Genomic DNA, 55,067 nt, shown 5'->3' with positions numbered 1-55,067 from the left:
CCTCGGAACCCTTTCCTCGACCGATCGCGATCACGGGACGGCTCACTCGGCGTCGGACGGGAGCCGGTACGTCGGCCCGTCGTCGGTGTCCTGGACCTCGATCCCGAGCGCCTCGAGTTCGTCGCGCAACTCGTCGGCCCGATCGTAGTTGCCGTCGGCCCGTTCCCGCTCGCGGACGTCGAGCACGAGTTCGACGACGTCCCCGGCGAGGGTCGCCGATCCGGTCGTCTCACCGGTGAACGAGAGGCCGAGCACGCCGCCGAGTTCCTCGAGCGTCTCGACGGCGCGGCGCAGGCCGCGATAGTCGTACCCGTCCGCGGTGCCGTCTTCGTTCCCGGCCGTCTCCTCCAGGTGTCGGTTGACCGCCGTCGCGATCGACAGCAGCGCCGACTGGGCCTCGCGGGTGTTGAAGTCGTCGTTCATCGCGTCCGCGAACGCCGCGCGTGCCTCGTCGATCCCGGCCCGGAGTCGATCGTCTTCGATCTTCGAAACCGCGTCCGGCGAGTCGATCGTCTCGACGGCGGCCTCGTGGGCGCGCTCGAGTCGTTCCCATCGCTCCTCGGCCTCGGCGATCGGTTCGTCGCCGTAGAGCTGTTTGCTGTTGTACGAGCCAGCGGTCAGGAAGGTCCGGAGGACGTTCGTCCCCCACCGGTCGACCGCGTCGTCGACGGTGACGAAGTTGCCCAGGCTCGAGGACATCTTCTCGTCGTCCATCTGGAACAGTTCGCAGTGGAGCCAGTAGTTCGCGAACTGCCGGCCCGTGGCGGCCTCGGACTGGGCGATCTCGTTCTCGTGGTGGGGAAAGACCAGATCCCGCCCGCCCACGTGGAGATCCAGCGTCTCGCCGAGGTGGGTCATGCTCATCGCCGAGCACTCGATGTGCCAGCCGGGACGCCCCTCACCCCACGGCGAGTCCCACGTCAGGGCCGTCTCGCAGGCTTCTTCGGCGGGCGCTGCGCCCTCGTGGCGGTGTTCCGCGATCGCGTCGGGATCGACGCCGTCGGCCTTCCAGAGCGCGAAGTCCGCGGGATTGCGCTTTTCCGATCGCTCGTCGGGATCGCCCTGGGACTCGATCTCGTCGAGTTCCTGGTTCGAGAGCGCGCCGTAGTCGTCGAATTTCGTCACGTCGAAGTAGACCGATCCGTCGGCCTCGTAGGCGTAGCCCTTCTCGACCAGCGTCCCGACGAGGCCGATGATCTCGGGGACGTGCTCGGAGACCCGCGGGTAGACCTCCGCTCGCAGGAGGTTCAGCGATCGCATGTCGTCGATCGTCCGTTCGATGTAGGTTTCCGCGACGTCGGCCTCGTCCTCCCCGAGGTCGTCCTCGCCCACGCGGGCGACGATTTTCTCGTTGACGTCGGTGAAGTTCTCGACGTGACGCACGTCGTAGCCGAGGTACTCCAGCCACCGGTGCATGACGTCGACGTGGACCCACGATCGCGCGTGGCCCAGGTGGGGCGGATCCGAGACCGTCAGGCCACAGTAGTAGAGCAAGACGTTCTCGGGATCCTGTGGCTCGAACGGCTCTTTTTCGCCCGTCAACGTGTTCGTCACGTGCAGGGTCATTACGCCCACTTCCTCCGGACGAAAGTTAAACTGTGTGATGGCATTCGTGCGCGAGCGCGGCGGTGATCGAGTATTCGACCGCACCGTGCCGGCCGATCGAATCTCGGCTACCGATCCGGTACCCGATCGAGCGCCGTCTCGATCGTCCGGAGGGCGGTCGCACTTTCGCGACGAGCGACGACGATCGCCATCGTTCCCCCGCCGACCGCGGCGGCGTCGGGGTCGACGTCGGCGAGCGAGAGGGCCTGCACGGCGTGAGCGAGCGCGGCGGCATCCACCTCGCCGGTTGCGACGATCGCGGTTTTCCCGCCGTCACACGCGCCGAAGGTGACGCCGCCCACGGTGATCAGTCCCCGATCGCCGGCCCCCTCACCGTCGTCGTCGCTCTCACCGCCGATCACGCCGATCCCGCTTCGCATCCGGACCCTGACGTCGCGCCCGGTCGTCTCGTACGGCGGCAACTCCTCGGCGTATCGGCGCAGGGCGGTTGCGATCGCCTCCGGGTCCCCGTCGACGTCCAGGTAGCGGGCCGCGGCGGTGTAGTTGACGACGCCGGCCCGCAGGGCAGCCGCGAGGAAGGGGCGGCGATCGACTGCGCGGCGCGTCTCGGCTGCCAGTGACATACGACCGACAGCGACGGGAGCCGATAAAAAGACGACGATCGTCGGCACGCGGGGATCGGGTGACGGCGGACCGATCGCGCTCGTGACTCCGTCGATCGGCACCTCGTGTGACGCTCACCGGGACCGCCGTGTTTTTGCCGCGAGCGGACGGAGGGCACGGTATGAAGCCAGCCGACGTCGAGGACGTCATCGAATCGAACCTCGAAGACGCGGACGCGACGGTCACGTACGCTCGCGACGAGCACGACGACGACCACCTCGCGGCGACGGTCGTCTCGTCGACCTTCGAGGGCCTGCCGCTCGTCCAGCAACACCAGCAGGTCTACGACGCCCTGGACGACCACATGACGACCGACATCCATGCGCTCGAACTCTCGACGTACACCCCCGAGGAGTACGAGGAGACGACCGCCGAGTGAACGCCGCCGGCAGCGTCGAGCCCTCACGCCGCGCTCGAACCGCCGCGTCGAGTCGGAACCGCACCTTTATCCTTCGATGTTGACAGGATACGGGTATGGAGTCGCTCCATCCCCGCATCAGGCTGCTCTGGATCGCACAGGCGGCGATCGTCGCGATCGCCGTCGGCGCCGTCCTCGCGGCCGTCGACCGGTGGCTCACGTCGATCCCGACGGTCGCCCTCGGGACGGTCGTCGCGATCGCGATCGTACTCGGGGTCGGCTACGCGATCCGGCGCCACCAGGTCTGGCGGTTCGAACTCCAGTCGGACGCCCTCTACCTCGAACGGGGCGTCGTCACCTTCGTCGAGACCGCCGTGCCGTTCGTCCGGGTTCAGCACGTCGACACCCAGTTCGGGCCGATCGAGCGCGCGCTCGGCCTCTCGAGCGTGGTCGTCTACACGGCGGGGTCGCGAAACGCGGACGTGAGGATCCCGGGCTTGCGTCCGAACCGGGCGCGGGACCTGCAGGACACCCTCCGCGAACTCGCCGTCGAGAGCGAGGTCGAGGACGCCGTCTGAATCGATGAATCGCCTGCACCCACTCAGCGCGGTTTCCTACGCCCTCCAGTACGGGTTCGTCTGGCTCTGGATCCCGATCGCGCTGGTCATCGGACTGTCGAGCGTCACCGACGTCGTCAGCGCCGCCTGGGCACCGTTCGCCGCGCCGCTCGGTCTCCTGGCCGGCGTCGGCTACGGGATCGCGTACTACTACCGGTTCGAGTACGCGGTCACGGAGACGACCGTCGACGTCGCGTCCGGCGTGATCGCTCGCCGCTCCCGCGAGATCCCCTACCGGCGGATTCAGAACGTCGACGTCCGCCAGGGCGTCGTCCAGCGACTGCTCGGGCTGGCTGTCGTCTCGATCGAGACCGCGGGCGGCGGCGACAGCGAGGCGACCCTGAACTTCGTCAGCGAGACCGAGGCGGACCGCCTCCAGCGCGAGATCAGGCGACGAACCGCCGCGGTGAAAGAGCGACGCCGCCGCGAGTCCGGCGAACGAGCCGACGCCAAAGCCCCGACGGCGGAGTCCGATCGGCCGACAAATTCCGACGCAGTCGACGAGGCCGAGACGGAACCCGATTCCGCCGCCGACACCGTCCCCGACGTCGACGTCGATCGTGCCGGGACGATCGCCGACGAGTCGGACCGCCGGGGTCACGGTCGTCCGGAGCGGGCCATCGAGGAGGGAATCGAATCCAACGGCGAACGGGTCGACCCGGTCGATCGCCTCGAGCCCCGCCGCAAGCGGCTGTTCGGCCTCGAATCGCGCGAACTCCTGCTGTACTCGTTTACCTCGTTCCGGCCGGCTGCCATCGCCGCCGTGACGTTCGTGTTCTTCCTCGCGACGGATACGATCCTCGACCTGCTCGTGACCGTCGCACAGCCGTTCGGCGGCCCGCAGGACCTCGCGACCGGCGACACCCGGAGCTACGGGATCTTTACGATCGTGTCGGCGATCAACGGGATCCTCGTCACCTACCTCGTGAGCGTCGCATACACGTTCGCGACCTACTACGACTTCCAGCTCGGCCGCACCGGCGAGGACTTCGTCTACGAGCGCGGGTTGCTCCAGCGCTACAGCGGCTCGATCCCCGTCGAGAAGGTCCAGTCGGTCACGATCACGGACAACCCCGTCCAGCGACTCATCGGCTACGCCGGGCTCTGGGTCGAGACTGCCGGCTACGGCCCCGACAGCGACAGCGGGAGCCAGTCGGCCGTCCCGCTCGCGGCGGAGGGCCGCGTCCACCGGTTCACCGAGAACCTCGCCGGCGTCGAGACGCCGACCTTCCACAGTCCGCCGACGCTCGCCCGGCGACGGTACCTCGTCCGGTTCTCGCTGGTCGCGCTCGTCGTCGTCGCGATCGCGTTCGGGATCGCACAGGTGACCCCGCTCGATCGGTGGTACGTCGCCGCGATCGTCTTCGTCGCGGTGCCGCCAGCGGCACACCTCCGGTACGTCCACCTCGGCTACGCCGTCGGCGAGGACCACCTCGTGATCCGCCGGGGCTTCTGGCGTCGCCGGACGACCGTGATCCCCTACTATCGCATCCAGACCGTCAGCACCCGGCGATCGATCTTCCAGCGACGGCTGGGGCTGGCGTCGCTGGTCGTCGACACCGCCAGTTCGCGGGACTTCTTCTGGTCGACGCCGACGATCTACGACGTCGAACTCGAGGACGCCCGGGACGTCCACGGAACCAGCCGGGACCGACTCCAGTCGGCCCTGCGCGATCGCGCCCGCGCGGACGACGTCGGACTGGAGGTCGAGTTCACCTGAGCGCGCCGACGACGTCGCCGAACCGACGGCGCCCCTCACCGTCCCCGACGGCCTCCGATCGCGGACCCGCCGTATGGCGGCCGCCGTCGCTCGTTCGCGCGCCCTTTCGGTGGTTTTTACCTGACCGCCCGCGAGGCTCCGCGTATGGGAGCCGACGACGAGTTCCGTATCGAGGAGGACAGCCTCGGCGAAATGCAGGTCCCGGCCGACGCCTACTGGGGCGCACAGACCCAGCGTGCGATCGGGAACTTCCCCATCTCGGGAATCACCTTCGGGCGGCGGTTCGTTCGCGCCCTCGGCGTGGTCAAGAAGGCCGCCGCGCAGGCCAACCGCGACCTCGGCCTCGTCGAGGACGACGTCGCGGACGCGATCGTCGAGGCCGCCGACGAGGTCATCGCCGGCGAGCACGACGAGCAGTTCCCGGTCGACGTCTTCCAGACCGGGTCCGGCACGTCGTCGAACATGAACGCCAACGAGGTCATCGCCAACCGCGCCGCTGAGATCATGGGCGCGGAGATCGGCGATCGGGTGGTGCACCCGAACGATCACGTCAACTACGGCCAGTCGAGCAACGACGTCATCCCGACGGCGATGCACGTCGCCTCCCTCGAGGCGATCGAGAAGGACGTCATTCCGGCGCTCGACACGCTCCGCGAAGCGCTCGAGGCGAAAGAGGAGGAGTTCGACGACGTCGTCAAGACCGGCCGCACCCACCTGCAGGACGCGACGCCGGTCACCCTCGGCCAGGAGTTCGGCGGCTACCGCACGCAGGTCGAGAAAGGGCTCTCCCGCGTCGACAAGGTGCGCGAACACCTCGCGGAACTCGCCCTCGGCGGGACCGCGACCGGCACCGGCCTGAACACTCACCCCGAGTTCCCCGGCCGCGCCGCCGAGTACATCACGAAGGAGACGGGCGTCCAGTTCCGCGAGGCCGACGACCACTTCGAGGCCCAGGCCGCCCACGACGCGATGAGCGAGGCCCACGGTGCGCTCCGGGTCGTCGCCGGTTCGCTCAACAAGATCGCCAACGACCTGCGACTGCTCGCCTCCGGGCCGCGAAACGGGCTCGGCGAGATCGAACAGCCCGAGAACCAGCCGGGGTCCTCGATCATGCCCGGCAAGATCAACCCCGTCGTTGCCGAGGCCGTCAACCAGGTTCACAAGCAGGTGGTCGGCAACGACGCCGCGGTCTCCGCCGGTGCCGCCGAGGGCCAGATCGATCTCAACCTCTACAAGCCCGTCCTCGCGCACAATTTCCTCCAGTCGGCCGAACTCATTTCGAACGCCAGCCAGGTGTTCGCCGACCGGTTCGTCGACCCGCTCGAGGCCAACGAGGAGTTCTGCCGTGACCGCGTTGAACAGTCGATGGCGATGGCCACCTCGCTGAACGTCCACATCGGCTACGACAAGGCCAGCGAGGTCGCAAAGACCGCGCTCAAGGAGGACAAGACCGTCCGCGAGGTCGTCCTCGAGAAGGGATACCTCTCCGAGGAGGAGGCCGACGAGGTCCTCGACCCCCGGAAGATGACCGAGCGCGGTATCCTCGGACAGGAGGACTGACACCGGTCGTCCCCGATCGGTCGATTGGACTCTCCTGTCGCTGGCGCCCGATCGACCGACCACCGCAGTGGCGATCGACCGATCATCCCCGGTGCGATCGATCGACGTATCGGGGTCTATTCGCCAGACTCACCAGATTCCCGACAACGTTTCTCGCTCCCGTTCGACGGCGAGTGCTGCCACGACGTCGTGACAGGAAACGCTACACACGGATCCGAGTAACAAGGGAATTCTGTCGGTTTTTCTTCCCGACGAGTGAGTCCTAAATCGGCACAGTAACGCCGAATCACGTTCGAATACGGCGTAATAAAAGAACCCAAGCAGTTTTTACGGAGGGTATCGTCAGACGAAACATGCACACCTGTCGCAACTGTAACCAGTCGTTCCAGACGGAGCTCGCCCTCGAATTACACCGGGATACCTGTACGAAAGGACAACTATTCTGTCAGGTATGTGGTGACCGATTCCGAGAAGGGGACGCCACGAAAGACGGATGGCACTATACCTGTCCGAACGAGGACTGCGACGGCGACGGCTTGCAGGACGATCTCTTTCACGTCGAAGACGTCCGGACGGCGACACACTGACGACGTCTCTCGTACGGCTCCCGGCTTTTCCCGCCGCTCTGCGATCGAGGGCCCCGCTCCGTCGATGCGTCCGCCCCGTAACGATTCGTGATCGCCGCGTCGACGACCCGAACCCGGAGTCTCCCGTTCCTCGTCGATCGGCCTCTTGGCGTCCTACCTTTTATTCGCCCGCTGTGTCTCATGGACAGTATGGAACGACTGTCCCCACGAGTCCGCGTCGTCTGGCTCGTCCTTGCCGGGGTTCGGGCCGCGATCGTCGGCGCCCTGATCGTGGGCGGCGCGCTCGCAGTCTCCTCGAGCGGCGTCTGGGCGTCAGAGCCGGACTGGTTCGTCCCGGCTTCCGTCGGACTCGCCGTGGTACTCGCCGCTGTGCGGGTTCTCGTCGCGTGGTTTCGCTACGGCGTCTGGCGATTCGAGATACAGGACGACGGACTCTACATCGAGCGGGGCGTCTTCACGCGCGTCAAGACCGTCGTCCCGTACGTTCGCGTCCAGCACGTCGACTCCCGGCGGTCCCCGATCGAGCGAACGACCGGGCTGGCGACGATGGTCGTCTACACCGCAGGCTCTCGGAGCGCCGACGTGGCGATTCCCGGACTGACACCGGAGCGTGCGAACGGTCTCCGCGAGGAGTTGCGTCGCCTCGCGATCGATAGCGAGGGCGAAGACGCCGTATGAGAAAACTCCACCCCGCCTCGATCGCCGTCCGATCGGTTTCGCGGAGCGTCAACACCGGGTTCCTGTTTTTCATCGCCGGTGTCGTCGCATCCCCGGGAGGCGCCGGCCCGAATCTCCTGACTATCGGCGGGATGGTTCTCGTCGGAATCCTGCTCGGGATCGTCTACGAGTACGTCTACTACGAGCGGTTCCGCTACGAACTCACCGCGGACTCGTTCGACGTCACGTCCGGCGTGTTCGCCCGGCGCGATCGGGAGGTGCCGCGACGGCGGATCCAGAACGTCGACGTGAGACAGTCCGTCCTCAGCCGGGCGCTCGGGCTGGCCGCCGTCCACGTCGAGACCGCCGGTGGGGGCCAGACGGAGGTCACGCTCCAGTACGTTGGCGAAGACGAGGCTCGCCGCCTCCGACGACAACTGCGAAACGGTGACGGGGGCGCCGACGCTCGCGACGCCGATTCGGAACCCGCGATCGATCGCGATCGAGACGCCGACGACCGGGACGAGGAAGAACTGCTCTTCGCCATGACGCCGCGGGAACTCGCCGTCCTGAGTTGCTTCACGATCGACCCGGGGGCAAGTCTCCTCGGCGGGATCGCCCTCTCGTTCGCGAGCGGGTTCGATCCGGGAACGTTGGTCCCGTACGGATTGCTCGAGGACCTCCCCGGAACCGGCGTGTTCGCGCTCGCCTGGGGCGTCCTCCTCTTCCTGCTCGCGGCCTGGATCGTGAGTGCACTCCTGACGGTCAACCGGTACTACGGCTTCCGGCTCACTCGCGTCGGCGACGAACTCTACTACGAGCGCGGCCTGCTCCAGCGCTACAGCGGCACGATTCCCCTGGACAAAGTACAGACGCTAACCATCGCCGAATCCGTCCCGTTCCGGTGGTTCGGCTACAGTTCGCTGGCCGTCGAGACGGCCGGATACGCACCCGGACAGGCCGGTACTCGCGGGACGGAGTCCGCGATTCCCCTCGCCGGTCGTGATCGCGTGCTTGCGCTCGCCCGCGCGATCGAACCGTTCGACGAGTACGAGTTCGAACGGCCGCCCCGTCGTGCGAGAGCGCGCTACGCCGTGCGGTATCTCCTCGTCGTCGCCGTCGTCGTCGCTGCCGGCTCCCTGGTAGCCTTGACCACAGGTGTGGGCGCCTACTGGTACGTCCTCGCGCTCCTGTTCGTCGCCGTCCCGATCGGGGCCCACCTGAAGTGGTCGCATCGAGGATACCAGTTCGGCGACAGGGTGTTTCTCGCGCGGACGGGGTTCTGGCGGCGATCGACCAAGGTCGTCCCCTACTACCGCGTGCAGGCCGTCGTCCACACGCAGACCGTCTTCCAGCGTCGCCGCCGACTCGCGAACGTGACGGCCGACACTGCCAGTTCGGCGTCGTTCTTCGGCCGGGCCGGCATTGCTTACGACGTCGACGCGGACGACGGACTCGAGATGCAGGCGTTCATCGAGGCCCGACTGCAGGAGCGACTTCGTGCGCGCGATCGGGACCGCTCGTACGACAACCGGTTCCGGTCGGTGCGTGGAGACGACGACCCGTTCCCCGCGGACTCCTCGTAGCCGACGGGCGCCACTGGAAAAACGTCGCCCCGACCTCCGTTCTGGCAAACAAACGCGTTGGTCTTCCCGGCAATAGCTCGCCCATTAGTGGCAAAACGATCAAACTGTATCAAATTCCCTTTAATTGTTCACGCAACATTCCGGTTCGGGGGTCAATAAATACCACACGAATCAAAAGTTATATATCGAAAAATACTGCACGATTAGTCATAATGAACAGACAACAAGTGGGAGTGTTCCTCCTGTCGATGCTCCTCGTCGTGTCGTCGGGTATCGCGGTCGGGTTCGGTCCCGGGACCGTCGCCGCCCAGGAGTTCGACGAGAGCGACGTCGAGGCGGTAAACGCGAACGCGATCGCCGACACGAACGATCGCATCGAGGAGACGAACGACGGACTCGAGAACGTCGAGGACGTCGAACTCGTCACCGAGGTCGAGGCCGAAACGGCGGCCGAAGCCGAAGCGGAGGCCCAGCGGTTGCGCGAAGAGGGGACCCGCGTCTACGACACGATGCTCGATCGGGTCGTCGACGAGATCAACGAACAGTCCAAGGAACGCGTCGATCGAGAGATCGCCAACCACGTCGATACGGCCGCGGAGGCGCGTGCGGAAGCCGATCGGATCGAAGCGGAGTACGGGCACGTCAGCGACGGTGCGAAGGAAGCCGCGGACTCGCTTCGGCGGACGGCCGACCGCGTCGAGGCGATCGACGAGGACCTGAACGCGGCCGCGAACACCCTCGCGATGCCCGACACGGGCACCGTCGAGGGGACGGTAACCGACGACGACGGGGACCCGATCGAGGGCGTCGAGATCACCGCGACCGAGTCCACCGGGTCGGCGACGACCGACGAGGACGGAACCTACGAGCTCGAAGTCGGCGAAGGCGACCAGCCGATTCGGTTCTCCGCGAGCGGATACGAGATCGTCGACGAGACCGTCACGGTCGAAGCGAACGAGACCGCCACACTCGACGCGTCGATGGCCGCGAAGGAAGACGATACAGGTGGTAGCGGCGGCGATGGCGGGGCCGACGGCGACGGCGCCGGCGGCGCACTCGGATCGACCGTCCTCGACGTCGGCGTCCTCTTCGCCGGCGTCGCGCTCGTCACTGGACTCGCGCTCGCGGCACTCGGCCTGGCCAACCGCTCCAACGAGGCGCTCGTCGACGTCCTCCGGAAGACGGGGGCGACGATCGGGTTCATGGCGATGGTCGGCGTCGCCATCGGGACCGCGGGCTACCTGTCAGTCGGATGGGTCGAGGGTAGCTTCGATCAGGCGATCGCCGGACAACTCGCCCCGCTGATCGGTCTGCTGGTCGTCTTCCTCGTCGCGCCCGTGCTGGCGATCGTCCTCGGACTGGGCGAAGGGCGTCGGCAGTTCAGTCGGCTGCGACTCGTCGGAGCGGCCGCGAGTTCGCTCATCGGCGGCCTCTTCCTGGTCGTCCTCGCGATGGCCTTGATTAGCTTCTCGTCGGATTCCGAGGTCGCCATACGGAACGTGATCGCGATCGCCGGCCTCGTCGGTGCCATCAGCGCGATCGGCAGCAGCGCTGCGATGGTGATCAGCGGCCGATCGAGTCTGGCCGCGTAACGAGTTCGCCCGACTCGAACCGAACCCGAATCCGCTCGTCGACCTTGCCCGTGCGAGCACGTCATCGAATCCCGTCTCGTTCTCCCGTCGAACTCGCGATCGAGAGACGTCGATAGTGGTGGCGCTGGAGCGGACGCTGGGGGTTACCCGTTGATATCGTCAGCAGGGATGGCGAGCGACCGAACGAACGCTTCGGTATCGTTGAAGTACATGATCTGGTCTCGTTTTTCCCAGTCAGTGCGCTCGAACCAGGTTTCGATGAACTCTGACCTGTGGCCTTCGCCGCGATACCCTTTGGCGATCGTTGTTGTCCGAAGAACCCGATCGCGGGCATGCAACGCACCGATAAAGTATCCGTCTTGGGCCCACAGCCATGATTCCGGATCGCGTGTTGTAAACTCGGATTTGACAAATTGTGTTTTGACGGAGCGCGTTCAGACATATCGTATTCAGCCATCGGAATACTTATAGATTGAGCGGCTGCACACCCGGGTATGCCTCCTTCATTCGTCAACCGCTCCGAAGAACTCTCGCGGATACAACGCGCATACGAAAGCGATACCGCTGAATTCATCGTCATCCTGGGGCGACGGCGAATCGGAAAATCAGCGCTCGTCCGAGAGTCAATCCCTGATGAGAATACTGTCTACTACCAAGCAACCCGAGACACTTCCGCTGTCCAGATCGGCGACTTCATTCAAGAAGTTCGGGAGGCATACCCCGGGATTGAACGCATCCGGGAAGACTGGGAATCACTACTTGGCTACCTTGGGGACCAAGATGCGACGGTCATCATCGACGAGTGGCCGTTCTTGGTTGAGGCAGACAGTAGCATCCCCACGAAATTTCAGCGGGTCTGGGATACAGAACTAGATGAGACAGAGTTGACGCTTGTGTTGGTCGGGTCCTCGATTAGCATCATGACGAATAAGATCACGGAGCAAGACGCTCCCCTGTACAACCGAGATACGGTCCGACTGGATCTGACACCGCTTTCACTCGGTGATGCGGCACCGTACTATCCCGCCACGCCGGACGACCCGATCGGCATCCTCGAAAGTTGGAGTATCTTTGGTGGAACCCCCTTCTATCTTCAACTCCTCTCACCCGACGAATCACTTGCCACGAACGTGAATCGGCACATTATCAGTCAACATGGCCGACTGCACGGCGAACCAGAAACACTCCTCCAATCAGAGAGCGTCCGGAAGCCGGAACGATACATGAGTATCCTCAGAGCGCTCGCCGATGGCAAGCGCGAAACCGGTGAGATCGCCGACTACGCTGGATTCGATGACTCACGCGGCGTCTGGAGGTATGCTGAACGCCTTAAACAGCTCCGGATAATCGAAGAAGACCAACCAGTCACGGAGGAAACGTCAACGGCGAAACGATACCGAATCCAAGAACCTCTGTTTCGGTTTTGGTTCCGATTCCTCTACGGGAAGAACCCGGAGCACATCACTTCTGACGACCCCTTCACAGAGCAGGTCCGACCGGAATTCCCGGCCTACGTTGGCCGTGTCTTCGAAGGTGTGTGCCGGGAGGCCCTACCTGTACTCTTCCCAGATGCATCGTTCAGTCGAATCGGCGGTTGGTGGGACTCAGAAGGCGAGTTGGACGTCGTTGGCCTCGATCACGACGGGCGAATCATCGGCGGTGAATCAAAATTCACGGGAACTCCGATGCATCAGGGTCACTTAGACGATGTCGAACAACGAACGGAGCGTATCGACTGGACGCCGCCGAATGAACCGGGGGTGACGCGTCACTACTGTCTGTTTAGCCGGTCGGGATTCACAGCGGCACTAGAAGAGACCGCCGACACTCGAAACGATGTGCATCTCATCTCGGTAGCAGATGTCGTCACTGCTCTCACCGGGTCGAACGAGAAAACCCCTACTCGGTGAAGAAGTCTAATTTTCTGTTCCTGAGGGCCATCAGTATCTAGCGAACGGATTTTCACCGGTCGTTCACCGATCTACAGCGTAGTGAGTGTTTTGTGACACACTCATCAGGTAATCCGTGAGATGAGGAGGTTTCGAGTAGGTGAGAAGTCGGAATCCCGTTCAGCAAATCACCGGTATTCGCAACATCAGGCACACCTGTAGTTGCGGATGCCAAGATTGCTGTACGGGTTTCGCAGCGGGGCAATTGTTTATTAACAATCCATTCTAACTCTATTTGTGTTGATGTCAAGTGTCTCGTTCATCAACCCTATTGCACGAGAGTTTGCCCTGTGGGTCGGTGTACTCCTACTGCTTGCCAGCGGTCTTTCGGCCTACTCGGGATGGAACAAGAGGAAACTAGCCGCATCTGTTGCTGAAACCCCTCGGCAACCGATCGGAGAAGTACGATCATCTGGAATTTTTCGGATTCGAGGGGAAATTACTCCACAAGTTGACCAAGATACCTTCACATCTCCGATCAAAGGTGATGAAAACTGCGTTCTATCGGCATGGGAGATCAAAGAAAAATATGATACTCCAAAGACGAAGTCGTGGGAGAAATCTGCATGGGGTGTCAAAACAGTCCCGTTCTACCTCTCAAACAACGACGCAGAGATTCTTGTCGAAATTGATGACGTAGTGGTCGGGAACAAAACAGATGACGTGTTTACACCAGAAACCCTGCTTTCGGCAGAAGGTGTCTCTGTTGGGGGACTTCAATGTGAGTTCGAAGCGTTCGATGTTCGTATAGAAACTGATTACGGTGAATCCCCACCAGAACGGGTGAAGGAATTCTTAGAGAACACAGACGGATTGTCAGTAGACCCGATGACAACCCCCGCTGGTGATTTTGTCGTTGATGCAAGCAAGCGAAAGTACTCAGAACAGACGCTTACCGCCGGAGATACGGTCAGTATCCTTGGCTACACTCAACCTCGACGTGACGGGGTGGAGTCGACGACTCGTCCCGCGGATCTCGTGCTGATGCGCACCAACGAGTCTACCCTGTATCTCTCAGAATTACCGTTTGATGAGTTGCCGAATGGTGGCGGAGCCTTGATGTTCAGTCTGCTGACCGGCATTCTCGGCGCTAGTCTTCTTGCCTTCCGGTTTGTAGCTTAAATGCCGGAATGTTTACCACGGCTGATTTCTTGTGAGAGCAATCAGTATCCAGTGACTGTGTGTTAGCGGTGGTTTCCACAAGCTGCTGAAGTAGCCGACTCGTGACTGTTTTAGCGGTATGAGTAGTGGTGAGCCGGCCAGATCGTTGCTGAAGCTGGGAATCCGTTCAGCAAAACCCGGCTATTCGCAACATCAGGCACACTGTTAGATATAGCAATATATGATTTATCAGCTTGAGGCCCACCATCGCAGTCGTCGACTGCCTGAGGGGCCGAGCAAGGAGAAACCGGGGTGTCGAGCGAGTTGATGCGACGATCGACGTCGATAGCGGACACGTGGCGACGTCGTCGGCGACCAGCGCGACGATACTGCGCGTCCAACCGAACTCTCCGCTACAGCTAGGCGAATTCGAAGCCGTCACAGCGAGATTCGGAAGTGACGTGTCCGATTCATCGACGCTCGAAGTCGTTTCTGGATCGGCACACCGACTTTTCCGACGAAAGCAGACGACGAAACAGCGGTTGTGAGTCCCCGTCCAGTCCGGCCTGGTCCGAAATCGCACAGGTGCCATCGGTTTGTGGAAGCGCAGCGAGGTAGCTCCTGTCACGAAACGCGATCGCACGTAGAGTCACAGCTTCGTCAGTGCCCCGCAGGAGTCCATCAATCGGGTCAACCGATACGCATCGATCAGTCGACACCCGAATCTGGCTCTGGTGCCCGGGCATTCGACGGGGAACGGATGACGCGCTTTCGACGACCACTCGCGTGTTCCGAAGCGGTTCGTCGACGATATCCCGATTCGCTTCGGTCCGACAGGTGATCGATAGCGCGCTCGAACTGGTCGGTGTCGCGATCGACCGTCCGTTCGACGCGGTCGTCCGTTCGATTCTGCGTCGTCCCTGATTCTACATCTCATACTGTAGGCATACTATGTGTGATGCTACATCCCAATTGATGTCACTGTACGAAACTTAATCCAAGATAATAGACCCAAATATGGACGCAAATTCGTCTCATATTCTGGGATAAACTCACTTAGCCCAGATAGTAGGTAGATTGAAGGTCGTCGCGTTTGATGAGTGTCGTATGAGCGATTCGGCGGATACGTCTAGAACTGCTGTCAAAACGTACGTTCCTGCCTACCAGAAAACGGAGTGGCAATCACACGCCGACGAACTCGGGATGAGCCAGAGCGAGTTCGTTCGGACGATGGTCCAGGCCGGCCGACGGGGATTCGAACCCGATCGAGAGCAACCCGCTTCTCCGGACGCTGACCCTGGGGGTAACGCCCTCGAAACACGGGTCCTCGAATTACTCACGACTGACAGTTATTCCTGGGACGAACTCCTCGAGGCGGTCAGTGACGATATCGAGTCTCGGCTCGATGACACGCTCGAGGACCTCCAGTCCGACAACCGGATTCGATACAGCGGGCGCCACGGCGGCTACACGATCGTCGGTGGTGACGATGGCGACTGACGTCGGGGCGTCCGACGAGGTGACGGATCCGATCGCGTACTTTCTCGACGACCAGCGCTATCACGGCAAGAGCGAACGCACGCTCGACGCCTACGAGCGCGTTCTCCGTCGGTTCGAGGGGTTCCTGCAGGAACGATTCGACGGCGTCGAGAGACCGCGTGAGGCGGGTCGACGGGAGTGTATGGCCTGGATACACTCCCTGCGGGGGGCGTTCGAACCGAGCACGATCGCGACGTACGCGTCGTATCTCAACCGCTTCTACGACTACATGACGCGCGTCGGCGTCTTCGACGACAATCCGATGGCGCTCGTCATGGAGGAGATGTCCGAATCGATCGATACGGACCCTACGCGGCGAGATATCTCGGTTTCGGAGATGCGATCGTTCGTCGAGACGATCGCCCATCCGCTCGAGCGAGCCGTCGTCGTGACCCTGCTGAAGACGGGAATGCGCGTCGGCGAACTCTGTAACCTCGATCTCCGGGATCTGCACCTCTCCGTGACGGAACTCGATCAGGAGTGGTCGCCGCGGGTCGAACTCGAACGCCGACCGTCGTCGCTGTTCGTCTCCGCGGAGCCGTCACGGGGTGCCAGTACCAACGGCGAGCAGCGGACGGCGTCGAACAAACGCAAGCGCGATACGGTCGCTCCCGTCGACGACGAACTCCGGCGGGCGCTGGTCGAGTGGCTCGCGATCCGCCCAGATTCGGTCTCGCCCGCGGACCCGCTCTTTCTCGACACGAGGGACTCGTGGGGCGAACGCCTGACGCCGGCGGACGTCAGATACGTCGTCAAAAAACACGCTCGCGACCACGGGTGGTACCGAACGGGCGGTGGCACTACCGAGAACGTCACGCCCCACTACTTCCGGCACTTCTTCACCACACACCTCCGCGATCGAACCGGCGATCGGGGGATCGTCCAGTATCTCCGCGGCGACGTCGCGAGCGACGTGATCGATACGTACACCCACAACTGGGGCGATCGGGTCCGCGAGACGTATCTCGAACACATCTACGCGATACCTGGCGAGTGAGTGTTCCCTCGCCCGATCGGTTCGAGCCGGCGGGATCCCCTCTTCGATTTGCACCGAAACCGTCCGGTACGACCAGCGCTCTCGCCGTTCTGGCCGAATTCGATGCTATTTCGGTTCGTCTGGTGTATAGCTGGACGGCCGAAATCCAACTCGTAAACTGTATTTCGCTATATCGAAGATCGGGGGTTCCCCGGTGACGGTCGTCGACCGATACCTTCGGAAAACTGGACGACGGACGCCCCAACGCTGGCGTTCTGGCCAATCGGGAGCCCGAACCCTACCTGCCCACGGCGAGTTCGGTCTCTTCGGGACCGTTCGCCAGCATCGATCGGACGGCCACGATCGAGTCGGAGACTTCGGGGGCAGTCTCGAGCAGAACGGTCTCGCTCGGGAACAACTGCTCGCCGAGTACCAGGCCGTGTTCGCGGGCGGTCGATCCGGTCATGGTCAGGTAGACGCCGACGCCGGTGTCGGCGATCGCCGCCTCCTCTTCCTGCCCGTTCGGGGGATACTCGAACGAGACGTTCTCGAGGGTTCGGGTACCGAGGACGGCCTGCACGAGACGTTCGTACCGGGGTTCGATACACAGCGGCCCCTCGTAGGTCTCGAGAAACGCCCGATCGAGCGACCCGGACGCGGGCGCGACCTCGGGCGTCGCGAGCAGCGTGTGGTAGACGGTGTCTCCGAGTCCCGTGACCACGCGGACGTCGGTGTCGGCGGGATTGATCCGCGCGTTGACGTCCGCGATCCGACCGAGCGGTTCCGGACGGAGTTCGACGACCTCTTCGAGGACGAGATCGGCGCTGTCGAACCCGAGCGCGAACTCGTGGGTTCGGAGCGCTCGAAACGGTTCCTCGCGGCCGACAAGCTGGATTTCGGTACCCTCGGGGACGCCGTCGACGCCGTCGATCGGGATCGTCACGCTGTCGAAGACGATCCGCCGCGGTTTGCCGGCCCGATCGTCCCGCAGGAGCGTGTACTCCGGCGCCGTGGGATCGTCGACGGTGCTGTAGGCGGCGAGACGATGGTAGACGTCATCGTCGTCGGGACCGATCGTTCCCTTCGTGAGTGCCTTCTCGTGGCGGAGCGTCGAGATGACGTCGTCCGCGAGTTCAGAAACGCCGAGGCGACGCGCGAGCCGATCGAACACCGACTCGAGGGGTCGCCCTTTCCGTGGAATCGCGATCGGAATCGTCTCGCCCATCGGTGCGTTCTCGACAGGCGACGGATAAACGCGTTGCGTTTCGGGACCTCGGTGACCCGTCAGTCAGAGAACATCGAGCCGAGCTGATCCCGCCACTCCTGAATGTTCGTCACGTCCTCGCGGACCGCTTCCAGATCGTCCGCGAGTTCGTCCACGTCCGCGTCCAGGTCCTCGACGTCGTCGTCGATCGTCTCTACCTCGTCTTCGAGGTCGTCCACGTCGTCGGTCACGTCCTCGAGGTCGGTCTCGACGTCGAGGACGTGGTCTTCGGTGCCGGTGAGACGCTCGTCCATCGCGGAGAGGTCGGACTCGAACGTTTCGAGTTCCTCCTTGAACTCCTCGATCAGTTCCTGCCCGGAGCCGTTCTCGTCGAGGAACGTCTCGAGGGCGTCGGTGTAGGCCGCGACCTCTTCGATGCGCGACTGGAGGTGGTCGATCTTCGCGATGTCGGACCTGGACGGCTCGACGTCGAGTGCGTCCCGGAGCACGTCGAGATCCTCGTCGTCGACCGCGTCCGCTTCGAGTTCGCGCGCGAGTTGCGTTGCGATCGAGCCCGCCGATTCGGTATCGGGTTCGGTGCCCGCGGTCTCGGTGGACGACGCGTCGTCGCCGATCGTCGGTTCGTCGGCGTCCGCCGAACCGGCGGATTCCGCGTCGACCGTGTCCGTATCGACGTCTGACGTCTCGTCGGCCGCGTCGTCGTCGGCGTCCGCGGCGCCCGATCCGAGGTCGAGATCGATCTCTGGTTCGTCATCCGAATCCGGTTCGTCGGCTGCGTCGTCGGTGCCGAGATCGATCTCGGGTTTGTCGTCCGATTTCGGTGCGTCGGCGCTGACCTCGTCGTCGGTGCCGAGGTCGATCTCGACGCGATCGTCGTCGGCCTCGGACTCGTCGGCCGACGACGCGGGGTCGTCCTCCGGGTCCGGAATCTCGTCGTCGTCGAACCCGAGATCGATGTCCGGGGCGTCGTCTTCGTCCGGGTCGTCGTCGACCGGTTCGGGTTCGGGATCGACGTCGCCGAGATCGAGGTCGAGTCCGCCGTCCTCGTCTCCGAGTGCGGTGCCGTCCGCATCGGTCTCGTCCCCGGCGTCCGCGACAGTCTCGTCGGCGGCCGCAGTGTCGTCCTCGTCGTCGTCCTCGAGACCTGGCACCGAGTCGGATTCGCCCGAGATCATGTCCTTGACGGGCTGGTTGCGGTCCTCGTCGACGATACTGTCGATGACGTCGTCGTCGATCTCGTCGGCGTCCGACCCGCCGTCGTCGTCCGAGTTTACCTCGACGATCGTCGGTTCCGTGAGGAACGACGTCGCCTCGCTCTCGTCGTCGATGCGGATGCCGTAGACCGTCACGAGTTCGTCGTCAGGATCGACCGTCCCGGTGAACTCGACGTGGTTGTCCTGGAAGGCGGTCCAGTCATCGCTGTGATAGTCGGGGTGGAACCCGACCTTGTCCATCGGAAACGAGTCGGGGATGTCCTCGGAGAGTCGAAAGGCGGCCTCTTCGTCGTGGTCGGAGTGGATCTCGAACCGGATCGCAGGTACGGGGAACTCGTCCGCCGCGAACGTCTTCCGGACTGTCAACCCATCACCACTGACCTCGATCACGTCGTCCGTGTCGGCGGTGTTACTCATGACCCCAACGTTACCATACCATTACTATAAATTGTACGGCGTATATCAACTTCAGGACAGTTGATCCGTCGCCGTCCTACAGATCGACGCGATCGCCGATTTCGACCAGTTCGAGCCGTCGTGGATGCGAAAAGCTCTTCGCGTGGTGGTGGAGCACCTTGGGATCCGATGTCAGACCACGCCACATGTCCCAGTGACTTGGCAGGAGCCGATCGAGTTGCAGGTCGGCCGCCGCTTCGACGATCTGGTTCTCGTCGTTGTACCAGCGGGTACGTTTGGGCTCGCGCGTCTCCTTGTCGGGAATCCGCCCGACGGTTCCGAACGCGAGGACGCCGAGGTCGATGTCGTAGGCCTCGCCGATGCGTTCGAACTCGTCGGACGGCTTCGTGTCGCCACCGTGGAAGAACGTTCCTGCGTCGTGCTCGAGAACGTAACTGACCGGATGCGTCGCGTCCGGATCGTGCGCCTCCTCCACGTGGAGCGTGAACTCGCCGATGTCGACGGTATCGCCTTCCGCTATCTCGGCGAACTGGTCCGCACTGACGCTCCACTCGTCGGTCCACGCTTCCGCTTCGCGCGCGACCGCGAGGCTGTCGTCGGGGGCGTAGAACGTCGCGCCGGTAGTCGCGAGAATCGGCGCCTGGCTCGGGCCGTGGACGTGGTCCGTGTGTTCGTGCGTCGCGAGCACGGCGTCGGCCGCCGTAACGTCCGCCGGATCGAACGGCACGGGGATCATCCGCACGGTGCGTGGTGGATCGCCCAGGCCGACGTAGGGATCGATGAACAGCGTCGTTCCCGCACTCCCTTTCAGGACGAAGCCGTTACAGCCGAGATACCAGATCGCTACCCCGTCCGGGTCGGCGTCTTCGACGTCACGAACCAGCCAGTCGCCCCAATCGCTCCGGATCTGTGTCATACTGGAGCGTGTGCGGACCGACTGGGTAAGTGTTGTCGTCTCCGATCGAGTCGCGTCCCGACGTCGGCGCGTGCCCGTGTCGGGTCCGCTCGTACGAAGTTCTGTACGTCAGTCACGGCGCACCCGCTGACGAGTCGCGATCGTGCCGGCACATCGGTACAGCGATCCGTATCAGTCGCCGGTCGGTCCGAGCACCGCGAACTCCGTGACGACTTCCACAGCCGTCCCGTCGGTCGAATCCGACTCGCGATCCAGGTCGATCAGCTCGGACCGGAGCAGGGGATGACCCTCGTAGCCGACGCGACCCGCGGAATCGTCGTACGCGACGAGGCCGGCGTCCGCGAGCAGCGGCAGGTGGACGTGAACGAGCGACGCGAGCACGCTATCGACCCGGTCGGTCGGGACCGATCGCTCGCTCGAGTCGGTTTCTCGGGTCGCGACCGATCGCGCGAGCGATCGCGTGGAGAGGGGATCGCGTTCGGTCTCGAGAACCGACAGGGCCGTCCGCCGACGTGCGTCCGCGAGCGCCTCGAACACCGCGTCGCAGTCCGCATCTGAGTGTTTCGCGAACGCGTCGTCGATCCCGTTTTCGTCGCCCGACGACTGGTCGGTCGCGACCACGGCTCCGTCCTCGCGCGTCGCGACCAGGCCAGCGTCTCGCAGCGCGGGGAGGTCGTGGTGGACGAGTTCGGTTTTGGACTGTCGGCGTTCCGCGTCAGTCACTGCGCCGGGCGGTTTATCCGTCGTTACTGCGACGAGTCGGTTCGCAAGGTCGGCTTTCTCGATTCCGTTCGCTGAAGCGTCGGAGACGAGACGGAGGATCGCACGGCGACGATCGCTCGCGAGGGACTGATACAGACTGTCCGTCGATGCGGCCGATCGGTCGGGTGAACTCGTGGTAGTCATCGACTACTGGTCGGGGTGCTACGAGCAAAAGAATCCCTCCAAACTGTGTTGGAACCAGTCGGTGATTACCCACGATCGCGTGACGTTCACTCAGTATTAGATCTTTTCGACCCTAGAGGTAGTCACTGATTTCGGGAATCGAGTTACAAATCAACAACACGTGGTCGGTCTTCGACGGGCCGCGTTCGCCCGGGGCACACGAGCGACTGCGACGAGTGGGGACCGGAACGGGGACCCGATCGCTCACCAGGTCCCGTGGAAGGTGTCGAAGGAGAGTTCGTCCAGCGGCTCGTCGCCGACGGCGATCCGATACTCGCCGGGGGTGAGCATGGGCTTGTGGAACTGCGGCCCGTCGTCGGTCGTGATCCGCGGACAGCCCGTGTTGACGAAGGCGTCCATGTCGAAGTTCCGCAGGCGATCGGGGGTGACCTCGTCCATCGTGATGAGGTAGGCGTCGTCGTTGTCGTCGAGGATGTCCTGGGCAACCTCCCAGCGCCCCTGGCCGATCTTGGTGCAGAAGATGACGCCCCACTTCTCGGCGTCCATCGCGCGGTGGACGGCCCCGTACCGCTGTTTCATGAACTTGTCCGTGTCGGCGACGGTGACGACGTTGTTGACCGGATCGGCGATGACGACGTGTTTGTCGGGGTGTTCCATCGCCAGTCCGAGCGGGTGGAACTTGCCACCGCCGACGTAGAGCACCTGATCTGCAGGGACGTCCGCGCTGGCGTAGTTGCAGCCGAGCACCTGGCCCTCGTGGGTGAGCCGATCGTCTCCCCGTCGGCTGTGAACCTCGTAGCCCCGCTCCTCCAGGAACGCCGTCATCTCCTCGTACCGGTTCATGTGCTGGGCCGTGGTGACGAGGCCGACGCCTTCGGTCTCCTCGGGCGGTTCGAGCGTATCGAGGGCCTCCTCCATGATCGGCGCAACCTCGACGTTCGAGAACAGCGGCACGTAGATCACCTTGTCCGTGTCCTTCATCGGCGAGTGGCCGAAGTGGACGAACACGTCGGTGCGTTTCATCAGGTACGTATCGAGGTCACAGGCACCGTAACACGGCTGACCGGAGAGCATGAACGTCACGTCGTCGTCGGCCAGTTCCCGGAGGTCGTCGGCGACGGCCGGACCGCGCCGTTTCAGCCCCTCGGGAAACTGCAACCCGACCTTCGTCGCGTCTCGTTCTTCGATCGCCTCCACGATCGTCTCGAGTTCGTAGTCCCACTCGCGATCGTGCTTGAGACGCATCCCGGTCTTCCTGAGGTCTCCCTCGCTGTACTCCGACTCCTGGCTCATTGGCCGGTATTACAGCCACGGACGTAAAACGGCGACGCTTCCGAAACCGGCTGCGCGACGAGCGGGACAGGCGGGCACGCTGGATGCCGTCAGGAGGGCCAGCCGACAGTCTGGACGCGCCGCCGGGCGGTGACGTCGGGCCTCTCGAAGGCGGCCTGAAAATCCTCGGCGTCGAACTCGGCCCTCACTCGTCCGGTTCCCCCAGCAGGTCGGTGATCCGACGGCGGAGCCGTTCGACGGTCTCGACGAGTCCTTCCTCCTCGATGGACGCGACGTGACACACCGTCTCAGGGGGACCTCCGATCTTACGACAGTTCAGTATACTTATGAGACTTGGATAGAGTGTCGCCGAGCGAGACCAGTCACTCGACCCAACAGTCATAGTACTGGAGTGTAAACCGGGTGCCTATGGCAGCGGAATCGCCCTCGGAGGGCTATCTATTCGACCTCTATCGCCGATACATCGGCGAACCGGAGGACCGGACCGACGTGTACCTCGGGTTCGGATTGTTCCTCGGTGGAATCGGATTCGCGATCGTCGCACTGCTGCTCTACCTGTGGAGTAGCACGTTCGAGGCCCGTACTGCATCCCACCTCGCGTGGGCGGAACCTGCATACGCGCTCGCGATGGTGGCTTTGCCGGTCCTGATGCTCGGGATCGTGGTGTTGCTCCCGTCGGAACGACGGGTGCTGTACACGTCGATCGCCGGCGTCGTGGTCGCGATCGTGGCGATCGGCGGGTTCGTGTACGCCTATCCCGACGACTGGAACGGGTACGGCGCCGACTACACCGTCGCAGTCGTCGCGGTCTACGCCGTGGGCCTGGCCGGGATCACCGCTTCGACCGGCGCGGCGCTGATCGCCCACTATCTCGACATGGCACGCACCGCGAAACAGGTCGAGACGGTCGACGAGGAAGACGACGATCCGGAACTCACCGACGCCGAGGTACGGGAGGACATCGACGACGCGATGGAGGGAGTCGAACTCTCCTGGGGTGGCGTCGAGAAGACGGAACACAAGCGCCTCTCCTTCTCCGAGGACGAGTTCGACGAGGTCAACGTCGACACTACCGCAGGAACGAAGCGGACTCGATCGACGGGGGTCGATCAACAGGTCGCGGGACTGAAGGGTCTGAAAGGTGGGGAGACCACGACGACGACCTCGAGTTCGACGGTCGACGACCAGACCCAGAAGCTGAAGGAACTCCGCGAGCAGAAACGGCAGGAAGAGGCAACCGTGGACGCCGACACCGGGTCGGTCGCCTTCCTCGCGTCGGTCCGAACCCGATTACGTGAACTGGTTGGCCGGGATTAACCGGTCGCGACACGTATTCCTACACCTTTCGAGACAAATATCAGATGGTGAAATTAAGGCACATAGATTTATAATCCGTCAGTGGCCTTGGCCAACTATGGCCAAAGGCCTAGACGTTGGGACGATGAACATCCTGTCGGCACAGCAGGATGGGAACGATACAGTGTTTGTGCAGCAGCGTAACTCCTTCGTAGAGATCGAGTACTCGGACATGGCCGAGCAGATGCTCTCGCGAAGCGAAGTGCTCCACATCCGAAAGGACGACAAGGTGTACGTCGTCGGCGACGATGCCCTGAACTTCGCGAACATCTTCAACAAGGAGACCCGTCGACCGATGAAACACGGGATCCTCTCGAACGATGAGAAGAGCGCGATCCCGATGATGAAACTCATCATCGAGCAGGTCGTCGGCGAACCCGCCTATCCCGACGAAAAGCTCTACTTCTCGTCTCCGGCGGATCCGATCGACTCGGATCTCTCGACGCTGTACCACCAGAAGACGATCGAGTCGTTCCTCGACGACATGGGGTACGATTCCGAGCCGATCAACGAGGGGATGTCCGTCATCTACAGCGAACTCGCGGACAACAACTTCACCGGCCTCGGCATCTCGTTCGGTGCAGGGATGACGAACGTCTGTCTGGCGTACTACGCGGTACCCGTGATGAAGTTCTCCGTCGCTCGCGGTGGCGACTGGGTCGACGAACAGGCCGCCCGCGCGACCGGGACGCCCGTCGACAAGGTGACCTCGATCAAGGAGGGCGACTTCGAACTCGACTTCACGACGGACGTCGGCGGCGTCGAGGGTGCCCTCTCGATCTACTACGAGAACCTGCTCGACTACGTCATCGAGAACATCGTGAAAGAAGTCGACGAGGAAGACGTCGAGGAAGGACTGGACGTTCCCGTCGTCGTCACCGGCGGGACCTCCAGCCCGGACGGCTTCGAGGCGCTGTTCCGTGACCACCTCCAGGACGCGAACATCCCGTTCTCGATCAGCGGCGTCACACACGCGGACGAACCGCTCTACAGCGTGGCCCGCGGTGGCCTCGTCGCCGCTCGCTCCGACGAGGACGTCGACCACGAGCAAGAAGCCGAAGCGCCAGCGGCGAACGAGTAATCCCCTCGACTTCCGTTTTCGCGAGGACGGCGAACGAGTGCCGATCCCCGGGGCAACCGATCGGAAGATCGTCCGGCGATCGGCCAACTCGTCGAATCGGGTCACTCTCCGTCGAATCGCGCCACTCGTCGAATCGGGTCACGTCACGCCGTCGGTGGTCGTTCGGAGAATCGGATCACGCCTCGTCACTCCTCGTAGAACCGGTTGAACGCGTCTCGCCAGGACTCTCGCTCCTCCGGCGGCCGCTCGTGTTCGACCGGGATGTCCGCGTAGCTACAGTGTGGACACGTCACGGTCGAGACGTCACCCAGCGAGAGTTCCTCGAGGGACCCCTGACACCGTGGACACTGCTCCATAGGTGTATCTGACACGGTACGGCCTTAACTCTAGTCGATATTTTATCGTAACTGTCACGAATTGCGGCGTCCGCCGGCGGTTAGTACCGCTTTCACCGGGGCCAGTCGATCGGAGTCGACGAAACGCCGCGACGTGATATTACTATAGCGTATTCAACAATCTTTTTGTATGCGGCTCATGTATGTGGTAGCAATGAGTACGACTTCCACGCCCGACGGCGAACCGGCGATCGACGGCTGTCGACCGGCAGACGTTACCCCCGTCACGCTCGAGGCCGCGGCCCTCGAGTCGACGGCTCCCGCGTACCTCCGCGAGTTCAAGCGCGACCTGATCGACGACGGGTTAACGCCCGCCGGCCTGACCGTCGAGGCCCGATTCGACGAGGACTGCTCGCTCGCGACCCAGGAGGAGATCGATCGGCTCCGACGCTACGTGCGCGCCGGGGCGTTCCTCGGCGTCGGGACCGTCACCGTCGCGATCGACGACGTCGCGAATCCGGAGAAGGTTCGCCCGGCGCTGTCCGCGACCGCCGAACGCGCCGAACGCGACGGACTCACGCTCGACGTCGCAGACGACTCGGTGCTCGAGTACTGACGCGGACATGTCGGGTCCCTCCCGACGGACGCTCGCCCGACGGCTCGAGGCTGTCGAGGACTTCTCCGAGCCGTCCGCGTCACTCGAACAGTATCTTACCCCCGCCGATCTCGCCGCTCACGTCTGTCACCTCGCCGGACTCCACGCCGACCTCGACCGCCCCGTTCTCGATCTCGGTACCGGAACGGGGATGCTGGCGGTCGGCGCGTCGCTCGCGGGCGCAGAACGCGTCGTCGGCGTCGACGTCGACCGGGACGCGCTCGCACTCGCCAGGCGGAACGCGGCCGCCGTCGGGACCGGCCCGATCGAGTGGCTTCGCGGCGACGCGATTCGCCATCCCTTCGCCCTCGCCGACGGAACCGTGATCTCGAACCCGCCGTTCGGTGCCCAGCACGGGAACCGACACGCGGACCGGGCCTTTCTCGAAACGACGGCCGAGATCGCCGCCGTCTCCTACACGATCCACAACGAGGACAGTCAGTCGTTCGTCGAGTCGTTCGCCGCGGACCACGGCGCGACCGTGACCCACGCGTTCCGGGCCCCGCTCCCCATCGGGAACCGGTTCGAGTTCCACACGGAATCCGAGCAGACCCTCGACGCGGAGGTCTTCCGGATCGAGTGGCACTAATTGTAGCGCTCTTCGCGCGCGATCGCGACCTCCGTACCGTCAGCGCTCGCGTAGATCGTGTCACCGTCGCGTTCGAACGTGATCCCGCCAGCCGTGGTCGTTTCGTTGGCGACGGGCACCTGCGCCGTGGCGGTGGTGCCGTCCGAGTCGACAGCGAGGCGGAACTCGCCGTCGTCGGAGGCCATCGTCACGTTTCGATCCGCGATCCGAACGTCGGCGCGTGACGCGTTCGATTCGTAGGCGAGACGGTGATCGCCGCCGTTTTCCCAGAGCCAGACCTGGTAGACGGTGTCGTTCCCGACCGTCTCCCACCCCGTTCGGTCGACGTGAACGGTCTCGCGCCAGCCCGGTCCGCCGACGTGGATCGTCTCCTCGCCGGTGAACGCGAGTCGCTGGGCCGAGACCGCCTCTAGCCAGAGCTGGCGCTTCTCGCTCACGACGATCACGCCGCTGGCGTTCAACTGGACGGCGTCCTGAAACGGTCCGATTTCGATCGCGGTGACGAGTTCGTTCTCGACGCCCTCCGCGTAGGTGACGGTGTAGTCTTCGATCTCGACCCCCGCGTTCGAGGCGGCGCTCGTCTCTTCGAGCACGAGGAGGTTGGCCGGGACCGCGATCCCCGCGAGGACGGCGAAGACGACGAGCATGGCCATGAACGCGGCGCTCCGACTCGTCACGTTCGCCAGACGGGATTCGCCGGTCACGGTTCCGGTTCCCCCGGAGCCGGCCAGCGACCGAAGCCGATCGGGTCTGTCGACGAATCCCTCGGTCCCTTCGGCGTCCCGGCAGCCGAGTTCGAGGGCTCGATCGGCGGGGCCGGTCGCCGTCGATCCCTGCACGCGAGCGACGACCCGATCGAGCGTCTGCGGGACGAGCGGCGTCTCGGGGCCGGCGACCGCGAGCGTGACGACCAGCGAGAGGATCGTGACCACGGCGACGCCGGGGCCACGGAGGAGGATGTAAGTGTTCTCGCCGCCGAACCAGTAGATCGCCCACAGAGAACTCGAGAAGCCGTACAGCAGGACGGCCAGCCAGACCCGTGCCACGTCGGGACGGCGATCGCGTCGCCTGAGCACGAGTACCCCGAGCACGAGTCCGATAAAAAAGCCGAGCGCGTGGCCCTGGATGGCGATCGTGGCCCACGACGGGGGCGACGGCGGGCTGGGTTCGGCCACGTAGACGGTGATCGGCGACTGCAGCGCGCGGTAGATGGTACCAATGACGCCCTGGACCCCCAGGGTGGCGACGATCGTTACGATCGGGTAGTGGACGATGGCGAAGCCGGCGAACGCGAAGACGACGCCGGAGAACCCGATCACCGGCCCGAGCGCGAAGACGCTCGTCAGCAGGGCAACGGCGACGACGATCGCGGGAAAGATCACGAACGCTCGCAGCCACGGGTTCGTTCGCCACGACGCGAACGTCTGGGAGCCGCGCTCGTCGGGGTAGTGGCCCCACGCGTACTCCGCGATCGGCCCGACGACGACCGTTCCGAACAGGTTCCCGAGCAGGTGGCCCGGTCCGGCGTGAGACAGCGCGGCCGTCACCATGCCGAGCGGATAGAAGTACGACCACGATCGAAACGGGAGCGTCACGGGGTCCTGAAAGTCGGTGATCCCGTCCTGGACGAACAGGTACAGCGAGAAGACGACCGCGATGGCGACGAGCGTCCCCCACGGCACGCCCATCACCAGGCGGGCCCGGGCGACGTCGCCCCAGCGTCGTTCCCCGCGGTGGAGATGCCCGACGATCGCGATAGAGACCAGCAAACTCACCACGACGACGACCGCGATGGCGGTCGCGATCGAGAGCATGTCCTGTGGTTCGACCCGATCCGTATAGTGGTTTACATTCCGGACCCGGCGTCGCGAACGGCCCCCCGATCACGGGCTTGACCGGCGCTCCCCGGCGAGTCAGCGACGGCTTCGAAAGGTACAAGCGGCCGACGCACGGAGTATCGGCCATGGAACTGCGGGTCACCGAGAGCAGCGAGGACGAACTCTCGATCGAAATCGCGGGCGAGGATCACACGTTCATGAACGTCCTCAAGGGCGCCCTGCTCGAACACGAGCAGGTGAGTGCGGCGACCTACGACGTCAACCCCGAACAGTCGGGTGGACAGACCGAGCCGATTCTCACGATCAAGACCGACGGTACGATCGAACCCCTCGCGGCCCTCGAAGAGGCCGCCGTCGACGTCCGCGAGAAGGCGTCGTCGTTCCGCGACGCGTTCGAGACCGCCGCGTAGATCGAACGCCCACGACCGATCGACGCCCGTTTTCGCCGCGATCGATCGCCAGCACTCCCAGAGAGTTACGCCTCGACCGTGACGAGTCCTTCCGTCGAGTTGACGTGGACCCGCCGGTCCTCGCTCACCGTTAGACTCGTGCGAGCGAGGGCTATCGGGTCGGTCCCGTCGGGTCGATCGGCCACGAGTACGGAGTGATACGACGTGATGTCGTCGGTCCGCTCGTACGGTTGCGTGTAGTAGCCGTGCAGGTGAAGCCCGTCGCCGACGGCCTCGACTCGGGCCCAGCGATGGTCGATCGATCCGGAGCCGAAACCGGACTCGACGACGATCACGACCCGGTCGTCGAAGTCGACTCCTTCGAGGGTCGTCCGCGAATCGTCATCTGAGGCCTCGAGATCGATCGTCTCCTCCAATTCGCCCTCGGTTTCGACGAGACGGACCGCGTAAGCGCTCTCGTCGTGTTCGAACTCCCCGTAGCGGAGTGCGGGGTCGGCGAGACGGACGCCCGAGAGCGTGTCGAATTCGACGGTGGGCTCGGTCGCCATCTCCGCACCGAGGTAGTGGTCGTCCCACGCCTCCCACGGGTCGTCCTCGTCGTCGACGTCCGGCCGCTCGATCGCGTGCGGTGGCTCGTCGACGCGTGGCTCTTCCTCGATCACCTCGCCGTCTTCGTCGTCACCGCCCGCGCTGTCGTCGTCCGCACCGTCGTCCGTTTCGTCGCCGTCGGACGGTTCATCGTCCGATCCCGAACCCGGGTCACTGGTCTCGTCGAGACAACCGGCACCGATCGTCGCGATAGTCAGGCCAGCACCTGCGAGGAGCGTGCGTCGCGTTCGTCGACTCACACGTCTCGCAACCGTTCGGGGACCCAAGTACCTTCAGCTAGCTCAAAGACGAATTGTAGTTTTCCGGGCCACGAGCGCCGGCAGGGCGGAGGACGTCGATCGCCGGCTCAACAGACCGCGTACACAATGTAGAGCCGATCGTCGGGGGCGACGTGGACGTCGATTCCTTCGGCGTCGTACCCGCTCCGGACGTCGTCGCCGAACCGCGAGGTCAAGAGTTCGTCCGCGAGGTCGCCCGCGAGGTCGCTCTCGTCTCCGTAGTCTTCGATCGAGACGCCGTCGACGATCAGCGGGGCGATGGCGGGCGTCGACTCGCCGCACTCGGGATCGAACTCGCTCAATTGCGGCGTGTCCCCGGGATCGTCGTCGCCGTACTCGGCGATGACGAGCTGGCGGTTCCGATACTCGGCGTAGGCCGCGAGTCCGTCGTCGTACGATCGCGCCGGGTCCCCCGCGGCTGCCCGTTCGTCCGCGAGGTGGTCGTGGAGCTCCCGTTCGGTCGTCTCCAGGTCCAGACCCGCGGCTTCGACCTCTTCGCCGGGCGCGTCGGGCGGCGACGGGGTGCCGATCCCCGGGAGCACCGACGGGGGAACGATTCCGGTAGCGAACAGCGTGACGACGAGTCCGACGACGACGAACAGCGGCGCGTACGGCTTGGCCACCTCGAGCCAGCCCGGGGTTGCGAGGTCCCGATCGACGTCGTCGTAGGTCTGCTCGGTCTTCTCGAGGTCCGGGTTCCCACACCGCGAACACGGCGGATTGTTCCTGACGTGTTCCCGGCCGCAGTTGGGACAGGCCCAGACGTAGGTCGTCCCGGTATCGACCGTCCGACTCGCCGCCGCGTCGGCTCCGGACTCGTCTTCGCCCTCGCGAACGACCGCTCTCTCGAAGGCGTTGTGGCCGCAGGCGTCACAGGGTGGATCGTTCTCCGCGTGTGGTTTGCCACACCACGTGCACCGCCACTTCACTGGTAGACCTGCACGACCGTGACGGCATAAGCGTACTGGATACCCGACCCCACTCTCGATACGGGTTTTTCCTGCTCGATACCGTCGATTCCGTATGACGCCCGCGGAACGAGCGTTCCTCGAACGTGCTCGCGTCGCCGCACTCGCCACCGTCGCCGAAGACGGGCGGCCCCACGTCGTGCCGATCTGCTACGCGCTGCTGGACGCCGACGACCCCCGACTCGTCACCGCGATCGACGAGAAGCCGAAATCGACCCGTGACCTCCAGCGGGTCCGGAACATCCGGGCCGAACCGCGGGTGACGGTGTTGGCCGATCGATACCGGTCGGACTGGTTGCGGCTCGCGTGGGTCCAGGTTCGCGGAACGGCAACCCTGCTGTCGCCCGGGGCTGACTCTCACGCGGCCGCAGTCGCCGCTCTCGAGGCGAAGTACGACCAGTACGCGGATCACGACCTGGCGAACCGGCCGATCGTCGAGATCCGTATCGATGATACCCGATCGTGGGGCGCGCTCGAGGAGTAACGCCGATCGCTCGCGGTCAGCGACGGACGGGAACGCCCCGCTCGTCGAGGTACTCCTTGGTCTCCGCGATCGAGTACTCGCCGAAGTGGAAGATGGAGGCCGCGAGTCCGGCGTCGGCGCCGGCCTCGGTGAACACGTCGTACATGTCCTCGGGACCGCCACAGCCCGAAGAGGCGATCACCGGCGTATCGACGGCGTCACAGACCGCCTCCGTGAGTGGGAGATCGTAGCCGTCCTTCGTGCCGTCCTTGTCGATCGAGTTGACGAACAGTTCGCCGGCACCGCGGGATTCGGCCTCCTGGGCCCACTCGACGACGTCGATGCCGGTTCCCTCGCGGCCGCCCTTCTTAGTGCACTCGAACCAGCAGGATTCGCCGTCGATCTCGACGTAGTGTTCGCCTCCCTCGTCGAAGCGTCGCCTGGCGTCGACGCTGATGACGATACACTGGCTCCCGAACGCGCGGGCGCCCTCGGTGATCAGTTCGGGACGTTCGAGCGCCCCCGTCGTGATCGAGACCTTGTCCGCGCCGGCCCGAAGCGCCTCCTTGATGTCGTCGGTCGTTCGGATACCGCCGCCGACCGTGAGCGGGATGAAGACCTCGTCGGCGACGCGCTCGACGACGTCGAGCATGGTCTCGCGCCCCTCCGCGGACGCGGTGATGTCGAGGAAGACGAACTCGTCGGCCCCCGATTCGTTGTATTCTTTGGCCATCTCGACCGGATCGCCGGTGTACTCGAGGTCCTCGAAGTGAACGCCGGTGTAGACCGCCGGGTTCCCGTCCTCGTCCAAGTCGACGTCGATACACGGGATGATTCGCTTCGTCAGTACCATTTACTACCCGGCCCTTCGCACCGGGGGTAATAAAGGGGTCTGGATCGGTCACTCTCGCGGCGTCGACTGACGCGATCGATCGGTCGCGACGGTGGCGATCGGATCCCGTGGTCGTCAGGATTCGGGGTCGAGCAGTCGCTCCCGGAACGCGTCGACCGCCTCGGGGAGGACCTCGAACCGGGCCCGCAGGCAGACGTACTCGCCGTACTCGCTCGTCAGCGAGACGACGACGCCGGGATCGCCGTCGGCTTTGCGGCGGATCTTCTCGTCGGTCCAGGAGAGCGTCCGGACCGTCTCCGCGAGTCGATCGGTTCCGAGCGACGGTCGCGTCAGTTCCCCGGCGGCCGATTCCGCAGCCGAAATCGCGGCCCTGCGCTCCGAACCGATGGGATCGATCGAGTCGGGCCTGGGGAGTTCCCCCGCCTCGAACCGATCGCGGACGCGTTCGAACGCCCGGTACTCCTGTTCGAACCGGAGCGCGTCGCGGAGCCCTGTCGCCAGTCCCGGTTCGATCCGACCGTCGCGTGTCTCCCGGAGTCCGTCCCGTGCGTCGTACACCGGCCTGACTGCCTCCCAGAGGACGGTCTGGTCGAAGCCGGTGTCGACCTCGCCGTCGACGAGGGTCGAGAGCCAGTCGTCGCCGTCCTGGTCGGAGAGGTCGACCGCCCCGGCGCGATCGGCCGACGCCTCGAGGACGTCGGCAAAGACCGGTTCGAGGTCGACTCGATCGCCGGTCTCGGCCGCGTACCGGTCGGTACAGTGGTCCCAGATGGCCGTCGTCGCCGTCGCGAACTCGAGGTCGCCCGCGGCGCCTCCGATGTCGATGACGGTGGCGGTGTCGTCGACGTTCCATCGCCCGACGCTGTGGCTCGCACGCCGGAGATCACGCTCGAGTTCGGCGAAGAACAGCGTCGCGCGCAGTCGTCCGTCGTCGCCGTCCTCGCCGCGGTAGGCGATTCCGTCGCGCCGGTCACCGACCGCCGATTCGACGGCTGTGCGTTCGTCCGAAAGCTCCGTGAGAAGCGTCTCGGTCTCGGCCTCGATCGCTGCGAGCGTCGTCGCCGACGCCCGGGCAGACTCGCGAGCGCGTCCGATCGTCCGCAGGGCGTGGTATCGATCGGCCCCGGTCGCCTCGGCCGCGTCGTCGCGGTACTCGATCGCGCTGTCCCGGCGATCGGCGATCGATTCCCTGACGACACCGTTCGGCACGTCGTCTGCGGGTACGACGTCCGGTACCGCCGACAGGAGATCGTCGACGCGCGTACGATGTGTGTCGAGGGCCTTCGCCGCAGGTTCGACCGGTGTCGGCCGAACCACGTCCGGAACGGCCGGTTCGGAGTCGGCGAGGATGGCCTCGGCGTCCGATCGAGCGAACCCCGTCGACGACGTCCCGTCGTCCAAGGAGAGGTCGGTGCAGCCGGCGACGGCAACCCCGGACGCCGTCGCGAGTCCGGCGAGAAACTCGCGGCGGGACCCGGATCGATCGCCGCTCATCCGTCCACCTCCTCGTCGGTTCGATTCGCGCCGTGGCCGGTCTCCCCGTCGGAGTCGTCGGATCCTCCGCTGGTCCCGTCGCTCTCGAACACCGAATCCGGACACGACGAACTCTCACCGCTCGCACGGCTCGAAGGGCTGTCGTCGTATGCCTGCTGGACGCGGACGAAGATCGCTTCCATGACCGTCACGTCGGCTTCGCACGGCGTCGTCGGCGCTTTCAGCGAGCGACAGTACTGCGTCCGGAACTCGTCGGGGCGGGCCCGGACGCTCAGCAGGTGCCGACGGTAACAGTCGTCGATCGGCCGTTGTTCGATCACGACCGTTTCGGTCTCGAAGTCGGTCGCCTCGAGGAACGATCGGGCGTCGGCCGCGTCGTCGCTGTCGATCCGGACGTCGGCGGCGGCGTCCTCGGTCACGACGAAGTCGACGGCGCGCCCGCCCGGTCGCGATCGATCGGAGTCGCTGTCAGTAACGACGAAATGCTCGTCGTCGTCCGAACGAAGCGTCAGGGCGTCGTACTCGTCCGACGGTATCGGCGTCCCACCGTCGGTGGCGGCGTGTTCGCTGGTGGTCTCCGACTCGCCGATGCCGGCACAGCCGGCGAGGACGGCCGAGAGACAGCCACCGGCGGCTAACAGCCGTCTGCGAGGGATGTCAGTGGAGGGCATTCGAGGAATGAATTTTCAATCTATCAATAAATACTCTCCGGACGAACGATCGGCTTCGGTTCTCGGATCGGTACCGGGACCGGAGTGCTCGGCGTGAGCTGTCTACCCTGTCGACACCAGTCCGCCCAGTCGCTGTAGATGTCTTTAAGGCGCCGAGTCGAAAACACTGGAACATGGCAGACGACACAGCACCTACGGACGACTCGGGCGCCGACGTCGGTCACGACGTGGAAGCGGAACGGACGACTGCACCGATGAGCGAGTACACTGGCCGTGACGTCGGCATCGGCTTCGTCGCGATGCTCGTCGGCGTCGCCATCGCGTTCGCAATTCCGCTCCTCGCGTTTCCGCTGTAGCGGTTAGAAGACGTACTCGTCGTCGTGGCCCATCATCCCGTCGTCTTCGAGTCCGGTTCCCGTCCCCGTTCCCTCCTCTTCGTCCATCGGTCCACTGGTCTTGTAGGCTTTGATCCCCGTCGAGAGGAGATCCTCGATCGCCTCCTCGCGGTTGACGAACTCACCGCGCTCGACCATCTGCGCGATCTGCATCTCGAGGTGCTCCGGAATGGTGATCTCTACTTTCGGCATCTGATTCGGCTTTCGGCGAGGGGGTATTTAGCTCTGACGGGGATTCTGCACCGATGTAGGAGAGAAATTTTTCCGGTTCGAGAGCCCCGATTCCCGGTTCGATAACCGTGCAGGGTCGGACTCTTCGATCGGTCGGGATTCGAACGTCGCGACGTCGACTCGGGTCGTCGGGAGCGTTACTTGTTGCCCATCATCGAGTCGATCGCGTTCTTCAGCGTCGTCCCGGGTTGGGTGATGGAGTCGAGCTGCTGGCGCATCTTTCGCTGGTTGAAGTAACTCGCGAACGCGAGGATGGTGGGCGGCCAAAGGCCGACGAAGAGTCCGCGTTCTCGGTCTCCGCGCAGGAAGAAGTAATACCAGGCGAGACCGACGGACGCCGCCGATGCCAGCGCTGCTGGTCCCATGGCCTGTTCTCCAACTGCTTCCGGTGCCTCTCCGGAGACGTCTCGTTCTGCCATCTGCTGTTTCGTAGCCATACGGAAGAAACGAAGGACGAGACGCTACTAAGGGATGACGAGGGTTTCGGGAGTAACCCCCGAGTTGTCGCTCCGGCCGGACCGTTACAACTCGTTTCGTCCCCGTTCCCGGCGTGGAAATTTCGCGTTTCCATCCCGGCCCGCTCCCGAACCTATGTTAGCACACCACATTATCCGCTTCCGTGAGAGCAGTGTGCGATTCGCCGCCCCGATCGAGCGCCGCTGTCCCGGCGATCGAAACCACCGGCAGGCGAACCAGCGCTTCGCGAAACGCCAGCGTTACGTTTCCGAGGCCGGTAGCGGACTCCATGAAGGACGTCACGGACCTCTACCGGGAGTTCGGCGAGGAACGGCTCCCGCCGGGCCAGCGCGAGACCACCGAGTTTCCCGTCCTCTCGAAGAGCGGGACGCCGGACTGGGACCCCGAAACCTGGGAGTTCACCGTCACCGGTGCCGTCGAGACGGAACTGGCGTTCTCCTGGGAGGAGTTTCGCGACCTGCCGAGCGAGACCCAGCGCCAGGACTTTCACTGCGTGACCGGCTGGAGCAAGTTCGACTGCGAGTTCACGGGCGTTCCCCTCCCGGAACTCGCGGAGCGGGCCGGCGTTATCGACGACGTCGACGAGCGACGGTCGTCGGGCAACCGGACGGAGTCCGGGCAGGCCGTCCACGTCATGTTCTCCGGACTGGACGGCTACACCACCGATCTCCCGCTCGAGGACTGTCTCCGCGAGGAGGTCCTCCTCGCGTGGGGCTACGACGGCGAGTCCCTGCCCCCGGACCACGGGGGGCCGCTTCGGGTCGTGACGCCACACCGGTACGCCTACAAGGGCGCGAAGTGGGTCGACGGGATCGAGTTCCTCACGGAACCCGAACGCGGCTACTGGGAGAAACGCGGCTACTCCCAGACGGCGGATCCGTGGCGAGAGGAACGATACAGTTAGCGGCCGAATAGTTAGGCTGAAGGCGCGGCGGTCCCGAACTGCGTTCGATGGACCGAGCGTCGGGCGAGAGACGGCTGGCGGGTGACCCGGGACCAGCGGCCCGTCTCGCGGAGGAGGTCGACCTGGTGAGCCGCAGTCGAGAACTCGAAGACGTCTCCTTCGGTGCGATCGCCGATCCAGCCGACGGAGCACGCATCCAGTGGGCGACCCCCGACGGCCTCGAGGTCGTCGGGCGCGGCGTCGCGGCCCGCTTCACGGCCAGCGGCGCGGATCGCATCGATCGCGTTCGAAGACAGGCGGCGGAGACGTTCGCCGCGCTCGACCACGACGGGCCGTCGGTCGCCCGGCCGCGGGCGTTCGGCGGCGTATCGTTCCACGACGGCCACGACGAGTCGCCGCCCTGGACGGGGTTCGGAGCCGCGTCCTTCGTCGTTCCGCGGATGCTCGTCACCCGCAGCGACGAGGCCACCTGGCTGACGACGGTCGCTTCCGACGACGCGACCGCCACCGATCGACTCGAGCAGTGGGCGGAGCGACTCGCGGACCTGCCGCCGATGCGACCGAGCGGAACGGCGCCGGGGGTCGCCGCGAGTCGTCGAACCACCTCGCAGACGGCCTGGACCGACCAGGTCGAGACCGCTCTCGACCGGATCGCGGACGGTCGACTCACGAAAGTCGTGCTCGCACAGGCCCTCGAGGTCGACCTCGAGGGACCGATCGACGTCCCGGCGACGGTCGAACGGCTTCGTCGGCAGTACCCCAACTGTTACCGGTTCCTCGTGAGCAACGAGCCCGGGGGCACGTTCTTCGGCGCGCCGCCGGAGCGGCTGGTCTCGAAACGCGGCTCGCGGGTCGAAACGGAAGCCCTCGCGGGGTCGGTTCCGCGGGGCGAGACGCCCGAGGAGGACGAGGAGTACGTCGAGCGGATGCTCGACAGCGAGAAGTTCCGGCGCGAACACGGACTCGTCGTCGACTCGATCCGGGACCAGCTCTACCCGCTCGCCCGCGACCTGACCGTCGAGGACCGGACGATCCGCCGGCTGGCGACGATCCAGCACCTGCAGACGCCGATCGCGGCCACGCTCGCTGACGACCGCCACGTCCTCGACCTCGTCGAGGCGTTGCACCCGACGCCGGCCGTGGGTGGCGTCCCGCCGTCGGCGGCCCTCGAAACGATCCGGGAGACGGAGACGTTCGATCGGGGCTGGTACGCCGCACCGATCGGCTGGTTCGACGCCGACGGCGACGGCGAGTTCGCCGTCGGAATCCGCTCCGGCCTCGCGACGGACGAGACGGTCACGCTCTTTGCCGGCAACGGGATCGTCGCGGACAGCGATCCCGCCGAGGAGTGGGACGAAGTACAGCTGAAGTTCCGACCCATTCTCGACGAACTCCGATAATCGATGACTGCACCAAACCGTGCGACGCTGTGGGGCCGCGTTCTCGTGGACGAACTCGCGAAGGGCGGCCTCGAGGCGGTCTGTATCGCGCCCGGGAGCCGATCGACGCCGCTGACGGTCGCGTTCGCCGCACATCCGGAAATCGAGGTCTATTCCCACCTCGACGAGCGCTCCGCCTCGTACTTCGCACTCGGGCGGGCGCGACGGACGGGCGAGCCGACGGCCCTGGTCTGTACGTCCGGGACCGCCGCGGCGAACTTCCACCCCGCGGTGATCGAGGCGAATCAGGCCCGCGTCCCGTTGCTCGTACTGACCGCCGATCGACCCCCGGAACTGCGCGACAGCGGCGCAAATCAGACGATCGAACAGCGAGGCCTCTACGGGGACGCGGTCCGGTGGGGAGCCGACCTCCCGGAACCCGAAGCGGACGAGCGGAAAGTCAGGAGCCTCCGGACGACCGCCGCCCGCGCTCTCGCGGAGACGACCGGCAACCCACCGGGTCCGGTCCACCTCAACTGCCCGTTCCGCAAACCGCTCGAACCGATACCGGTGCCCGATGACGTTCCCGAGGCGTTCGCCGACACGCTGGGCGGTCGGGGCCGCGAGGGCGCGTTCGTCGACACCGCCAGCGGTCGCCCGCGACTCGACGACGGCGAACTCGACCCCGTGCTCGCCGCGCTGGCGGGGGCCGATCGGCCGCTGATCGTCGCCGGACCGGCGGATCCGGCGGACCTGATCGACCTCGAACCGGATGCCGTGACCGAACTCGCGACGCGACTCGGTGCCCCCGTGCTGGCCGACCCCCTCTCGGGGCACCGGTTCGGCCCGCACGTCGACGACGGGCCGATCGTCGGGGGCTACGACGGCTACATCGACGCAATGCCGGCCCCGGACGTCGTCCTCCGGGTCGGCGCGTCGCCGACGTCGAAGCCGCTTCGACACGCGCTGCGCGACGCGGACGCGATCCAGTACGTGGTCGACCCGGCGGGCGAGTGGCGCGAGGCGACGTTCACGGCGACGAACCTGCTCGTCGCCACGCCCGGTTCGGTCGTCGAGACCCTGCTCGATCGACTCGAGGACGACGCGAACGGGGAGCCCCGATCGACGACCGATGGGGACTGGCTCGCCGGGTTCAGACGGGCGGAGAACCGGCACTGGGAGCGTCGCGACGACGCGCTCGAGACGGCCGCCCTCCGGGCCGATCCCTTCGAGGGAGCGGTCCTCGCGTCGGTGTTCGAGGGAGCGCCGGATCCCGCGACGATTTTCGTCTCTAACAGCATGCCGATCCGGGACGCGGACCGGTTCGGACGGCCGCGAGCGGCCGACCTGACGGTCCTCGCGAACCGCGGCGCGAGCGGCATCGACGGGATCACGAGCACCGCGCTGGGCGCCGGGAGCACGGTCGACGACCCGCTCGTGCTCGTGACCGGCGACCTCGCCTTCTATCACGACTCGAACGGCCTGCTCGCGATCGATCGCTGCGGCGTCGACGCGACGATCGTCCTGCTGGACAACGACGGCGGCGGCATCTTCCACAAACTCCCGATCGAGGACTTCGAACCGCCGTTCACCGACCAGTTCAAGACGCCCCACGGCCTCGCGTTCGACGCGCTCGGCGACCTCTACGACTTCGCGTTCGAACGTGTCGATCCCGCCGACTTCGACGCCGCCTATCGTCGATCGCTCGCCGCCGACGGCACGCAGGTGCTCGCGGTCGAATTCGACGCGGAATCGAGTCACCGCCGCCGCGAGGCTCTCCGGGAGTCAGTTCTCGAGGCAGTAGCGACCGACCGAACCGGAGAGTCAGGGTCGTAGGGCCCACCGGACTGCCACGGCGTAGCCGAACGGAATCCAGCAACAGGCGATCGCCAGCAGGCCAAACGGCGATACCGGATCGATCGGGGCGGCGAACAGCCCGATCGGGAGGAGCACGCTCCAGCCACCGAAGGCGACGGTCGCCACCCGAGGAAACGTGAGCACGTAGCCGACCAGGAGCAGCATACAGGTGGCGACGACGACGTTCGTCAGAAGCGAAAACACCGGCGTGAGGCTCACGTAGACGAACAGCGGGTACAGGGCCGTCACGGCCCCGAGACCGACGATCGTCGACTGATCGAGGCTGTGCCCGTCCTGGTTCAGATCGACCTCGTCGGTCCAGTCGTGGACTGCGTAGCTGAACTCGGCGTCGTCGTGTGCAGATCGATCGGCGGTCGCTCCCGTTTTTCCTCGAGTTCCCGCCGTTGCCGTCCTCGTTCCCGCCTTCGTCGCTGATTCCGTTCCAGTAGCGTGACCGGCCGTCCCCTCGCGATCGCCATCGAACGGCCACTCGCCGGCCGATCGCCGGTTCGACGTTCGTCGCTGTCGCCGGGCGCGCTGTCTGGCGTGGTGACTGGGGCCGGTGGATCGATCGCTCCCGTGGTCGGGCCCGCGGGTGGAATCGCTCCAGGTCCCGCGCTCTCGCGTGCGCTGTCGCCGGTTCGTCGTTCGCGAGGTGGTCCGCTCGGTGCCGGTGGCCGACGACGATTCCGCCCGATCGTCGCGGTCCTCGACGGTCGAGTCGTCGGCGTCACCGGACCCAGCGAGTCGGACGTACGACTCGTGGCCGAGTCGATCGTACCGTGCGCGTTCCGTCGCGTCGGTGAGCACCGATTCGGCCGTCGAGACGCGCCTGAACTGGTCGGCGGCGTCGGGGTCGTCGTTGTGGTCCGGGTGGGTCTCGAGGACGCGATCGCGGTAGGCTGACCGAATTTCGTCCTGCGTCGCCTCCCGGTCGACCCCGAGGACGTCGTAGTACGTCTCGCCCATCGATCGGTTTCGGGTAGGTCCTGCCGTGCAAAAATCGTTCGGATTGGCTGACTGTCACTCGTTATGATCGGTGAATCCGGGGACGCGTCTCGGTAGTCCGATCGACTGATCGGTGCCGATCGACCGGTTTTCGACCGGTCGATCGGGTGATACCCCGGTCTTCGACGCATTCTCGGCGCCGACCGATCGCTGTCGATTCGGCGCATATCCAACTGATAAACCGTATTTCGATATACCAAATCGGCTTTCCTCGGATCGGCGTCTCAACCCGTTTCCGGAGACCCGATCGCGTTTTTCGAGTGGAACCCCGCGATCGGACCGCACGTCGATCGGATCCGGGCCGGCACGGCGGTGACCACGCTGTCCGACGGGGTTTTGATACGGAAACTCGACAGCCACTGGAGGACACTATCGAAAGAACACTCGCGAGAACGCTGTAGAAACGAAAGGACAATCGCAATGAACGGTCACCCCGTAGTCTCCGATAGCGGGAACTCACGGAGGAACGAGTATGTCCGACACCACATCCACTTCACGACCCGTCGTGATCGTCCTCGCACTCATCGCCGCGCTCGTCGTCCTCCCGGGCCTCTTCATGGGAATCGGGATGATGGGATTCGGTCCGATGATGGGGGGCTGGAGCCACATGTGGGGCGACGGATCGGTGCCCGTCTGGATGCCGTTCGTCGGCGTCCTGATGCAGTTGCTGTTCCTCGCCGCGCTCGTCGGCCTCGGCTATCTACTCGTCCGCGCGGTCGCTGGAACCGACGAGCGTTCCGATCGGGCACTCGAAGAACTGCGTCTCGCGTACGCCCGTGGTGAGCTAACCGACGAGGAGTACGAACAGCGACGCGACGCGCTCGAACGGACCGACTGAACGAGACGCGCGATCGAGGCGATCGGATGGCGTCAGCAACTACCAGGGACGAAGACGGCGTCACGGTAGCGAACTCACAGAGGTCGGCGAGGACGCGAATCTATTTCAGGCGACGGCCACCAAACAGGAGCCAATGGTTTCGGAACTCTTCGACGCGGATCGGTGGAAGCCGATCGACGACTTCGACTTCCAGGACCTGACCTACCACCGGGCGGTGGACTCCGGGACGGTCCGGATCGCGTTCGATCGACCGGAAGTGCGCAACGCCTTCCGGCCGGGAACGGTGGACGAACTCTACGACGCGCTCGATCACGCCAAGCGCCAGACTGACGTCGGTTGCGTGCTCCTGACGGGCAACGGTCCGTCGCCGAAGGACGGCGGTTGGGCGTTCTGTTCGGGCGGCGATCAGACGGTTCGTGGCGAAGACGGCTATCAGTACGAAGGCGACGAGAATAGCGAGGCGCAAAGCGCCTCGGAACAAGCGAGCGGGCAAAGCCCGCGAGCACGAGCCTCCGAACAGGGCCGGCTGCACATCCTCGAGGTTCAGCGACTCATCCGCCACATCCCGAAGGTCGTCGTCTGCGTCGTGCCCGGGTGGGCGGTCGGCGGCGGACACTCCCTGCACGTCGTCTGCGACCTGACGCTGGCCAGCGAGGAGCACGCGAAGTTCCTCCAGACCGATCCCGACGTGGCGAGTTACGACGCCGGATTCGGCTCCGCGTATCTCGCGAAACAGATCGGCCAGAAGAAGGCCCGCGAGGTGTTCTTCCTCGGGAAAACCTACTCGGCCGAGGAAGCCGCGGAGATGGGGATGGTCAACGAAGTCGTCCCCCACGAGGAGCTCGAGGAGACGGCCCTGGAGTGGGGCGATCGGGTCAATGCAAAGAGCCCCACGGCGATGCGGATGCTCAAGTACGCGTTCAACATGACCGACGACGGCATGATCGGCCAGCAGGTGTTCGCCGGCGAGGCGACGCGACTCGGCTACATGACCGACGAGGCGACGGAAGGACGGGACGCGTTCGTCGAGGGGCGAGAGCCGGAGTTCGACGACTACCCGTGGCACTACTGACTCCCGCCACCGCGTGAACGCCGCCGACGCCGGCGAAGGCGGTACTGCGCGACGATCGATCGCCCGACGACCGATCGCAATGCCAACGTTGACACTCTCTCGAGTGGGATACTCGACCAAATGAGCACGGCGGAGGTCGACATCTCGCGGACGAAGGCCTGGCTGATGGCCGCACGCCCCCAGACGTTGCCGGCCGCGGCGGCGCCAGTGATCGTCGGGACGGGACTCGCAGTCCACGACGGCAAATTCGCGTTCGTCCCGGCAGTGATGGCGTTCGTCGGCGCGGCGCTGATCCAGATCGGGACGAACTTCGCGAACGACTACTACGACGCGATCAAGGGTGCCGACACCGACGATCGCGAGGGGTTCACCCGGGTCACCCAATCCGGGCTCATCCCGCCCGAACGGGTCAAATTCGCGACGATCGTCACGTTCGGGCTGGCGATCGTCGCGGGGACCTACCTCGTCTACCGCGGCGGGGTCCCGATCCTCGTGATCGGCCTCGTGAGCGTTCTCTGCGGCTGGGCGTACACCGGCGGTCCCTACCCGCTCGGCTACCACGGGCTCGGCGACCTCTTCGTGTTCGTCTTCTTCGGTCTCGTCGCCGTGACGGGAACCTACTACGTGCAGGCGGCGGCCGTCCTCGCGGACCCGCTCACGACGACGATCCCCGAAGGGACGATCACCCTGGGCGCGATCGTCGCCAGCCTCCCGATCGCGGCGCTCTCGACGGCGATCATCGTCGTGAACAACGTTCGCGACAGGGAGACAGACGCGGCGGCGGGCAAGCGAACCCTCGCCGTCCGGTTCGGCTACTTCTGGAGCCGCGTCGAGTACGTCGGGCTGTTCGCGCTGGCCTACGTCACGCCGCTGTGGTTCTTGTTCGCCGCGGGCTACGGGCCGGCGGTCCTGCTCCCGCTGGTGAGTCTCCCCTACGCCGTCCCGATCGCGCGGACGATCTGTACCCGGACCGACGGCGAGGCGCTCAACCCCGCGCTCGAACGGACCGGAAAGCTCCTCGCGCTGTACGCCGTGCTGTTCGCGACCGGCCTGGTGATCGTATGAGCCACGAGACGGATCTCACGTTCGAGTACCGCCCGTTCTCGCTCGCGCTCGATCGACCGCTGGGAACGGCGAACGGGTCGATCGACACCCGCGACGGCTTTCTCGTCCGGGTCACCGACGCCGAGGGAACCGTCGGTTACGGGGAAGCGTCGCCGCTGCCCGGCTGGACGGAATCGTACGCCGACTGCGAGGCGGCCCTCGAGCGGGCCCGGGAGGCGTTCCGAACGGGGGACGAACGCGACGCCCTCGGGGCGGTCGATTACACGTCCGCGGCCCGGCACGCGGTCACGCTCGCGCTCGCCGACCTGGAGGCGACCCGTGAGTCGACGCCGCTCTACCGGTATCTCAGCAAGGGGCCGCTCGTCGGTCGGGTACCGGTGAACGCGACGATCGGCGACGGCGACCCGGACGAATCCGCATCGGGGGCGCGCGACGCCGTCGATCGCGGCTTCGACGTCTGCAAGGTGAAAGTCGGCCGACGGAGCGTCGAGGCGGACGTCGAACGGGTGCGGCGGGTCCGCGAAGCGGTCGGGGACGGGGTCGACCTCCGGGTGGACGCGAACGAGGCCTGGACCGTCGCGGAAGCCGAGACCGCGATCGCGGCCTTCGCCGACCTCGGCGTATCGATGCTCGAACAGCCGCTCCCGGCCGGGGCGCTCGAAGGCCACGCCGCGCTCCGGGGCGACGGCGTCGCGATCGCGCTGGACGAGGGGCTCCTCGAACACGGCGTGGACGCGATCTGCAGGGCCGGTGCCGCGGACGCCGTCGTTCTCAAGCCGATGGCGCTGGGCGGGATCGACGTCGCGCGCCAGGTCGCGGCCTGGGTGACCGAACTCGAGATCACGCCGGTGGTGACGACGACGATCGACGCCGTCGTCGCGCGGACGGGGGCCGTCCACCTCGCCGCCGCCATTCCGGAGGTCCCGGCCTGTGGCCTCGCGACGGCGGAGTTCCTCGCCGAGGATCTCGGGCGCGACCCCGTCCTCCTCGAGAACGGCTCGGCGGTCGTTCCGCAGGCGAAAGGGCTCGGCGTCGAGGGGGTGTGGGAGGCGTGATCGGCGGCTCGATCGAGTGGCCGACCCGGGACCTGCTCTCCCATCGCGCGGCGACGACGCCACAGAGAACCGCGCTGATCGACGTCGAAACGGACGAGACGTGGACCTTCCGCGCGTTCGATCGCCGCGTCGATCGGGTCGCAGGCGCGCTCGACGCGCTCGAGTCGGACGGCGAGCGGATCGGCGTACTGATGGACACGCGGCCGGCCTTCGCGACCGTCTTCTTCGCCGCGATGCGGACCGGATCGACCGTCGTCCCGCTGAACGTCCGCGAGACGGCGGACGAACTGGCGTCGAAGGTCGAGCGCACGGGACCCGACGTGATCGTCTGCGAGCGATCGACCGAGTCGGCCGCTCACGAAATCGCGGTCGACGCGAGGGTGGTGTCGGTAGACGATCCGGGTGACGATCGGACGACGCGGCTTCGGATCGGCGAGAGCGGCGAGGACGCCGATCGCTCCGGTGCGGCCTCGATCGACCCCGTCTCGCTCGCACCCGACGACGCCGCACTCGTCATGTTCACGTCGGGGACGTCGGGCGAGCCGAAGGGGGTCCGGCTGACGGTCGGCAACCTCGTCGCCAGCGCGTCCGCCTCGGCGTTCCGGCTGGGCGTCGACCCCGACGACCGGTGGCTCTGCTGTCTCCCGATGTACCACATGGGCGGACTCGCACCCGTCGTCAGGTCCGTGCTGTACGGGACGACGGTCGTCGTCCAGCGATCGTTCGATCCGGTCGAGACGGCCACGATCCTGACCGACTACGCCTGTACGGGCGTCTCGCTGGTGCCGACGATGTGCAAGCGACTGCTCGACAGAGGCTGGGAACCCCACGACGGGCTCCGGTTCGTGCTCCTCGGCGGGGCTCCCGCGAGGGCGGAGTTGCTCGAACGTGCGCTCGACGCGGGCGTCCCGGTCCATCCGACCTACGGGATGACCGAGACGGCCTCCCAGATCGCGACTGCGACGCCGGACGAGACGCGCGCTCACGAGGGGACCGCGGGCCAGCCGCTGGTCTGTACCGACGTCGCGATCGTCGACGACGACGGACGTCCCGTCGAGACGGGTGAAACCGGCGAAATCGTCGTCTCCGGCCCGACGGTGACGCCGGGGTATCTCGACGAGGACGCGACTGCGGCGGCGTTCGACGACCGTGGACTCCACACGGGTGACGTCGGCCACCGCGACGCGGACGGCCGACTCTGGGTGCTCAACCGGCGGAGCGATCGGATCGTGACCGGCGGCGAGAACGTCGACCCCGGCGAGGTCGTCGCGGCGCTCCGGGACGATCCGGCCGTGGCGGACGCCGCCGTCGTCGGCCTCGACGATCCGGAGTGGGGCGACCGAGTGGCGGCGCTCGTCGTCCCGGCGGCGGCAGGCACTGGCGCGGATTCACCGCGGGATATCGATCCGAACGCCCTGCGTGCCCGCTGTGCCGATCGGCTCGCGGGGTTCAAGCGACCGAAGACGATCGCCGTCGCGGACTCGCTGCCCCGGACCGCCTCGGGAACCGTCGATCGAGCGGCCGTCCGGGATCGACTCCGCGAGGACGGGATCGACGTGACGCGCGGCGAGTGATGGTGAGGCGCACCCCCCAGCGACGAGGCGCGTCCACTGGCGGTGAGGCGCACCCGGACGGCGCTCGTCGTCGCGTGCCTTGACGAGAGTCCCCCGGCCGGAACGGGAGTTAAGACGGTCCCGCGCCAATAGCGACTCGTGTGCACGCTCACCCTCGCCTGGCAGGTCTTCGACGAGGCCCCGGTGACGGTCGCCGCGAACCGTGACGAAGCGATCGACCGGGAGTCGATCCCGCCCGGCGTGTACGACGATGACCCGCTCACGATCGCGCCGCGGGACGCGGAAGCCGGCGGCACCTGGATCGGGTACAACGAGCACGGCGTCTTCGCCGGCGTCACGAACCGCTGGAACGACGCCGACCTCGCCGGCGAACGATCGCGGGGTCTGCTCGTGGCCGACGTCCTCGAATCCGAGTCGGCGGCCGAGGCGGCGACCGTCGTCGAGGAGACGACCGCGGAATACGAGTACGAGGGGTTCTACCTCGTCGTCGCCGACGCGTCTGACGCGCTCTGTTTCACGTGGGACGGCGACCTCGAGCGAACGCGCTTCGACCCCGGCGTCCACGTCGTCGTCAACGTCGCGGTCGACGACGACGCCGAGATTCCGCCGATCCGACAGGAACGGTCCCGCGAGCAGGCGGCGAACGCCCGACGCGTTCGGCGGGAACTCGCGGCCGAGGCGAACGAGACCGCCGCGGAGTGGCTCGATCGCGCCGGCGACGTGCTCGCCGACCACGAGTACGGCGTCTGCATCCACGAGAACGGGTACGGAACCCGATCGTCCTCACTGCTCGCGATCGGTACAGACACCCGGTACCTGTACGCGCCCGGCCCGCCCTGTGAGACCGACTACGAGCGGGTCGCTCCCGATCGGGCCGCGGGTGCCGTCGAGAGCGAAGGGCACATTTAAGCGGTTCGATCCATCTTATCCACACATGGACGGATTCCTGCCTGTCGCGTCGAACACGGAGGGGTGGTCCCCGTGAGCGTCGCTGCGATCGAAGCGGAGCTCTCCGCGGACGAGCGAGCGGGACTCGAACTGGTTCGCGAGACCGGTGGCATTCACCAGAGCGACTTCTGGAAGGAACTCGACGTCTCCTCGCGCAAGGGGAGTCGAATCGTCGAATCGCTCGTCGAGAAGGACCTCGTCGATCGGGAGGAGACGGTCTACGACGGGCACAACACCTATTACATCACGCCGACTGCCCGCGACCTCGATTTCACCCTCCTGATGGCCGGCGACATGCTCTCGCCGTTCATCGGCGAGGAGGAGGTCGATCCGAACAGCGACGCCTTCTCGCAGTGGATCATGAACCTCGCCTACGAGGAGTAAGGGCTCGTCGCGGGCGGCCTCGAGAACCCATTTTCGCCGATTTGTCGCGTCAGCCACCGTTCGATCGATCGCAACGGACTGTTCGGTGATCCGCCGACGAGATCGCTCACGGACGACGACCGATCGCTCCTTCACGCTTCGTCCGAGGCTCGCGCGCCGTGTACCTGAACGACGTGGGTGAACGTGACCAGGCCGAGTCCGCCGACGAAATTCCCCGCAGTCGAGACGAGGACCGTCTCGGTCAGCGCTCCGTAGCCGACCGCGGCGTCGAAGAGGAAGCCGAAAAAGACGTGGATCGCGGTGACGACGACGTGGTCGAACGGGCCGAGGGCGAGCAGGAAGCCGACGACGTAGGCCAGCGTAATGCGGCTCCCGATGCTGTTGACGGCTTCCAGAAGGTACGACAGCAAACTCACGAGCGCGCCCCCCACGATCGCACTCGCGAACATCGCTGTCATCGGCCGGTGGACGATCCCCTCGGCAGTACGCCCCAGCGCGTGCGCCGACCCGGAGGGAAGGACGCCGTCGACAGCGAAGACGAGTGCGAAGAGGAACCCGCCGACGAGGTTGAATACGAGGGTGACGGTCCACAGGCGAACGAGCGACGGGACCATCCACGCTCCGTCCTGATCGGCCGCTTTCGCGGCGGGAGCGACGAAGTTCTCGTTGAACAGTTCCGTCCGACCGACGACCAGAAAGACCACGCCGATGCCGAAAGTGAGGGCGCCCGCGACGTGCGCGACGTCGCCGAACTGCGGTTCGACCATCGCGTCGACGACCCCGAGCGCGGCGATGCCGAAAACGATCGTGAACCCCGCGATGAAGCTGGTTGCCGCGAGTTCGAGCAGTGATTGGTCGAGACGGCGTTCTCCCTCTTCGACCGCCCGGTCGAATATCTCGGCGGGACCTGGTGCGACTGGCACGGTTCGATTATCCGTCGCTGAGAAATAAGGGTCAGACATGAATACGCCGCGGCTCCGATGGCCACGTCTCCGGCCGACCGGACGCTAGCGAACGATCGCGCTCCCGTGACGGCGAGCGTGAGAGAACGCGCCGTCGACATGGAGGGTGCGGTGGCCGATACGGGAACGCGAGTTCCAGCGGTGGACGATCCTCGACGACGCTGTGTGGGCGTTACTCGTAGGGATCGAACCGTTCGATCAGCGCGAACGGGTCCCGTTCCCGGCTGTAGTAGGGGACGTCGCCGTCGATGACCTCGATCAGTCGCCGGTGGACTTCGCGAGCAGCACGTCCCTCGTCGGGGTCGAGATGGTGCAGGCCGCGCGTGTCGGTCCAGACGTTGCCGTCGAGCCAGAGTACGGTCTCGTCGTTGGACCGGTAGACGACGTCGCCCTCCTCGGTCAGTCCATCGATAGCAAGCTGGCTGCCGGAGCGCTGTGCCCGTGCGAGGACGGCGACGAGCTGTCGCCGCGACACCGGCGCGTGCAACGCGACGTCGTCGATCGTCCCGCCGAAGTACCCCTCGACGAGATCGCAGGATCGCGAGAAATCGACCTCGTGATCCTGTGCGATCTTCATGGAAATTCGGTGGAATATCCGCCGTGGGGACTGTCAGCAGTGGTAGTATAAAAAGTGTCTCCGGCCGGGATCGTCAGGCGTGGCGACCGATCGCCGACCGGAAGCGATGCCCACCGCCGGACTGGGACGGGGTCGATCGCGGTGGACCTGGGAAGCGCGCTGGCCGCCCGAATCAGGCGAGCGCGCTGGCCGCCCGGATCAGCCGTTGTTCGCCGAACGCGGGACCGACGAGTTGCAGACCGACCGGGAGACCGTCGGTCTCGCCTGCGGGAACGGAGATCGCGGGCAGGTCGGCGAGGTTGACCGGGACCGTGTTCGCGTCGGCGAGGTACATCTGCAGCGGGTCGTCCAGGCTCTCGCCGAGTTCGAACGGCGGCACCGGCATCGTAGGCGACGCGAGGACGTCGGCCTCCGAAAGCGCCTCGTCGAAGTCCTGCTTGACCCACGCGCGGGCGTCCTGGGCCTTCTTGTAGTACTTGTCGTGGTAGCCGGCCGAGAGCGCGTAGGTTCCCAGGAGGATGCGGCGCTTGACCTCGTCGCCGAACCCTTCCTCGCGGGTCCGGGCGAATGCCTCGTTCCAGTTCCCGTCGGCGTCGGCGTCGTGGCCGTACCGGACGCCGTCGAACCGGGCGAGGTTCGAGGACGCTTCCGACATCGCGATCACGTAGTAGGCCTCGACGGCGTGTTCGATCGAGGGGAGGCTGACCTCGTGGTACTCGGCTCCGCGGTCCTCGAGGTCGGCGATCGCGTCCCAGAACGCCTCGACGACGCCCTCGTGGGCCCCATCGAGCAGTTCGGTGGGGACGCCGATCTGCAGGCCGTCGACGTCGCCGGTGGCGTCGTCGGCGTAGGTTTCGTCCGCCTCGAGTGGCCCCTCGTGCGTCGTCGCGTCCCGATCGTCGCGCCCCGCGATCACGTCGAGCAACGCGGCGGCGTCCTCGACGGTGGTCGCGAAGGGGCCGATCTGCTCGAGACTGTTCCCGTAGGCGACCAGTCCGTAGCGCGAGACCAGTCCGTAGGTCGGTTTGATGCCGACGACGCCGCAGAACGCGGCGGGACAGCGGACCGAGCCGCCGGTGTCGGAGCCGAGCGCGAGGTCGGCCTCGCCGGCGGCGACGGCGGCCGCCGATCCGCCAGAAGAGCCGCCCGGAACGCGGCCCGGGGCGGCCGGGTTCTCGACCGAGCCGAAGTACGACGTCTCGTTCGTCGTTCCCATCCCGAACTCGTCCATGTTCGCCTTGCCGACGATCGTCCCGCCGGCGGCTTTCACCCGCTCGACGACGGTGGCGTCGTAAGGGGGGACGTAGTCCGCGAGCATCCGCGAGCCACAGGTGGTCCGGACGCCTTCGGTGGAGATGTTGTCCTTGACGGCGATCGTTTTCCCGGCCAGCGGGCCGTCGTCGTCGCCCTCGATCCGCTCCTCGGTGATGAAGATGTTCGACGACATGATCAGGAAACGTTCGGCCCCTTGAAGTAGCCGTCCTCCGTTTCGGACGCGTTCCGGAGCGCTTCCTCGGTGTCCAGCGAGTCGCGCTCCTCGTCCGGGCGCATCACGTTCGTCAGCGTGGTCTCGCGATCGACCTCCGGCACCTCGTCGAGCGTCTCGAAGTACTCGAGGATGTCCGCGAACTGCCCCGTGAACTGGTCGACCTCCTCGTCGGTGAGGTCGACGCGGGCGAGTTCCGCGACGTGGCGGACCTCCTCGGCACTGACGGCGTCGTCGCTCATACCAGATCCCACCGGCCTCCGGAGAGTAAGGGTTTCGATACCGTCGGGAGGGCGTCGGCGTCGAACCGCCGACCGTCGCCGGCCACAGTCCGACGTTCACCGGTGGGACGATCGAAGTAGTTAAGTGTCGACGAGTGATCATTCGGGGCTACGCCAAGAGCGTTCTCCAGCGAGCGTCCCGACCCAGTTTCAACACAATGACCGATTCTCCTATCCGAACGCGGAGCAGCGAGCGACGCCAGAGCGAGTCCGAATCGCACGGCGAGCGAGCGGACGAGCACGAACAGGTCGACGAGCGCGAGCAGTGTCCCGAGTGTGGCGGCCGACTGCTCTCGGACGCCGAACGCGCCGAGACCGTCTGCGACGACTGCGGCCTCGTCGTCGACGAGGGCGAGATCGATCGCGGGCCGGAGTGGCGCGCGTTCGACGCCGCCGAGAAGGACGAGAAGTCCCGCGTCGGCGCTCCCACGACGAACATGATGCACGATCAGGGGCTCTCGACGAACATCGGCTGGCAGGACAAGGACGCCTACGGGAAGTCCCTGAGTTCCCGCCAGCGCCAGAAGATGCAGCGGCTCCGCACCTGGAACGAGCGGTTCCGCACCCGCGACTCGAAAGAGCGCAACCTGAAGCAGGCGCTCGGCGAGATCGATCGGATGGCCTCGGCGCTCGGCCTTCCCGAGAACGTTCGCGAGACCGCCAGCGTCATCTACCGCCGCGCGCTCGAGGAGGACCTCCTCCCCGGCCGATCGATCGAGGGCGTCGCGACGGCCTCGCTGTACGCCGCGGCCCGCCAGGCCGGCACGCCGCGGAGCCTCGACGAAATCTCGGCCGTCAGTCGCGTCGGGAAAGACGAGGTCGCCCGAACGTATCGGTACGTGATCCGCGAACTCGGCCTCGAGGTGAAGCCGGCCGATCCGGAGAGCTACGTCCCCCGCTTCGCGAGCGACCTCGACCTCTCCGACGAGACGGAACGACGCGCGCGGGGCCTCCTGCAGACGGCCAAGGAACGCGGCGTCCACTCGGGGAAGTCGCCGGTCGGCCTCGCCGCCGCGGCGGTCTACGCCGGGGCGCTCCTGACGAACGAGAAGGTCACCCAGAACGACGTCAGCGAGGTCGCGAGCATTTCGGAGGTCACCATTCGCAACCGGTATCACGAACTGCTCGAGGCCGAAGAAGGCGCGCCCGCCTGAGTGCCCGTCCGATACCGAGAGTTTCAACGCTCTCTTACCCGGTTCTAATCCGACACTTACCGTCGAAGCGACCTGCTAATGGGTGCATATTGAAACCCTTCGAGGTGGGGGTGGCGAGTATGAACTGCGATAACTGTCGCGCGGACGAGGTCGCGTACACGCTCACGACCCACGTCGATGCCGACGGTGAGGACCCGATCGATCTGCACTTCTGTTCGACCGATTGCCTCCGCGTCTGGACGTAGTGTCGAGAGCCGCCTCGGGAGAAGCCGATTCCGTTACGGATCCTCCTCGTAGACGTCGGGGTTTTCTTCGCCGGCGACGTCGACGACGGCGAGTGCGCCCTTGTGGACGACGCGGCTGAGCGCGTGGTCGACGACCTTGACCGGGCCGGGGACGGGGAACTCCATCTCGCCGACGGTGGTCGTGCCGGGGGCGACCGGGGCCGTCTCGATGTTGGTATCCGGCTCGGAGAGCAGGTCCCCGTCGCGGTAGTAGTTGCTCCAGACGTTCCCGATCGGGTGGAGCGAACTCAGCAGGTTCGGCCCGCCGTTGGCGAAGTAGACCCGGGCGGTCTCGCCCGTGTTTGCCTCCATCGGCCCGAGACTGTCCTCGGTGAAGCCGTAGGCCTGACCGTTGAACACGACGTAGGTGGGGTTCTCGTCCACTATCGCGTCGAAGTCGAAGGAGTGGTGTCCCTCCTCGCCGACCTCGCCATCGGTGTAGATCTCGTGCTGGCCGAGGTAGTACTCGTTGTCGACCTCGGGGAGCCCCCCCTCGGGCTCGACGAGGATCGAGCCGAACATGCCGGCGCTGATGTGGTGGTCCATGCTCGGAACCGCACAGTGGTAGATGAACGCCCCGGCGTACTCGGCCGTGAAGGCGATCTCCGCGGCGTTGTCACCTGGACCGATCGTCGTCGCTTCGGCCCCGCCGCCCGGACCGTAGACGGCGTGGAAGTCCACGTTGTGCATGGCCATGTTGGAATCCTCCGGAACCTCGAACCGGAGGGTGACCCGATCGCCCCGGCGTACTCGGATCATCGGCCCGGGGACCTGCCCCTCGAAGGTCATGAAGTCGAACGTGACGCCGGGTTCGATCTCGGCGGTCACGTCCTGGGCCCGGATCGTGATCTCGTGCTCGCGGGGTTCGTCCCAGTCGACGGGGGCGGGGATATCAGTCGGATCCCGGGCGATCCGATCGGCGTCCACAGCCTTCGCCGCTGGCAGTCCCTCCTCGTCCTCGCTCTCGGTGCTGTTCTCCGAAGCGTCGGCGTCGTTGCCGAGACAGCCGGCGACCGCGACTGCGCCGGTTGCTCCGATCGCCTGCATGAACCGCCGTCGGTTTGCTGTGGTTTGGGTCATCGTGCTTCTCCTCGATTCTACGTACAGCTTGCAGACGTTCAGCACCCTCGGCGATTCCCTCGGAGAAGGAAAACCCCGGAACATGTTCGGCGACATGGCCACGGTGAGATACGAACGCGATCCGGCGGAGAACCGGTTTTGAAACCCCGTCGCGTATACTATTCGGTATGAGTTCGACGTCTCCCTCAGTGAGGACCGACGCGTCGTTGCTGCCGACGATCGACGTCGAGTCGACGCACCGCACCGTCAACGGGGTTCGGCTCCACGTCGTCGCGGCCGGTGACGAGACCGATCCGCTCGTCGTCTTGCTCCACGGGTTCCCCGAGTTCTGGTACGGCTGGCGCGCCCAGATCGAACCGCTGGTCGCGGCCGGCTACCGCGTCCTCGTGCCCGACCAGCGCGGGTACAACCTGAGCGAGAAACCGGCCGCCGTCCGGGCGTACCAGCAACGTGTCCTCGCGCGAGACGTCGTCGAACTCGTCGAATCCGAGGGGGCGACGTCGGCCCACGTCGTCGGCCACGACTGGGGCGGATCCGTCGCCTGGGAACTCGGCCTGTCCCATCCGGACGTCGTCGATCGGCTCGCGATCGTCAACGCGCCGCATCCGACGGCTTACCGCGTGCAACTCCGATCGAACCCGGAGCAGTTGCGGCGAAGCTGGTACGTGATGGCGTTTCAGCTCCCCTGGGTTCCGGAACTCGCCTGTCGGGTGACCGACTTCGGCGTTCTCGAGCGCGCGCTCCGCGAGACGTCCGCGACGGGGACGTTCACCGACGAGGAACTGGCTCACTACCGTCGCGCATGGGGGCAGGACGGTGCGATCACCGGGATGCTCAACTGGTACCGGGCGGCGGCCCGGTACCCGCCGCGTCCGTTACGGGAGCGCGTCACAGCGCCGACGCTCGTCGTCTGGGGCGAAGACGACACCGCACTCGTTCCAGAACTGGCCGTCGAGGGCCACCGGTACTGCGACGACGGTCGCCTCGAACTTCTGCCCGAGACGAGCCACTGGGTCCAGCACGAACGGCCGGAGCGGGTGGCCGATCTCCTGCTCGATCACCTGGGGGACGCGGACTAGTCGGCAGGCCGCCAGATGACGGTCACGACCTCCTCGTCCAGTTCGACGGTCTCGTAGGCGTATCCCCGGTCCTCGAGTTTCGGGTAGAGGAACTGCGGCGCGCGATCGTTGCGCTGGACCAGGACCGTCTCGGCGTCGAGGTCGGCGAGCGTCTCGAGCGTCTCCTTCAGCGGTTCCGGCGGCCCGAGCGTGCGGACGTCGATCACCTCGCGCGGGCGATCGGACGGCGCGTCGGTGCGGTCGATGACGGACGAAGGTGACTGCATACGTCCCAGTACGGGTTTGGCCGGCCTGTGTCTCGTCCCGGACGTGTTCGGGTCGGGTCCCGATCGGCGGGAGGGGTGCCGAGAGCAGGTCACCAATCCGGGCCGCGGGAGTCGATCCGACGCGCCGAACCAGTTCGGGAGCAAATCCGCATGCGTAGCGTGCGTCGACTCGATCGAACGTCACCGCGGCGCGGGCGGGCGCGGACCGCCGCGTCTCCCGTCCGTCGATCGGTCTCTCCCCGTCGGAGCCGACGTCCGGTGACCGAGTCACGAGTGCCATGATCGAATCCCACCCACGTCCCGAATCGGTCGATCGAGTCGCGTCCGTCCCGCTGGTCGCCGTCCTCGCCGTCGCCGACGCGCTCGTCGTGACGGCGTTCGTCGGCGTCGGCCTGTACAGCCACGGCCTGTTGCCGTGGGAATTCCCGGCCCACACCGTCCGCACCGCGACTCCGTTCGTGATCGGGTGGGCGATCGCGGCCACGCTGGTCGGCGCGTATCGCGGCCGGGTACTCGCATCGGTTCGGCGGACGATGGCCGTCGTCGGACTCGCGTGGATCGGCGCGTCGCTGCTGGGCGGCGCGATCCGCGCCACCTCGCTGTTTCCCGGCGGCGCGCCGCCGTCGTTCTTGCTCGTCAACGCGGCCCTCGGACTCGGGTTCGTCCTCC

The 55,067-nt window shown here is 65.6% G+C and carries 56 protein-coding genes (1 of these 56 running past the window's edge); 33 read left to right on the top strand and 23 right to left on the bottom strand.

Features of this window, described 5'->3' with window-relative positions; translation table 11 throughout:
* Nucleotides 1–42: 42 nt before the first annotated feature.
* Nucleotides 43–1,566 carry a cysteine--tRNA ligase gene (gene cysS / locus AC6I6X_RS20305; protein WP_497932384.1) on the bottom strand — a complete coding sequence of 508 codons (1,524 nt, stop codon included), beginning with the start codon at nucleotides 1,564–1,566 and terminating at the stop codon, nucleotides 43–45.
* A 107-nt stretch (nucleotides 1,567–1,673) separates the two neighbouring features.
* Nucleotides 1,674–2,189: a DUF7523 family protein gene (locus AC6I6X_RS20300; protein WP_497932383.1), complete on the bottom strand. Its 516-nt coding sequence runs from the start codon at nucleotides 2,187–2,189 to the stop codon at nucleotides 1,674–1,676.
* A gap of 161 nt (nucleotides 2,190–2,350) precedes the next feature.
* On the opposite strand from AC6I6X_RS20300, the gene AC6I6X_RS20295 reads away from it, so the two are divergent.
* The 12 genes from AC6I6X_RS20295 to AC6I6X_RS20240 all read left to right on the top strand — a co-directional run bounded on the left by AC6I6X_RS20295 (nucleotide 2,351) and on the right by AC6I6X_RS20240 (nucleotide 16,492).
* A complete protein-coding gene (locus AC6I6X_RS20295) occupies nucleotides 2,351–2,608 on the top strand; it encodes a BolA family protein (protein ID WP_497932382.1) in 258 nt (85 codons plus the stop codon).
* Nucleotides 2,609–2,703: 95 nt separating this feature from the next.
* Nucleotides 2,704–3,165, top strand: coding sequence for a PH domain-containing protein (locus AC6I6X_RS20290; RefSeq protein ID WP_497932381.1), 462 nt, complete (start codon nucleotides 2,704–2,706; stop codon nucleotides 3,163–3,165).
* 4 nt (nucleotides 3,166–3,169) lie between these two features.
* The gene (locus AC6I6X_RS20285; protein WP_497932380.1) at nucleotides 3,170–4,924 is read left to right on the top strand and encodes a PH domain-containing protein; all 1,755 of its coding nucleotides are present in this window, start codon (nucleotides 3,170–3,172) and stop codon (nucleotides 4,922–4,924) included.
* Nucleotides 4,925–5,068: 144 nt separating this feature from the next.
* Complete coding sequence (locus tag AC6I6X_RS20280; protein ID WP_497932379.1) at nucleotides 5,069–6,484, top strand: class II fumarate hydratase; 1,416 nt, start codon at nucleotides 5,069–5,071, stop codon at nucleotides 6,482–6,484.
* A 353-nt stretch (nucleotides 6,485–6,837) separates the two neighbouring features.
* A complete protein-coding gene (locus tag AC6I6X_RS20275; protein WP_250142303.1) occupies nucleotides 6,838–7,071 on the top strand; it encodes an HVO_2901 family zinc finger protein in 234 nt (77 codons plus the stop codon).
* Nucleotides 7,072–7,260: 189 nt separating this feature from the next.
* Nucleotides 7,261–7,749, top strand: coding sequence for a PH domain-containing protein (locus AC6I6X_RS20270; RefSeq protein WP_497932378.1), 489 nt, complete (start codon nucleotides 7,261–7,263; stop codon nucleotides 7,747–7,749).
* Nucleotides 7,746–9,314, top strand: a complete 1,569-nt coding sequence (locus AC6I6X_RS20265; protein ID WP_497932377.1) for a PH domain-containing protein — start codon at nucleotides 7,746–7,748, stop codon at nucleotides 9,312–9,314. Before AC6I6X_RS20270 ends, AC6I6X_RS20265 begins: the two co-directional genes overlap by 4 nt.
* A gap of 212 nt (nucleotides 9,315–9,526) precedes the next feature.
* Nucleotides 9,527–10,906: a carboxypeptidase-like regulatory domain-containing protein gene (locus AC6I6X_RS20260; RefSeq protein WP_497932376.1), complete on the top strand. Its 1,380-nt coding sequence runs from the start codon at nucleotides 9,527–9,529 to the stop codon at nucleotides 10,904–10,906.
* A 494-nt stretch (nucleotides 10,907–11,400) separates the two neighbouring features.
* The gene (locus AC6I6X_RS20255) at nucleotides 11,401–12,816 is read left to right on the top strand and encodes an ATP-binding protein (protein ID WP_497932375.1); all 1,416 of its coding nucleotides are present in this window, start codon (nucleotides 11,401–11,403) and stop codon (nucleotides 12,814–12,816) included.
* A 282-nt stretch (nucleotides 12,817–13,098) separates the two neighbouring features.
* Nucleotides 13,099–13,977 carry a hypothetical protein gene (locus AC6I6X_RS20250; RefSeq protein WP_497932374.1) on the top strand — a complete coding sequence of 293 codons (879 nt, stop codon included), beginning with the start codon at nucleotides 13,099–13,101 and terminating at the stop codon, nucleotides 13,975–13,977.
* Between the two features lie 1,086 nt (nucleotides 13,978–15,063).
* On the top strand, nucleotides 15,064–15,456 hold the full coding sequence (locus tag AC6I6X_RS20245; protein WP_497932373.1) for a DUF5805 domain-containing protein: 393 nt from the start codon (nucleotides 15,064–15,066) through the stop codon (nucleotides 15,454–15,456).
* Entirely contained in the window at nucleotides 15,446–16,492 is a 1,047-nt protein-coding gene (locus AC6I6X_RS20240) for a tyrosine-type recombinase/integrase (RefSeq protein ID WP_497932372.1), read from the top strand. The genes AC6I6X_RS20245 and AC6I6X_RS20240 overlap by 11 nt, the downstream gene beginning before the upstream one ends.
* A gap of 277 nt (nucleotides 16,493–16,769) precedes the next feature.
* Here the strand turns inward: AC6I6X_RS20240 and AC6I6X_RS20235 are convergent, their stop codons facing one another.
* The 5 genes from AC6I6X_RS20235 to dph2 all read right to left on the bottom strand — a co-directional run bounded on the left by AC6I6X_RS20235 (nucleotide 16,770) and on the right by dph2 (nucleotide 22,442).
* Nucleotides 16,770–17,696, bottom strand: a complete 927-nt coding sequence (locus tag AC6I6X_RS20235) for a phosphoribosyltransferase HisG-related protein (protein WP_497932371.1) — start codon at nucleotides 17,694–17,696, stop codon at nucleotides 16,770–16,772.
* 59 nt (nucleotides 17,697–17,755) lie between these two features.
* Nucleotides 17,756–19,327 carry an AAA family ATPase gene (locus AC6I6X_RS20230; protein ID WP_497932370.1) on the bottom strand — a complete coding sequence of 524 codons (1,572 nt, stop codon included), beginning with the start codon at nucleotides 19,325–19,327 and terminating at the stop codon, nucleotides 17,756–17,758.
* A 76-nt stretch (nucleotides 19,328–19,403) separates the two neighbouring features.
* On the bottom strand, nucleotides 19,404–20,243 hold the full coding sequence (locus AC6I6X_RS20225) for an MBL fold metallo-hydrolase (protein ID WP_497932369.1): 840 nt from the start codon (nucleotides 20,241–20,243) through the stop codon (nucleotides 19,404–19,406).
* Between the two features lie 171 nt (nucleotides 20,244–20,414).
* The gene (locus AC6I6X_RS20220; protein WP_497932368.1) at nucleotides 20,415–21,149 is read right to left on the bottom strand and encodes a DUF7344 domain-containing protein; all 735 of its coding nucleotides are present in this window, start codon (nucleotides 21,147–21,149) and stop codon (nucleotides 20,415–20,417) included.
* 243 nt (nucleotides 21,150–21,392) lie between these two features.
* Nucleotides 21,393–22,442 (bottom strand): diphthamide biosynthesis enzyme Dph2, encoded by a 1,050-nt coding sequence (dph2, locus tag AC6I6X_RS20215; RefSeq protein WP_497932367.1) that lies wholly within the window; start codon nucleotides 22,440–22,442, stop codon nucleotides 21,393–21,395.
* A gap of 408 nt (nucleotides 22,443–22,850) precedes the next feature.
* On the opposite strand from dph2, the gene AC6I6X_RS20210 reads away from it, so the two are divergent.
* A complete protein-coding gene (locus AC6I6X_RS20210) occupies nucleotides 22,851–23,759 on the top strand; it encodes a cell division protein CdpA domain-containing protein (RefSeq protein ID WP_497932366.1) in 909 nt (302 codons plus the stop codon).
* A gap of 97 nt (nucleotides 23,760–23,856) precedes the next feature.
* Nucleotides 23,857–24,879, top strand: coding sequence for a disk-shape morphogenesis protein volactin (locus AC6I6X_RS20205; protein ID WP_497932365.1), 1,023 nt, complete (start codon nucleotides 23,857–23,859; stop codon nucleotides 24,877–24,879).
* Between the two features lie 185 nt (nucleotides 24,880–25,064).
* Here AC6I6X_RS20205 and AC6I6X_RS20200 read toward each other — a convergent pair whose 3' ends face one another.
* Nucleotides 25,065–25,235, bottom strand: coding sequence for a zf-TFIIB domain-containing protein (locus AC6I6X_RS20200; RefSeq protein WP_250142285.1), 171 nt, complete (start codon nucleotides 25,233–25,235; stop codon nucleotides 25,065–25,067).
* Nucleotides 25,236–25,428: 193 nt separating this feature from the next.
* On the opposite strand from AC6I6X_RS20200, the gene AC6I6X_RS20195 reads away from it, so the two are divergent.
* The gene (locus tag AC6I6X_RS20195; RefSeq protein WP_497932364.1) at nucleotides 25,429–25,830 is read left to right on the top strand and encodes a DUF7961 family protein; all 402 of its coding nucleotides are present in this window, start codon (nucleotides 25,429–25,431) and stop codon (nucleotides 25,828–25,830) included.
* Nucleotides 25,831–25,837: 7 nt separating this feature from the next.
* The gene (locus AC6I6X_RS20190; RefSeq protein ID WP_497932363.1) at nucleotides 25,838–26,458 is read left to right on the top strand and encodes an METTL5 family protein; all 621 of its coding nucleotides are present in this window, start codon (nucleotides 25,838–25,840) and stop codon (nucleotides 26,456–26,458) included.
* On the opposite strand, the gene AC6I6X_RS20185 is transcribed toward AC6I6X_RS20190, so the two are convergent.
* Nucleotides 26,455–28,272, bottom strand: a complete 1,818-nt coding sequence (locus AC6I6X_RS20185) for a rhomboid family intramembrane serine protease (protein ID WP_497932362.1) — start codon at nucleotides 28,270–28,272, stop codon at nucleotides 26,455–26,457. The genes AC6I6X_RS20190 and AC6I6X_RS20185 overlap by 4 nt on opposite strands.
* Before the next feature lie 149 nt (nucleotides 28,273–28,421).
* Between AC6I6X_RS20185 and AC6I6X_RS20180 the strand changes: the two genes are divergently transcribed.
* The gene (locus AC6I6X_RS20180) at nucleotides 28,422–28,706 is read left to right on the top strand and encodes a DNA-directed RNA polymerase subunit L (protein WP_497932361.1); all 285 of its coding nucleotides are present in this window, start codon (nucleotides 28,422–28,424) and stop codon (nucleotides 28,704–28,706) included.
* A gap of 65 nt (nucleotides 28,707–28,771) precedes the next feature.
* On the opposite strand, the gene AC6I6X_RS20175 is transcribed toward AC6I6X_RS20180, so the two are convergent.
* Nucleotides 28,772–29,554, bottom strand: coding sequence for a hypothetical protein (locus AC6I6X_RS20175; protein ID WP_497932360.1), 783 nt, complete (start codon nucleotides 29,552–29,554; stop codon nucleotides 28,772–28,774).
* Nucleotides 29,555–29,661: 107 nt separating this feature from the next.
* Nucleotides 29,662–30,522: a hypothetical protein gene (locus AC6I6X_RS20170; RefSeq protein WP_497932359.1), complete on the bottom strand. Its 861-nt coding sequence runs from the start codon at nucleotides 30,520–30,522 to the stop codon at nucleotides 29,662–29,664.
* 94 nt (nucleotides 30,523–30,616) lie between these two features.
* On the opposite strand from AC6I6X_RS20170, the gene AC6I6X_RS20165 reads away from it, so the two are divergent.
* Entirely contained in the window at nucleotides 30,617–31,045 is a 429-nt protein-coding gene (locus AC6I6X_RS20165; RefSeq protein ID WP_497932358.1) for a TIGR03668 family PPOX class F420-dependent oxidoreductase, read from the top strand.
* Between the two features lie 16 nt (nucleotides 31,046–31,061).
* Here the strand turns inward: AC6I6X_RS20165 and hisF are convergent, their stop codons facing one another.
* The 3 genes from hisF to AC6I6X_RS20150 form a co-directional block, all read right to left on the bottom strand.
* Entirely contained in the window at nucleotides 31,062–31,877 is an 816-nt protein-coding gene (gene hisF, locus AC6I6X_RS20160; RefSeq protein WP_497932357.1) for an imidazole glycerol phosphate synthase subunit HisF, read from the bottom strand.
* A 114-nt stretch (nucleotides 31,878–31,991) separates the two neighbouring features.
* Entirely contained in the window at nucleotides 31,992–33,371 is a 1,380-nt protein-coding gene (locus AC6I6X_RS20155) for a hypothetical protein (RefSeq protein WP_497932356.1), read from the bottom strand.
* Nucleotides 33,368–34,042 (bottom strand): hypothetical protein, encoded by a 675-nt coding sequence (locus AC6I6X_RS20150; RefSeq protein ID WP_497932355.1) that lies wholly within the window; start codon nucleotides 34,040–34,042, stop codon nucleotides 33,368–33,370. Before AC6I6X_RS20150 ends, AC6I6X_RS20155 begins: the two co-directional genes overlap by 4 nt.
* Nucleotides 34,043–34,215: 173 nt before the next feature.
* On the opposite strand from AC6I6X_RS20150, the gene AC6I6X_RS20145 reads away from it, so the two are divergent.
* Complete coding sequence (locus AC6I6X_RS20145) at nucleotides 34,216–34,398, top strand: DUF7550 family protein (protein ID WP_497932354.1); 183 nt, start codon at nucleotides 34,216–34,218, stop codon at nucleotides 34,396–34,398.
* A 3-nt stretch (nucleotides 34,399–34,401) separates the two neighbouring features.
* On the opposite strand, the gene AC6I6X_RS20140 is transcribed toward AC6I6X_RS20145, so the two are convergent.
* Both AC6I6X_RS20140 and AC6I6X_RS20135 read right to left on the bottom strand, forming a co-directional pair.
* A complete protein-coding gene (locus tag AC6I6X_RS20140) occupies nucleotides 34,402–34,629 on the bottom strand; it encodes a ribbon-helix-helix domain-containing protein (protein WP_250142273.1) in 228 nt (75 codons plus the stop codon).
* Nucleotides 34,630–34,805: 176 nt separating this feature from the next.
* Complete coding sequence (locus tag AC6I6X_RS20135) at nucleotides 34,806–35,105, bottom strand: hypothetical protein (protein WP_497932353.1); 300 nt, start codon at nucleotides 35,103–35,105, stop codon at nucleotides 34,806–34,808.
* A gap of 308 nt (nucleotides 35,106–35,413) precedes the next feature.
* On the opposite strand from AC6I6X_RS20135, the gene AC6I6X_RS20130 reads away from it, so the two are divergent.
* From AC6I6X_RS20130 to menD, 3 genes are read left to right on the top strand one after another with little or no spacing between them, the layout of a single operon-like run.
* Nucleotides 35,414–36,049, top strand: coding sequence for a sulfite oxidase-like oxidoreductase (locus AC6I6X_RS20130; RefSeq protein WP_497932352.1), 636 nt, complete (start codon nucleotides 35,414–35,416; stop codon nucleotides 36,047–36,049).
* A 47-nt stretch (nucleotides 36,050–36,096) separates the two neighbouring features.
* Complete coding sequence (locus AC6I6X_RS20125) at nucleotides 36,097–37,449, top strand: isochorismate synthase (protein WP_497932351.1); 1,353 nt, start codon at nucleotides 36,097–36,099, stop codon at nucleotides 37,447–37,449.
* 3 nt (nucleotides 37,450–37,452) lie between these two features.
* On the top strand, nucleotides 37,453–39,264 hold the full coding sequence (gene menD / locus AC6I6X_RS20120; protein WP_497932350.1) for a 2-succinyl-5-enolpyruvyl-6-hydroxy-3-cyclohexene-1-carboxylic-acid synthase: 1,812 nt from the start codon (nucleotides 37,453–37,455) through the stop codon (nucleotides 39,262–39,264).
* On the opposite strand, the gene AC6I6X_RS20115 is transcribed toward menD, so the two are convergent.
* Nucleotides 39,253–40,254 (bottom strand): J domain-containing protein, encoded by a 1,002-nt coding sequence (locus AC6I6X_RS20115; RefSeq protein WP_497932349.1) that lies wholly within the window; start codon nucleotides 40,252–40,254, stop codon nucleotides 39,253–39,255. The genes menD and AC6I6X_RS20115 overlap by 12 nt on opposite strands.
* 511 nt (nucleotides 40,255–40,765) lie before the next feature.
* Here AC6I6X_RS20115 and AC6I6X_RS20110 point away from each other — a divergent pair.
* The 7 genes from AC6I6X_RS20110 to AC6I6X_RS20080 all read left to right on the top strand — a co-directional run bounded on the left by AC6I6X_RS20110 (nucleotide 40,766) and on the right by AC6I6X_RS20080 (nucleotide 47,229).
* Entirely contained in the window at nucleotides 40,766–41,131 is a 366-nt protein-coding gene (locus tag AC6I6X_RS20110) for an SHOCT domain-containing protein (protein WP_497932348.1), read from the top strand.
* A gap of 133 nt (nucleotides 41,132–41,264) precedes the next feature.
* A complete protein-coding gene (locus tag AC6I6X_RS20105) occupies nucleotides 41,265–42,203 on the top strand; it encodes a 1,4-dihydroxy-2-naphthoyl-CoA synthase (protein ID WP_497932347.1) in 939 nt (312 codons plus the stop codon).
* A 120-nt stretch (nucleotides 42,204–42,323) separates the two neighbouring features.
* Nucleotides 42,324–43,268, top strand: a complete 945-nt coding sequence (locus AC6I6X_RS20100; protein ID WP_497932346.1) for a 1,4-dihydroxy-2-naphthoate polyprenyltransferase — start codon at nucleotides 42,324–42,326, stop codon at nucleotides 43,266–43,268.
* Entirely contained in the window at nucleotides 43,265–44,323 is a 1,059-nt protein-coding gene (gene menC / locus AC6I6X_RS20095; RefSeq protein WP_497932345.1) for an o-succinylbenzoate synthase, read from the top strand. Before AC6I6X_RS20100 ends, menC begins: the two co-directional genes overlap by 4 nt.
* Nucleotides 44,320–45,897: a class I adenylate-forming enzyme family protein gene (locus tag AC6I6X_RS20090; protein ID WP_497932437.1), complete on the top strand. Its 1,578-nt coding sequence runs from the start codon at nucleotides 44,320–44,322 to the stop codon at nucleotides 45,895–45,897. The genes menC and AC6I6X_RS20090 overlap by 4 nt, the downstream gene beginning before the upstream one ends.
* A 138-nt stretch (nucleotides 45,898–46,035) precedes the next feature.
* Entirely contained in the window at nucleotides 46,036–46,806 is a 771-nt protein-coding gene (locus AC6I6X_RS20085; protein WP_497932344.1) for an NRDE family protein, read from the top strand.
* Between the two features lie 72 nt (nucleotides 46,807–46,878).
* A complete protein-coding gene (locus AC6I6X_RS20080) occupies nucleotides 46,879–47,229 on the top strand; it encodes a helix-turn-helix transcriptional regulator (protein WP_497932343.1) in 351 nt (116 codons plus the stop codon).
* A 131-nt stretch (nucleotides 47,230–47,360) separates the two neighbouring features.
* On the opposite strand, the gene AC6I6X_RS20075 is transcribed toward AC6I6X_RS20080, so the two are convergent.
* From AC6I6X_RS20075 to gatC, 4 genes are all read right to left on the bottom strand, one after another.
* On the bottom strand, nucleotides 47,361–48,152 hold the full coding sequence (locus tag AC6I6X_RS20075) for a formate/nitrite transporter family protein (RefSeq protein WP_497932342.1): 792 nt from the start codon (nucleotides 48,150–48,152) through the stop codon (nucleotides 47,361–47,363).
* A 211-nt stretch (nucleotides 48,153–48,363) separates the two neighbouring features.
* Nucleotides 48,364–48,768, bottom strand: coding sequence for a DUF8048 family protein (locus AC6I6X_RS20070; protein ID WP_497932341.1), 405 nt, complete (start codon nucleotides 48,766–48,768; stop codon nucleotides 48,364–48,366).
* A 172-nt stretch (nucleotides 48,769–48,940) separates the two neighbouring features.
* Entirely contained in the window at nucleotides 48,941–50,215 is a 1,275-nt protein-coding gene (gene gatA / locus AC6I6X_RS20065; RefSeq protein WP_497932340.1) for an Asp-tRNA(Asn)/Glu-tRNA(Gln) amidotransferase subunit GatA, read from the bottom strand.
* 2 nt (nucleotides 50,216–50,217) lie between these two features.
* Nucleotides 50,218–50,496 (bottom strand): Asp-tRNA(Asn)/Glu-tRNA(Gln) amidotransferase subunit GatC, encoded by a 279-nt coding sequence (gene gatC, locus AC6I6X_RS20060; protein ID WP_497932339.1) that lies wholly within the window; start codon nucleotides 50,494–50,496, stop codon nucleotides 50,218–50,220.
* A gap of 197 nt (nucleotides 50,497–50,693) precedes the next feature.
* On the opposite strand from gatC, the gene AC6I6X_RS20055 reads away from it, so the two are divergent.
* Nucleotides 50,694–51,689, top strand: a complete 996-nt coding sequence (locus AC6I6X_RS20055) for a transcription initiation factor IIB (RefSeq protein WP_497932338.1) — start codon at nucleotides 50,694–50,696, stop codon at nucleotides 51,687–51,689.
* Nucleotides 51,690–51,808: 119 nt separating this feature from the next.
* Nucleotides 51,809–51,934 carry a hypothetical protein gene (locus AC6I6X_RS20050; RefSeq protein WP_497932337.1) on the top strand — a complete coding sequence of 42 codons (126 nt, stop codon included), beginning with the start codon at nucleotides 51,809–51,811 and terminating at the stop codon, nucleotides 51,932–51,934.
* A gap of 33 nt (nucleotides 51,935–51,967) precedes the next feature.
* Here the strand turns inward: AC6I6X_RS20050 and nirK are convergent, their stop codons facing one another.
* Nucleotides 51,968–53,053, bottom strand: coding sequence for a copper-containing nitrite reductase (gene nirK, locus AC6I6X_RS20045; protein WP_497932336.1), 1,086 nt, complete (start codon nucleotides 53,051–53,053; stop codon nucleotides 51,968–51,970).
* A 167-nt stretch (nucleotides 53,054–53,220) separates the two neighbouring features.
* Between nirK and AC6I6X_RS20040 the strand changes: the two genes are divergently transcribed.
* Nucleotides 53,221–54,132: an alpha/beta fold hydrolase gene (locus AC6I6X_RS20040; RefSeq protein ID WP_497932335.1), complete on the top strand. Its 912-nt coding sequence runs from the start codon at nucleotides 53,221–53,223 to the stop codon at nucleotides 54,130–54,132.
* Here the strand turns inward: AC6I6X_RS20040 and AC6I6X_RS20035 are convergent.
* Entirely contained in the window at nucleotides 54,129–54,398 is a 270-nt protein-coding gene (locus AC6I6X_RS20035) for a DUF2249 domain-containing protein (protein ID WP_497932334.1), read from the bottom strand. The genes AC6I6X_RS20040 and AC6I6X_RS20035 overlap by 4 nt on opposite strands.
* Before the next feature lie 278 nt (nucleotides 54,399–54,676).
* Between AC6I6X_RS20035 and AC6I6X_RS20030 the strand changes: the two genes are divergently transcribed.
* Nucleotides 54,677–55,067: the 5' portion of a DUF3054 domain-containing protein gene (locus AC6I6X_RS20030; protein WP_497932333.1), read on the top strand. The gene runs 53 nt beyond the window's last position; the window shows 391 of its 444 coding nt (coding positions 1–391); the start codon lies at nucleotides 54,677–54,679; its stop codon lies off the right edge, out of view.

It is taken from the genome of Halosolutus sp. YCN4 (genome assembly GCF_059736495.1).
Note: the sequence above shows the minus strand (reverse complement) of the source record. Positions and strands in the feature narration are given on the sequence as shown.

Bases quoted from the DNA above. Each gene is read 5' to 3' on its own strand.
- AC6I6X_RS20165 (WP_497932358.1), top strand. From the start codon at position 30,617: ATGACGCCCGCGGAACGAGCGTTCCTCGAACGTGCTCGCGTCGCCGCA.
- AC6I6X_RS20185 (WP_497932362.1), bottom strand. From the start codon at position 28,272: ATGCTCTCGATCGCGACCGCCATCGCGGTCGTCGTCGTGGTGAGTTTG.
- AC6I6X_RS20240 (WP_497932372.1), top strand. From the start codon at position 15,446: ATGGCGACTGACGTCGGGGCGTCCGACGAGGTGACGGATCCGATCGCG.
- AC6I6X_RS20050 (WP_497932337.1), top strand. From the start codon at position 51,809: ATGAACTGCGATAACTGTCGCGCGGACGAGGTCGCGTACACGCTCACG.
- AC6I6X_RS20125 (WP_497932351.1), top strand. From the start codon at position 36,097: ATGGACCGAGCGTCGGGCGAGAGACGGCTGGCGGGTGACCCGGGACCA.
- AC6I6X_RS20205 (WP_497932365.1), top strand. From the start codon at position 23,857: ATGGCCAAAGGCCTAGACGTTGGGACGATGAACATCCTGTCGGCACAG.
- AC6I6X_RS20235 (WP_497932371.1), bottom strand. From the start codon at position 17,696: ATGGGCGAGACGATTCCGATCGCGATTCCACGGAAAGGGCGACCCCTC.
- gatA (WP_497932340.1), bottom strand. From the start codon at position 50,215: ATGTCGTCGAACATCTTCATCACCGAGGAGCGGATCGAGGGCGACGAC.
- AC6I6X_RS20300 (WP_497932383.1), bottom strand. From the start codon at position 2,189: ATGTCACTGGCAGCCGAGACGCGCCGCGCAGTCGATCGCCGCCCCTTC.
- AC6I6X_RS20225 (WP_497932369.1), bottom strand. From the start codon at position 20,243: ATGACACAGATCCGGAGCGATTGGGGCGACTGGCTGGTTCGTGACGTC.
- AC6I6X_RS20180 (WP_497932361.1), top strand. From the start codon at position 28,422: ATGGAACTGCGGGTCACCGAGAGCAGCGAGGACGAACTCTCGATCGAA.
- cysS (WP_497932384.1), bottom strand. From the start codon at position 1,566: ATGACCCTGCACGTGACGAACACGTTGACGGGCGAAAAAGAGCCGTTC.
- AC6I6X_RS20195 (WP_497932364.1), top strand. From the start codon at position 25,429: ATGAGTACGACTTCCACGCCCGACGGCGAACCGGCGATCGACGGCTGT.
- AC6I6X_RS20200 (WP_250142285.1), bottom strand. From the start codon at position 25,235: ATGGAGCAGTGTCCACGGTGTCAGGGGTCCCTCGAGGAACTCTCGCTG.
- AC6I6X_RS20145 (WP_497932354.1), top strand. From the start codon at position 34,216: ATGGCAGACGACACAGCACCTACGGACGACTCGGGCGCCGACGTCGGT.
- AC6I6X_RS20190 (WP_497932363.1), top strand. From the start codon at position 25,838: ATGTCGGGTCCCTCCCGACGGACGCTCGCCCGACGGCTCGAGGCTGTC.
- AC6I6X_RS20035 (WP_497932334.1), bottom strand. From the start codon at position 54,398: ATGCAGTCACCTTCGTCCGTCATCGACCGCACCGACGCGCCGTCCGAT.
- AC6I6X_RS20230 (WP_497932370.1), bottom strand. From the start codon at position 19,327: ATGAGTAACACCGCCGACACGGACGACGTGATCGAGGTCAGTGGTGAT.
- AC6I6X_RS20115 (WP_497932349.1), bottom strand. From the start codon at position 40,254: ATGGGCGAGACGTACTACGACGTCCTCGGGGTCGACCGGGAGGCGACG.
- AC6I6X_RS20290 (WP_497932381.1), top strand. From the start codon at position 2,704: ATGGAGTCGCTCCATCCCCGCATCAGGCTGCTCTGGATCGCACAGGCG.
- AC6I6X_RS20250 (WP_497932374.1), top strand. From the start codon at position 13,099: ATGTCAAGTGTCTCGTTCATCAACCCTATTGCACGAGAGTTTGCCCTG.
- AC6I6X_RS20255 (WP_497932375.1), top strand. From the start codon at position 11,401: ATGCCTCCTTCATTCGTCAACCGCTCCGAAGAACTCTCGCGGATACAA.
- nirK (WP_497932336.1), bottom strand. From the start codon at position 53,053: ATGACCCAAACCACAGCAAACCGACGGCGGTTCATGCAGGCGATCGGA.
- dph2 (WP_497932367.1), bottom strand. From the start codon at position 22,442: ATGAGCCAGGAGTCGGAGTACAGCGAGGGAGACCTCAGGAAGACCGGG.
- AC6I6X_RS20270 (WP_497932378.1), top strand. From the start codon at position 7,261: ATGGAACGACTGTCCCCACGAGTCCGCGTCGTCTGGCTCGTCCTTGCC.
- AC6I6X_RS20040 (WP_497932335.1), top strand. From the start codon at position 53,221: ATGAGTTCGACGTCTCCCTCAGTGAGGACCGACGCGTCGTTGCTGCCG.
- AC6I6X_RS20105 (WP_497932347.1), top strand. From the start codon at position 41,265: ATGGTTTCGGAACTCTTCGACGCGGATCGGTGGAAGCCGATCGACGAC.
- AC6I6X_RS20070 (WP_497932341.1), bottom strand. From the start codon at position 48,768: ATGAAGATCGCACAGGATCACGAGGTCGATTTCTCGCGATCCTGCGAT.
- hisF (WP_497932357.1), bottom strand. From the start codon at position 31,877: ATGGTACTGACGAAGCGAATCATCCCGTGTATCGACGTCGACTTGGAC.
- AC6I6X_RS20260 (WP_497932376.1), top strand. From the start codon at position 9,527: ATGAACAGACAACAAGTGGGAGTGTTCCTCCTGTCGATGCTCCTCGTC.
- AC6I6X_RS20265 (WP_497932377.1), top strand. From the start codon at position 7,746: ATGAGAAAACTCCACCCCGCCTCGATCGCCGTCCGATCGGTTTCGCGG.
- AC6I6X_RS20055 (WP_497932338.1), top strand. From the start codon at position 50,694: ATGACCGATTCTCCTATCCGAACGCGGAGCAGCGAGCGACGCCAGAGC.
- AC6I6X_RS20140 (WP_250142273.1), bottom strand. From the start codon at position 34,629: ATGCCGAAAGTAGAGATCACCATTCCGGAGCACCTCGAGATGCAGATC.
- AC6I6X_RS20135 (WP_497932353.1), bottom strand. From the start codon at position 35,105: ATGGCTACGAAACAGCAGATGGCAGAACGAGACGTCTCCGGAGAGGCA.
- AC6I6X_RS20280 (WP_497932379.1), top strand. From the start codon at position 5,069: ATGGGAGCCGACGACGAGTTCCGTATCGAGGAGGACAGCCTCGGCGAA.
- AC6I6X_RS20155 (WP_497932356.1), bottom strand. From the start codon at position 33,371: ATGAGCGGCGATCGATCCGGGTCCCGCCGCGAGTTTCTCGCCGGACTC.
- AC6I6X_RS20210 (WP_497932366.1), top strand. From the start codon at position 22,851: ATGGCAGCGGAATCGCCCTCGGAGGGCTATCTATTCGACCTCTATCGC.
- AC6I6X_RS20110 (WP_497932348.1), top strand. From the start codon at position 40,766: ATGTCCGACACCACATCCACTTCACGACCCGTCGTGATCGTCCTCGCA.
- menC (WP_497932345.1), top strand. From the start codon at position 43,265: ATGAGCCACGAGACGGATCTCACGTTCGAGTACCGCCCGTTCTCGCTC.
- AC6I6X_RS20285 (WP_497932380.1), top strand. From the start codon at position 3,170: ATGAATCGCCTGCACCCACTCAGCGCGGTTTCCTACGCCCTCCAGTAC.
- AC6I6X_RS20130 (WP_497932352.1), top strand. From the start codon at position 35,414: ATGAAGGACGTCACGGACCTCTACCGGGAGTTCGGCGAGGAACGGCTC.
- AC6I6X_RS20100 (WP_497932346.1), top strand. From the start codon at position 42,324: ATGAGCACGGCGGAGGTCGACATCTCGCGGACGAAGGCCTGGCTGATG.
- gatC (WP_497932339.1), bottom strand. From the start codon at position 50,496: ATGAGCGACGACGCCGTCAGTGCCGAGGAGGTCCGCCACGTCGCGGAA.
- AC6I6X_RS20275 (WP_250142303.1), top strand. From the start codon at position 6,838: ATGCACACCTGTCGCAACTGTAACCAGTCGTTCCAGACGGAGCTCGCC.
- AC6I6X_RS20295 (WP_497932382.1), top strand. From the start codon at position 2,351: ATGAAGCCAGCCGACGTCGAGGACGTCATCGAATCGAACCTCGAAGAC.
- AC6I6X_RS20220 (WP_497932368.1), bottom strand. From the start codon at position 21,149: ATGACTACCACGAGTTCACCCGACCGATCGGCCGCATCGACGGACAGT.
- AC6I6X_RS20245 (WP_497932373.1), top strand. From the start codon at position 15,064: ATGAGCGATTCGGCGGATACGTCTAGAACTGCTGTCAAAACGTACGTT.
- menD (WP_497932350.1), top strand. From the start codon at position 37,453: ATGACTGCACCAAACCGTGCGACGCTGTGGGGCCGCGTTCTCGTGGAC.
- AC6I6X_RS20150 (WP_497932355.1), bottom strand. From the start codon at position 34,042: ATGCCCTCCACTGACATCCCTCGCAGACGGCTGTTAGCCGCCGGTGGC.